A 45,750-nucleotide genomic window follows, 5' to 3' on the forward strand; every position below is an offset into this window, starting at 1 on the left:
GCAGCTGTTCGTCAACGAGCCGGGCAGCGAGATCGGCAACCGCGACCTCAAGCCCGAGCGCAGCCGCAACGCCGAGCTGGGCCTGGACTACAGCGGCGCGCTGTTCGGCCAACCCTGGAGCGGCAGCGTCACCCTGTTCCGCCGCGAGATAAAGGACCTCATCACCCTGGCCGGCGACCAGTGGGTGAACGGCGACGGCGAGATCGAGGTGCGCGGCATCGAGGCCAACGGCCAGTGGCGGCTGGGCGAGCACTGGCAGCTGGACGCCGACGCCACCCGCAACCTGGTGGACACCCGCGAGGGCGTGACCGTGAACAACATCCCGCACTTCTTCGCCCGCACCCGCCTGGGCTACGAGCAGGACCCGTGGGGCTTCGGCATGGCGCTGCGCTACGTCGGCTCCATCGTCAGCCCCCAGGGCGACGACTACGGCCACTACGGGGTGCTCGACGGCGACGCCTACCGCTACCTCGACGGCGCCCGCCGCCACCGCCTGAGCCTGCTGCTGGAGAACCTGCTGGACCGCGACTACGCCACCAGCCGCACCACCAACGGCATCCGCCAGGTGGACAACCTGGGCCGCCCGCGCACCGCCGAGCTGCGCTACACCTTCAGCTTCTGAGGTGGCCATGGACCAGGCGCTGCTGATCGTCGGTCCCCTCGCGGGCGCCCAGGGCGAGGCCTTGCGCGCCGAGCTGGCGGCGTCCCACCGCGCCGTGACGCTGGTGGATACCAGCGACGGCTTCGATGCCCTGTGGCCGGCCATCCGCACGCACCTGCAAGCGGGCAGGGCGCTGCTGCTGGTGGATATGGAACCGGCCAGCGACGGCGCCTACCTCGACTGGCTGCGCGGCGAGGTGGCGCAGCTGGCCGGCGACTTTCCCCAGGCGCCGTGCCCGCGGGTGACCGCCTCGGCCCTCGGCCGTCGTGGCCTGGACGCCCGGCTGGTCAGCGCGGCCATCGACGACGGTCGCCAGCAGTTGGAATGCCGCACCGTCGGCCCGGTGCCGGAACAACCGGACTGGTCGGCGCCGCCGCCGCACAAGCGCCAGGTGTTCCTCTGCACCGGCCCGCGCTGTGTGCGCCGCGGCGCTTTGCCCTTGTGGAAGGCGCTGCGCCGCGAACTGGCCAGGCGCGAGCTGATCGAAACCGCCGAAGGCGTGCTGCTGACCCGCACCGGCTGCCAGTTCCCCTGCAACCGCGGGCCGCTGCTGACCGTCTACCCGGACCGCTGCTGGTACGGCGTGCATGACGAGGCCCAGGTGCTGCGGGTGGTGGAGCAGCACCTGGCGGGCGGCGAGCCGGTGGCCGAACTGCTGATCGAGGGCGCGCCATGAAAGGCTTCGCCCTGCTGCTGGGGCTGTTGGTGGCGGCGTCGGCCCTGGCCGCCGAGGACTACCGCAACTGCGGCGAGACCTGGCACCTGGCCAAGGCGCCCGAGCGCATCCTCGCGCTCAACCAGCACGCCGCCGACCTGCTGCTGGAACTGGGCGCCGGGGCGCGGCTGGCGGGCGTGGCCTATCTGGACGACCCGGGGCCGCAGTTGCAGGGCGACCGCTACCGCGGCGTGCCCGTGGTGTCGGCGCGCTATCCGTCCACCGAACTGCTCTATGCGTTGCGCCCGGACCTGGTGGTGGGCGGCTTCGCCACGGCCTTCGACCCCGGGCGCGGGCGCGCCGAACTGGCCGCCGCCGGGATCGCCAGCTACCTGCTGGAGGCGGCCTGTGCTCAGCGCACGGGAAATGGCTTCGGCAACGTGCGCGACGACCTGCGCACCCTGGGCCGGCTGCTTGGCGTCGAGGCGCGCGCCCAGGCGCTGATCGACGCCCAGCAGGCCGACCTGCGCGCGGCGGCCGCCAGGGCTGACGGCCGCGCGCCGCTGCGGGTGTTCTACCTCGACAGCAGCGACGGCGGCCTGGCCAGCCAGGGCGGGCGCGGCTTCGTCAGCGAGCTGCTGCGCGCCGCCGGGGCGCGCAACCTGTTCGAGGCGGTAGCGCTGCGCGGCTACCTGGCCAGCCCCGAAACGCTGCTCGCGGGCGACCCGGACGTGATCCTGCTGGCCGATGCGCGCTGGTCGCCGGCGGCGGAGAAGGTCCGCTACCTGCGCGCGCACCTGCTGCTCTCGCGGCTGCGCGCGGTGCGCGAAGGGCGCTTCGTGACGCTGCCGTTCAGCCAGTTGGTGCCGGGCGTGGAAAGCGGCCGCGCGGCGCGGTCGCTGGCCGAGGCCCTGTATCCCTGAGCACGCTCAGAAGCGCACATCCACCACCACGCTGTCGCTGTAGGCGCCGGCTGGCGGCGTGGGCTGGTCGGGGAGGATTTCCGCGCTGTAGTCGAAGCCCTGGTAGGTGAGGCCGTCGAGGCTGCCGGGGTTCAGTTCGGCGCTGCTGCTGGGGCGCCTTTCAGTGCCCGCAGAGCCCCAGCGCTCGCTGCCGCTGCTCGACTTGTACAGCTCGTAGGCCAGGCGGTTGCCGCCGCTGGCCATGTGCCGCTGGCCGCCGCTGGCGTTGACGCCGTCGCTCAGGCCGACGTCGTAGCTCGTGCCCTTGGAGCAGCGCACCTGGATGCGCTGCTGCACCGGGCGGAAGCCGGCGATCAGCGGCGCGCTGCCGAAGTTCACGGCGGGCGCGTTGAGCTGGCAGTCGCGGCGGACCTGCACCGTCAGTTGCAGGCTGGTGAGCACGCCCGTGCCCCAGTCGGTCGGCGCCGAGGTGCAGACTTCCAGCAGGCAGCCGCCGCTCACGCCGGGCGTGATGTCCCAGCCGGGGAAATAGCAGGCGCCCAGCACCCGGCCGGCCACGCAGATGCGCCAGTGCCAGCGCAGCTGGATGGTGGCGGTGTAGGTGCCGGGCGCCACGTTGGCCGGGCGCAGGCGGGCGTGCAGGGGGAATTGCGAGACGTCCGGCGTGCCGCCGGGAAACGGGAAGCGGGAATAGTCGTAGAACAGGCCCTGCTGCAGGCGCTGGGTCAGGCCGGCGTCGCCGTACAGCTCGAAGGGGATGGTGTCGCCCGTGGCGGCGTTGCGCAGCACGCCGCCGTTGAGGTTCTCCGGGAGCAGGCGTATCCAGTTCTCGCGGATCGGATAGCCCTTGAGGCTGCACCGGGCGCCGCCGGAGAGCTGCCTGGCCGGGGCGCCGTTGGCGATGGTCATCGAGCCGTGGGTGCCGAAGCTCGCGTTGCCGGGGTTGGGCTTGCATTGCTCGGTCTCGGTATGGGCCAGGCCGGTGAGTGGCGCCAGGGCCAGGAGGGGGAGCAGGTAGCGCGGTATGGTCATGGTCGACTCCGGGGTTCAGCGGCAGGGCAACGGGCCCAGCTGCGCCAGTTCTTCGGCCTGCGGGTCGAGGTCGAAGACCAGGCTGCAGGCCTGGCCGTCGGGCAGGCTTACGCGCAGGCGGTTGTGCGCCTGCAGGTGTTCCAGGTAGACCAGCCCGTCCCAGCCCACGGGCACCGGCGGGCCACCGTTGACGCGGGCCTGGGCGCCGATCGGCAGCGGCCGGCCGTGGCTGTCGTGCAGCAGCAGGCTGGCGGCCAGCACCCGCTGCAACGGGAAGCGCAGCAGGTAGCCGCTGCCGGAGCGCACCGCCACGCGCTGCTCCACCAGCGGCGCCACGACGTTGGAGGCCAGGCCCAGCGGGTCGATCTCGTACTTGCCGGCGTAGTAGGCGCTGCTCCAGGGCACCAGCAGGTGGCCGTCGGCGTTGGTGTGGCCAACCAACTGGTTCTCGTAGCGCACCGGAACGCCGGCCTGGCCGTCGGTGCTGACCAGCACGAAGGCGTCGTGCACGCGGTTGGCGGGGAACAGCGCGCCGTCCATCCAGGCCAGCGAACCGCTGGCGTCGGCCCAGTGGGTCTGCTCCCGCGCGCTGCCATAGACGCCGCCCTGGAGTTGCAGGCGGTCGCCGCGCCAGTTCAGCGCGGCATGGCGCCAGTCGTCGGCCCGGCCGTTGTCGACGTAGCCGAGGTTCCAGCCGAAACCGCCCTCGCTGGGCGCCGACTCGCTGTAGTCGACGCGGCGGCTGCCGTCCCCGCTGGCGCTGCGTTCGACGCCGACGCTGAGGGTGCCGCGCAGGTCGAACGGCACCACCAGTTGCACGGCGCTGCTCCATTTGCCGTTGCCCAGCTCGCGGTTGGCGGACAGGTAGAGGCTGGCATCGCCCCACAGCGGCCGGCTCCAGGACAGGTTGAGCAGGCGGGTGCGGCTGCCGTCGCCGGCCTCGACGTCGAAATAGCCGGCGCCCAGGCTGCCCCAGTCGTCCAGCGTCACGCTGGCGGTGGCCTGGGTGCTGCTGCGGCTGGGGCGTAGGCGCCAGTAGCGGTCATCGTCGTCGTCCTGGCGGCGCCGGGGGCGCTGCCGGGTGTCGTCGTAGCGGGCCAGGTCGCTGTAGTCGGCATCGCGCTGCAGGCGTTGCACGGTGAAGCTGAAGCGCCGCGCGTTGTACTGGTAGCCGAAGCTCAGCTGTCGTCCGCCGTCGCCGCCGTGCTGGCCGTGGCTGATGGCGCCGTTGAGCACGCCCAGGGTGCCCAGGCGCAGCATGCCGCCCAGGCCGGCCTGGGCGAGGCCGGCGGCGGCTTCGGCCTGGGCCTCCAGGGTGAAGGTGTCGCTCAGGCCGTGGCGCAGGGCGCCGGTGAAGGCGCCTGGCCCGTAGGCGAAGTTGTCTTGGCCATAGCCGCGCCGGAGGTTGCCCAGGCCCAGGGAGAAGTCGCTCAGGCCCGGGCGCAGCAGGTCGCTGCTGACGTAGAAGGGCACGCTGGTGGAGATCTGGCGGCCCAGGGCGTCGGTGGTCTGCAGCACCGCCTGGCCGGCGCCGTTGATGTAGGGCAGGTTGCCGATGCTGAAGGGGCCGGGCTGCAGTTGGTAGCTGCTGTTGCGGTAGCCGTCGATGAACAGGTCCAGGGTGCTGGGCAACGCCGCTTCGCCGGCGAAGCGCGGCAGCGGGTAGGTCAGCACGTCGGGGCGGATGGCGAAGTTGCGCGACAACTGCAGCCCGCCCAGGCGCACCGGCGTGCTCCAGGCCAGGGAGCGGCTGACCAGGTCGCCGGCCTCGTAGGTCAGCAGGCGTTCCTCGTCGTCGTAGCGCCAGTTGCTGTCGTAGCGCAGGTAGCGGCTGGGCTGTGCCGAACCGCCATGGACCTGCTGGTAGACGCCGCTGTGGCTGAAGACGCCGAAGCCGCCGAACAGGCGCAGGTCGGCCCAGGCGGTGCTCGTATCCTGGCCGCGTCGCGGGCTGCTGGCGTAGAACTGGTAGTTGAGCAGAGCGCCGAAGCTGCTGCGTGCCGGCACGTAGCCGGTGGCGCGCGCCTGGCCGAGCTGCTGCTCGGGCAACCACTGCGGCGGCACCTGCAGCAGCAGGCGCTGGCTGGCGGCCTCGTAGCGCACCTCGACGCCGGGCAGGCCGCCGACGTCGACCTGGCCGTCGCGCGGCACCGGCAGGCCGGCCGCGCGCAGCTCGGCGGCCTCGACCCAGAAGCGGCCCTGGCGCAACGTCACCGCCACCACCTGGCCGCTCGTGCGCAGGTTCACCAGCAGCTCCAGGTAGAGTTGCTGGTCGTCGGACAGGGCGCCCGCATCCCGGGGCGGCGGTGGCAGCGGCGCACTCGACAGGCGCTCCGCCTCGAACAGCAGGGTGGCGCCGGTGAGCAGCGGCAGCCAGGGGCGCGTCTGCCTGCCCATGCTTCAGGGCGCCGCGGCGGGAATCTCGCCGCGCACGCCATTGATCTCGGCCCACAGGCGCCCGCCGCTGGCGGGCTTGCGCGGCATTGGCCAGCGCATGGCGCTGCCGGCCAGCACGTAGCCGAGCAGGTCGTCGCCCACCGGCAGGGTATCGTCGCCCTGTTCGATGGCCGCCCGCGTCAGGCGGACATGCACTGCGCCGCGGTTGCGCACCTCCAGGTAGGTGCGGCCGCCTTCGTCGACCAGGCGCCAGTCCAGCCGCGCGGCCGTCGCGGCCGTCGCGTCCTTCGCGCCGAGCCCGTCGCCGTAGAGGAACAGCGGTACCGAATAGCGCAGCTGGAAGCGGATGTCGCTGCCCTCGGCCGCTGGCTGCTGGGCCTGCGGCGCGGGAATCTCGTCGATGACGATGCGGTAGGCGCGCTCGCTGCCGGGGGCGGTCGGCGCCAGGCGGGTGAGGCGCACCAGTTGCCTGGCCCCCGCCGGGATGCGCAGCATCGGCGGGCTGCCGACCACCTCGCGCTGCGCCTGGAAGTGCTCCTCGCCGCCGGCCTGGCTCCAGGCGAAGATGCGCAGTTGCAACTGGGCCGGCTGGGCGCCGCGGTTTTCCAGCCAGAGCGCGCTGGCCCGCTGGTCGTGTTCCAGCACCGGGTCGATCGGCCAGATCAGGATCGAGCTGGCGGCGCGGGCTGTGGCGGCCGGCAGGGCGAGGGCGGCGAGCAGGGCCGCGACGAAGCGCAGGCGGGTATCGGGCAAGGGCATCACGGGGCTCCTGGCGCGCTCACCATGACAGGGTCACGGTGAGCCGGTCCTGGTAACGCCCGGCGGACTGGTTGCCGGGCAACTGGAGGGCGGCATGGATCGGCAGGCGGATGTCGTCGGGGTTGCCGTAGTCGATGCTCAGGTTGCCGCCGATGGGGATTTCCCGGCTGAGGCCGGCATCGGCGTACAGGCGATAGGCCAGCCGCGCGTTGCCCGCGCCAAGGTGGCGCAGGCCACCGGTGGCGTGCTGGCCGCCATCGACCGTCATACGCAGGGCGATGCCGGGGGTGCAGGCGAGGGTGATGGCGCCATTGGGCGTCAGCTGGGCGCCGATCCTGGCCGTGGAAGTGGCCGGATGGCGGCCGAAGTCCAAGCGGCCGAGGTTGCCCAGGTTGCCGCCGTTGCCGGGCGGCGCATGGTTGACCAGGCAGCCCTGGGTAACGCTGGCGGAGACGCGGAAGCCGGCCCGGGTGGCGGCATCGCTGCCCGGCGCCTGCAGCAGGCTGGCTAGCAGCAGGGCCAGCCCGGTCGCCGCGGCGCGAGGCAGCAGGTGAGGAAGCGTCATGGCGGGGAAGGACCGGCCGGTTTCGCCCTGGGCGATTGCGGCAGCGGCCTCAGAATTCCAGGGTGAGGGTCAGCGTGTCCCTGTAGACGCCGCTGCCCTTGGCGTTGGCGTTCGGTGCGATGGTGCCGTAGATCGGCACATCCACGGCCTTGCCGTCGGCGGGAACCCTGAAGGTTGCCCCTCTGTTGATGACATAGGGGCTCTTGCCGGCGGAGTCCCGGTACAGCAAGTAGCTGACCGTGTCGGTGCCGCTGCCGTTGAGCAGTGAGCGGTCACCGCGCAGGCCGCCGTCGATGATGACATTGAAGAAAGTGGTGACCGGGTCGCAGGTGACCTGAAGGCTGTTGCCGTCCGGGCCGGCCAGGCGTGCCTTGAGCGCGCGGGTCCAGGTCGGGCTGGTCCGGGGGAAGTTGAGCGTACCGAAGTTGAGGATGCCTTCGCTGGAGGCGCTGCCCTGGGTCACCTGGCAGCCTTTGGAAACCTCCAGGACGACACCCACCTGGCCCTTGATGTCCGCCGCGGCCTGGCTCAGGGGCAGGGCGAAGGCGGTGGCTAGGACGTACTTGAGCTTGTGATGCGGCATGGTCTTGGCCTCGCTAAGGGAATTGCGGAAATTTTCCCCAGGAATGACCAAGTTGAACTATCTGAAACTGCTGCTGGGTTCGTAGGCTTATTCGCCAGATCGAGAAGGTGTTTTTTGTAGGTCGATGTAGGCCTTGCAGGCCTCAAGAATCGACGGCTTTGTCTACAGTGCCGATGGGGGAGGGTGTCTGGAAAAAGCGGGGAGATGGCGGGGTAGGAAAGCGGGTCCCGATGACGGGACCCGCGGCGGAAAATGGCTGGCCGGAGGCGGTCAGGCCTTTCCTATGAGCGATTGACTCAGCGGCCGGGATTCGATCCACCAGCCGAACACCAGCCCGACGGTGCTCCAGAGGATCGCCTGGATGCCCAGGGACACCAGGCGGAACTGCCACAGCAGGTCGGCCGGGAAGTCCGCCGGCACTTCGCGCACGGCCGGGAACAGCAGGCCGGCGACGGCGCAGATACCCAGGTACACGGCGATGCCGGCGACGGCGCCGGTCCAGGCGCCGTGCTCGGCGAGCAGGCGGCGGCCCAGGTTCAGCGAGATGACGGCCGCGGCGATGGACAGCGCGATCATCAGGAAGAACAGCGCGGTGCGCTGGCGGATGCTCTCCGGGTCGCCCACCGACGGCGGGTTGGCCGGGTATTTCAGGCTTGGCACCAGGTACAGGGTGACGAAGGCCGCCAGGGCCAGCAGGGCGCTCAGCGCGCGCGGGCTCAGGCGCCCGGTGCGGCCCAGGCCGTAGGCGAACACCAGGGCGAACAGCCCGCCCATGGCGGCGCCGTAGACCACCACGCCGGTGAGCAGGCCGAAGCTGGCCTGGACCTCGCGGCTGACCAGCTCTTCCTCGTGGTCGTGGGCGGCGCCGCCGCTGGTGGCTTCCTCGGCCTCGTGCAGGGCCGACATCTGTTCTTCGAAGGCGATGGCGCGGTCCACCTGGGGCTCGCCGAAGACGAAGGCGAACGCGAAGACGATCAGGCCCGCCAGGACGCCGACGAGCATCCCGCGCAGCAGGAGTTTTCCAGTCATGTCAGGGAGTCCCCGGGTCAGTGGCAGGGGAAGCCCAGCAGGTGGCGGCCGTCGTGGACGAATTCGTGCACGTACATGCCCTTGAACATCGAGGTGGCGCCCTGTTCGGCGCCGACGAAGTACAGCGCCAGGAGCAGCAGCAGGCCGCCGAAGATGGCCCAGGGCAGCAGCTCGGAAAGCGGGATGACGGGGAGCGATGTGCCGGTATCGGCGTGGGTGGCTGAATGAGCCATGGAAACCTCCTAGGATTGCGCGTCCTGAAACGGTTGGCGGTTCGTTTTGTGGGGAAGGGTCTGACTCTCGGTGCCGGGACCGAATACAGTGGCGCGACCGTGCCGGGTTTTCACCGGCTTCCTTCCAAGTAACAAAGTGCTACGAGAGCGTCGGGCAGTGTAAACCCCGGCGCCTGCGAATGGGAGAGAATTCGATGCCGAGCCGCCTGAGCTTCGTCTGCCACGGGCGCACCGCCGCCCAGCGCCAGGGCTGCTTCGCCCAGGCCGACGAGCCATTGGAGCCGGGCCAGGACGAACGCCTGGCCGAGCGTCGCGCCGGGCTCAAGGCGCCGCGCCGGGTGCTCTGCGCCCCCGAGCTGCGCGCCCGGCAGACCGCCGCCGCCTGGGGCGCCGAGCCGCAGTTGGTGGAAGCCCTGCGCGACTGCGACTACGGCGCCTGGCGCGGGCAAAGCCTGGAGGCCCTTCAGGCCACGGCAGCGCAGGACCTGGCCGCCTGGCTGACGGACCCCGCCGCCGCGCCCCACGGCGGCGAATCCCAGGTGCAGTTGTGCGAGCGCGTGGGCGCCTGGCTCGATGCCTTCGACGAGGACGGCCACTTCATCGTCGTCAGCCATCCCGCGGTGCTGCGCGCCGCCGCGCTGCACGTGCTGCGGGCCGATGCGGCGGCGTTCAACGCCATCGACGTCGAACCGCTGGGCGTGCTGCGCCTGGTCCGCAACGGCCGCTGGCGCCTGCGCCTGTGACGGGGCGCGGTCTATGCTGTGTGGGCCCCAGCGCCACGAGGAGACCGCCATGGCCAGCCATCCCCGCCTGATCCCCTGCCTGCGCTACCGCGACGCGCCGGCGGCCATCCAATGGTTGTGCGACACCTTCGGCTTCGTCCGCCAACTGGTGGTGGACGACGGCGAAGGCGGCGTGGCCCATGCCCAGCTGTGCCTGCCCGACGGCAGCGGCATGCTGATGCTGGGCTCGGCGGTGGACAACGAGTACGGCCGGCTGATGCGCCGGCCCGAGGACGTCGGCGGCTGCACCCAGAGCCTGTACCTGCTGGTGCCCGACGCCGAGGCCCTGTACCGCCGCGCGCTGGACGCCGGCGCGCGGATGGTCATCGACATCCGCGACGAGGACTACGGCGGCCAGGGCTTCACCTGCCGCGACCCCGAGGGCCACGTGTGGAGCTTCGGCACCTACGACCCCTGGCATTGAACGAAGAAGGAGCAAGGCATGAAAGAGGTGGTATTCGCCGATGGCGCGCGGGTTGCGGCCATCGGCCAGGGCACCTGGCGGCTGGGCGAGGACAGGGCGGCGCGCAAGCGCGAGGTGGCGGCCCTGCGCGAAGGCATCGAGCTGGGCCTGACGCTGATCGACACCGCCGAGATGTACGGCGAGGGCGGCTCGGAAGAGGTGGTCGGCGAAGCCATCCGTGGCCTGCGCGAGCAGGTCTTCCTGGTCAGCAAGGTCTACCCGCACAACGCCAGCGCCCGCGGCGTGCCGGCGGCCTGCGAGCGCAGCCTGAAGCGCCTGGGCACCGACTGCCTGGACCTCTACCTGCTGCACTGGCGCGGCCAGTACCCACTGGAGGAAACCGTCGAGGCCTTCGAGCGCCTGCGCCAGGACGGCAAGATCCGCCGCTGGGGCGTCTCCAACTTCGACCTCGACGACATGCGGGAACTGGGCGCCCTGCACTGCGCCACCAACCAGGTGCAATACAGCCTGGAAGAACGCGGCATCGAATGGGACCTGCTGCCCTGGTGCCAGGAACAGCGCATGCCGCTGATGGCCTACTGCCCGGTGGGCCAGGGCGGCCGCCTGCTGCGCAACGCCACCCTGCGCGAAGTGGCCGAACGCCACGGCGCGACACCGGCGCGGGTGGCTCTGGCGTGGTTGATCCGCCAGGAAGGGGTGATCGCCATTCCCAAGGCGGTGGAGGCTGTGCATGTCCGCGACAATGCGGCGGCGCTGCAGTTGCGGCTGGATGGGGAGGACCTGGCGAAGCTGGATGCGGCTTTCCCGCCGCCAAGGCGCAAGATGCACCTGGCGGTGGTTTGAGGCTGGGCTGGCTTTCGGCTTTTCCGGCTGTCCGTGCTTTTGGCTTTCTGGCTTTCTGGCTTTCAGCTTTCAGCTTTCAGCTTTTCGTAAGCGAGTTTGCTCGCGAATGGTGTTTGCCGGCGGCGTAGGTGCTGTGTTCAAGAGCGCCCTCTCCCCAGCCCTCGGCTGCGCGCCCCGCCCTGAAGGGAGAGGGGGCTTGTCCGTGCCGAGAGGAGGAATGGTTCCAGCCGGAAACCTTCGGTGCTGCCGGCTGACTCAGGAATACCCACGCACTCCAAACGGTCCCCTCTCCCTTCAGGGAGAGGGTTAGGGAGAGGGGGCGGAGCCAAGCCCGAGCACCCAGGTACCCGGTAGGCACCCTCCGCAAGCTCTCTCACCCGACCACCGCTCCTGTAAAAATCCCCCCCACCATGATAAGAAGCGCCCATCAGCAAGCTGGAGGCAGTCATGGGCAAGTTGCGTGTCGGGGTGATTTTCGGTGGGCGTTCGGCGGAGCACGAGGTGTCGTTGCAGTCGGCGAAGAACATAGTCGATGCCCTGGACCGCTCGCGGTTCGAGCCGGTGTTGATCGGCATCGACAAGGACGGCCGCTGGCACCTGAACGACGCCTCCGACTACCTGCTCAACCAGGAGAACCCGGCGCTGATCGCGCTCAACCGCTCCAACCGCGAGCTGGCCGTGGTGCCTGGCAAGGCCGAGCGGCAGTTGGTGGAAACCGGCAGTCGCCAACTGCTCGACCACGTCGACGTGATCTTCCCCATCGTCCATGGCACCCAGGGCGAGGACGGCTGCCTGCAGGGCCTGCTGCGCATGGCCGACATCCCCTTCGTCGGCGCCGACGTGCTCGGCTCGGCCATCTGCATGGACAAGGACGTGAGCAAGCGCCTGCTGCGCGACGCCGGCATCGCCATCACCCCCTTCATCACCCTGACCCGCGCCAACGCCGCGCGCACGTCCTTCGCCGAGGCGCAGCGCCAACTGGGCCTGCCGCTGTTCGTCAAGCCGGCCAACCTGGGTTCCTCGGTGGGTGTCAGCAAGGTCGAGGACGAGGCCGGCTACGTCGCCGCCGTGCAACAGGCCCTGGCCTTCGACGACAAGGTGCTGGTGGAGGCCGCGGTGAACGGCCGCGAGATCGAATGCGCAGTGCTCGGCAACGACGAGCCCATCGCCAGCGGCTGTGGCGAGATCGTGGTGCGCGGCGGCTTCTACTCCTACGACAGCAAGTACATCGACGAAGACGCCGCCCGTGTGGTGGTGCCGGCGGACATCGATGCCGCGGCCTGCGAACGCATCCGCCAGCTCGCCGTGGAAGCCTTCCAGGTGCTGGGCTGCTCGGGCCTGGCGCGGGTCGACGTGTTCCTCACCGGTGATGGCGAGGTGTTGATCAACGAACTCAACTCGCTGCCCGGCTTCACCCGCATCAGCATGTACCCCAAGCTCTGGCAGGCCGCTGGCATGAGCTACAGCGAACTGGTCAGCCGGCTGATCGACCTGGCCCTGGAACGCCACGCCGCGCGCCGCCGCCTGCAGACCAGCCGCTGAGGCGGGCGCGGCGGGGGCCGGTTACTCCGGGCGCTCCTCGTGGGTGCGCTGGTGCGCAGCCTCGAGCAGTGCCTGGGTGTCGGCGTGGAGCATGCGCAACGTCGCGCTCCAGCGCGCCAGGTCCCACTGCGAGGCACTGGCGGCGGGGTGCTCCTCCAGCAGATCGAGCACGCCGCCGAGCGCCCGCAGGCGCTGCAGGGCGGTGTCGAGCAACTGCGTCGAGGGAGCCAGCGTGTCGATGTAAAGCACTTCGGAGAAGGCCTGCGAGCTTTCCGGAAGGGGTTTGAATTCACGAATCCTGAAAGGCTCTTGAATGCCCGGGCGGGCGTTCTTCGCGCGGAGGGGCGCGGGCTTGGAAGGGAACTGGTGCATTTCCTTACGCTCCTTGGACCGGATGGAACCCGCCGCTTCCGTTGCGACACGGAGGGCGGCGAGCCGTGCAGGGGTCGCAAACCGGAGGTCCAAGGAGAATCCGGCCAGGCGGAAGCCTGCCCTGCACGGCCAGCCATGACCAAGGCAAACGCTAGGCGCAGGTAGCGCCTTTGCTTTGAATGCTGCTGCTGTGCTGAAGGACCTTTGGGTTGCGACACCCTGTCATGGCAAACGCCATGACGGCGGGAAGACTATCGATCCGGCTCGTGGGAGCTGAGCGTTATGTGCTGTAGGGAAATTCCTTGATGAGGGTTTTCTCGATGGCGTTCCCGGTTTACCGAGGCCATGCCCGGTGGCTGCAAATTTGACCGTCCAGCCTCTACACTCCTCGAAGCTACATTGGCCAGCCTAAGGAGCCAGACGATGAGTTCTTCCTCGCGGACGGTATTGGCGGCAGCGCTGGCGGCGCTGCTGGTTGCTGTTGTTCCGGTCGCACACAACCCGGCCTGGGCCGAGGACGCCGCACCGCCCAGCGGCATGGAGGCCGACGACCAGCAGGGCCCGCTGGGCGACCTCAGCGAATACGGCCGCCTGGCCGAGGAGTCGCTCGACGCGGTGGGCGCCGACGACTTCGCCACCGCCCGAGCCAAGGTCGACGCCCTGCAGACCAAGTGGCGCGCCGCCGCCGCCGAGCTCAAGCGCAAGAGCCCGGAGGACTGGAAGGCCGCCAACGCGGCGGTCGAAGGCGCGGTGCGGGAACTGCACGCCAAGTCCCCGGACAAGGACCGCAGCCTGGACTCGCTGAACACCCTGCTGTCCACCTTCAACGACATCCAGGGCATCAGCGACTGACCCCCGCCCGGCCAGGGCCCGCCGACGGCCCTGGCCCTGCGGGTCGTCGGCCTCCCGAGCGGCGGCCGGCGCTCAACGAAATCCTCACATTCGCCTCGCGGAGTTTTCACCTTCGCCCGTGCAGGATGGCGGCCAGCATCCGGCAGCGTGCCGGGTGCGTTCCGAACCATCGAGCGCGAGGCCTGTGGCGAAGTGAGGCAGATTCCGGAAACCTGGCGGCGTCCATCCGGACGGGTAATGGCCCTGGCCTGCGGGCTGCTCGGCCTGCTGGCCGTGGCCCTGTGCGGCGCGGCCAGCGTCGCGGCGCAGCGCCCGCCGCTGCCGGGCGAGGACGACCTGGCCCGCCACTGGCGCCTGGGCGAGGTGGTGGTGCTGGTGCGCCACGCCGAGCGCTGCGACCGTTCCGACGCCCCCTGCCTGGGCGCCGAGGACGGCATCACGGTGCGCGGCGGGGAACTGGCCACGGCCCTGGGCGACGACTACCGCAGCCGCTTCGGCCTGGGCAATGCCGACGTCTACGCCAGCCCGCTGGCGCGCACCCTGCAGACCGCCAGCCTGATGTTCGGCGACGGCACCCTGGGCCAGGCCTGGGTCGCCGACTGCACCGGCAACCTGCTCAACCACGTGCTGGAACACAAGGCCAGCCACCGCAACCTGATCCTGGTCACCCACAGCGAATGCATGGAGCAACTGGCCCAGGCGCTCAGCCACCGGGACCTGGAAACCCCCGGCTACGGCACCTCGCTGGTGCTGTTCAGCGACGCCCGCGGCGGCCTGCAACTGGCCGGCGAGATCGCCCCGCGGGACTGGGCTCGCCTGCAATTGCGCTGAGCCGGCGCCGCCGCTGCGCTTGCGGCATCGGCGGAAGCGGTCCTAGGCTTGCGGGGGAGGGCGGTGCCGTCGTCCGCCCCGGGAGCCGCCCATGCCACGCATCCAGCTCGGCGGGGTCAAGGAAACCCTGCTGATCACCTTCTACGCCAAGGCCATGGAAAGCCGCCTGCCCGATTCGCTGCTGCAGGACCGCTTCGCGGCCGCCGCGCTGGCGCGCCTGGACTACGATTTCGCGCGCTTCCGCCTGGGCCGCAGCAGCTACGTCGGCATCGCCCTGCGCGCCTGGAAGCTCGACCGCTGGGCCGCCGAATTCCTCGCCGCCCACCCCGACGCCTGCGTGGCGCACCTGGGTTGCGGCCTGGACAGCCGGGTGTTCCGCCTGGACCCGCCGCCCAGCGTGGCCTGGTTCGAAGTGGACTACCCGGACGTGCTGGCGCTGCGCAGCGAGGTATACCCGGCACGCGAAGGCTGCACCCTGCTGCCCGGCGCCATGGGCGACCCGTCCTGGCTCGACGCGCTGCCCACCGGCCGCCCGCTGCTGATCGTCGCCGAAGGCCTGATGCCCTACCTGCGCGAAGCGGAGGTGAGCGCGCTGCTGCGCGGCCTGCTGGCGCGTTTCCCCCACGGCGAGCTGATCTTCGACGGCTACAACCGCTTCGGCATCCGCATGCTGGGGCTGTTCCTGCCCTTCTGGGCACGCGGCGCCCAGGTGCACTGGGCATTGGACGAGCCCAAGGAGCTGGAAGCGTTGGTGCCGGGGCTGCAGCTGGTCGAGGAGCGCCTCACCTACACCCCCGAGGAATGCCGGCGGATGGCCTGGTCGTCCCGCGCCTTCGTGCAACTGATGCAGCGCTGGCCCACCCTGGGCCGTATCGGACGGCTGCTGCGCTATCGCTGGTAGGTGGCTGCATGGGTGACATCGGCGCTCGGGCTTTCCCCTCACCCCAGCCCTCTCCCGGAGGGAGAGGGGGCTAGTCCGTGCCGAGAAGGGAGATGGAGTCAGTTGGGAATCCCGTAGTTGCCGGCTAACGCCGAAACACCCGCGCACGCCGAACGGTCCCCTCTCCCTCCGGGAGAGGGTTAGGGTGAGGGGGCCACAGGCCTGCTCGCTCGATTCCATTCCCCCTACGCTCTCCGCGAGGCACAGCACTCCCCCACACCTGTAGGAGCGGGCCCTGCCCGCGATTCGCGCGCAGGGCGCGCTCCTACAATGGGAATGACATTGGAGCTCGGGCTTTCCCCTCACCCCAGCCCTCTCCCTGAAGGGAAAGGGCTCTTCAGGCCACAAACCGCAGGCCGCGCTCAACCCCCGCCCACGTCGAGAGTGTCGGCAGGTCAGCACCTTTCGCGCAGCGTGCCTACTGGAGCCGGGGACTACTCCAGGATCGCCCCGACCAGCGAAAGCACGTAGTTGGTTACGGAATCGGGGGCCTTTTCCTTGAATGCGGCTCGGCGCGCCCTCCAGTCCAGCGTCCGCACCTGGTGGCTGTGGACATTGCCCTGGGTATCGGTGCCTTCGCCCATCAGGGTGACAAGGAAGCCCTGGTTGCGCGCCACATTGGATGCGCCTTGCGAGATGGGGCAGACCAGGGCCAGGCCCATTTCATTGAATTCGCGTTTCGACAGGACCAGGCAAAAGTGGTCGCCGATCATTTCACGGCCCGTCGAGGGATCGAACTGCAAGTGCCAGATCTCACCGCGGTCGGGAACGCTCGGCGGACGCCTCACCATTGTTCCGCGCCTACGGCCGGCATGCTGTCCCAGTCCGGGGCGAGCGAGTCTTTGGGCGTTTCGGCGATCAGTTGGGCCAGGCTCGGGCGCGTCATCGGCTTGATCACCAGGGCTCCCTCAACGATGTTGCACTCAACCTGACTGCCAGCGTGCAGTTTGTTCTGGGCGACGAAGGCCGAGGGAACCGAAATGATCAGGGACCCCCCGGATTTGCGCAGGGCAAGCGTGGTCATGGACATGCCTCCTGTTGGGGTTTTACAGAAGTATAACTTGGTGGGTTTTATTTTTATAAAACCACTCGTCTCGAAGCCTGTCTGTTCAGGGGCGGCATCTTTCCGGGATGGATCGAACGCTCCGCTCCACCCCTTCTACAAAACCCCCGCCCACGCCGACAGCACCAGAAGCACCGCCAACCCCCGATTCAACCGCTGCAGCGCCCGCGGCGAGCGCAACAACCGCGCACTACCGGCGCCGAGCCCCGCCCAGGCGCTCAGGCACGGCACGCCGACCATGAAGAACAACAGCGACATCAACTGGATGCGCAACAGGCGGTCGTCGCCCTGGCCGGCATAGACGCCGATCACCGCCAGGGCCACCGTCCAGTTCTTCGGGTTCACCAACTGCAGCAGCGCCGCATCCAGCAGGCCAACGCGCCGCGCCGGAGCGGCATCTTCCAGCCCAGGCGGCGGGCTGCTCCAGATCTGCCAGGCCAGCCAGGTCAGCCACAGCACCCCGGCGGCGGCCATGATGCCCTGCACCTGCGGCCGCCCGGCGAGCAACTCGCCCAGGCCGCTGCCCACCGCCAGCACCACCAGCGCCGCGCCGCCGCAGCCGCCGAAGACGATGGGCAGCGCCGCGCTCCAGCCGTGGCGGGCGCTGTTGCTGAAGATCAGCAGGTTGGTCGGCCCGGGGGTGATGGCGGCGACGAAAGCGAACAGCAGGAAGGGCAGCCATTGCTGCAGGGCCTGGATCATGGCGGGGGCTCCGTGGGACGTGGAGCCGCTATCCTCGCCGCGGCCCGGGCGTCAGTCTGGAAGCTTTGAGCAGCGCTGCCGGTAGTACGCCGGGGTAACGCCATAGGCGCGGCGGAACCAGCGCCCCAGATGGCTCTGGTCGGCGAAACCGAGGTCGGCCGCGACCTGCGCCGGGGCCAGGCCGCGGCCCAGCAACTGGCGCGCGCGGGCCAGGCGCAGCTGGATCAGATAGGCGTGCGGCGGCAGGCCGAAGGCCTCCTTGAACGCGCGGCTGAGGCGGAAGCGGTCGCAGCCGGCGGCGCGGGCCAGGTCGTCGAGGTCGATGTCCTGCATCAGGTTGGCGTGCAGGTAGTCCCGGGCGCGCAGGGCCACCAGCGGCAGGCGCGGGTGGTCGTCGATGCGCTTGCGCCAGTGCAGGCGCTGGGTGAGGCCGCCGAGCAATTCGTCGAGGGCTGCCTGGCGCACGATGCGCAGGTCCTGGCCGTGCACGGCCTGGAAGGCGGCGTCGATGGAGGCGGCCATGCGCGCGTCGTCGAACAGCACCTGGGGCACGCTCAGCTGGCAATCGGCCGGGGCCTCCTCGAACAGCGCGCCCACCTCGCGCTCCAGCCACTGCGGGTCGAGGTAGAGCATGCGGTAGGTGAAGCCGCCGGCGGTGGGCGCGTCGCCATCGTGGATCTCCCCGGGTTCGAGGAAGAACACCTTGCCCGGCGTGCTGACGTTGCGCGCCTGGCGGCAGCGGAACTGCTGCACGCCGGTTTCGGTGAAGCCGATCAGGTAGGCGTCGTGCCAGTGCGGATCGTAGGCATGGCCCTTGAAATGGGCGCGCAGCGTCTCGATGCCGGTGTCGGCATCCTGCGCCAGGTCGATCCAGTTGTCGCTGTGCATGCCGCGCCTCCGCCGCGCCCGCGAGTCGTTCAGCATACCGCGCGGGTGGGCGGCGTCTGGAAGATTTGTGCAGCCGGCCAGCTCAGTGGTCGTCGTCCGGCAGCGTGGCCAGCAGTTTCTCCAGCAGTCCGGCGAGTTGCACTTGCTCGGCCGCATCGAGCCCAGCCAGCACGCGACGCTGGTTGGCCACGTGGGCGTTCACGGCCTCGTCGATCAGCGTCAAACCCGCCTCGCTCAGGCCCACCAGGGTGCCGCGGCCGTCCTCGGGGTTGGGCAGGCGCTGCACCAGGCCGGCCTTCTCCAGGCGGTCCAGGCGGTTGGTCATGCTGCCGGAGGAGATCATCGCCGCCTCGTACAGGGTGGTGGGTGTTAGGCGGTAGGGTGGGCCGCTGCGGCGCAGGGTGGCGAGCACGTCGAATTCGCCGGGCTGCAGGCCGAAACGGGCGAACAACGGGTTGAGGTGGTCGCGGGCGATCAGCTGCGCGGCTTCGGCCAGGCGGCCGAGAACCACCATGCCGGAGGTGTCGAGCCCGGGCAACTGCTGGCGCCATTGTTCGGCGGCGAAGGCGGCTCTGTCCATGGGGGCTTCCTTTTTATCTTGATGTAGAGATAGATTGAATGTGTCTTGATGTAGAGATATTTGCCCGTGCCGCTTCCCGACGCAAGGGGAAAGGCGCCCCACAGGAGGATTCTCCCCATGTCGCGTTCACTCGTTTCCCTCTGGCACCTGTCGGCCATCGTGCTGGTGGGCCTCAACCTGCGCCCGGCGCTGGCCTCCATCGGCCCATTGCTCGATGCCTTGCAAACCGGTGCCGGCCTGGGGGACGGTCTGGCCAGCCTGCTGACCAGCCTGCCGGTGCTGCTGATGGGCCTGGGCGCCTTGTTCGCTGGGCAGTTGCTGCGCTTGTTCGGCGTGCGCCTGGGTGTCGCACTGGGCCTGCTGCTGGTGGCCCTGGCCTGTGCCTTGCGCTTGTATCCGGGGGCGTCGGGGCTGCTCGGCGGGGCGCTGCTGGCCGGGCTTGGCATCGCCGTCTGCCAGGCACTGCTGCCGGTCTTCGTGCGGCAGTGCTTCGGCGCTCGCAGCGGGAGCGCCATGGGGGCCTATTCCACGGCGATCATGGGGGGCGCGGTACTGGCCAGTGTCGGCTCGCCCTGGCTGGCGAAAGCCTGGGGCGCATTACCGGCGTTGGCCTTCTGGGCGTTGCCGGCGTTGCTGGCGCTGCCGCTATGGGCCCGTGTTACCGGACACACCACGCCGGCCAGCAGCGCCCCGGTCTTTACCGGCATCGCTCGGCGCGGCGCCTGGCTGGCGCTGTTCTTCGGCCTGGGCACCGGTGCCTACGTCTTGGTGCTTGCCTGGTTGCCGCCGTACTACACGGCACTGGGCTGGTCACCGGCGGCGGCCGGGGCGCTGCTGGGTGGGCTGACCCTCACTCAAGTGATCGCCGGCCTACTGGTCTCGGCCTTCATCGAGCGCCTGCCGGACCGTCGCCCGGCGCTGTACCTGGCCATTGCCACCTTGCTGCTCGGCCTGCTGATGCTGGTGGGCGCACCGCAGCAGTTGGCCCTGCTGGCCGCACTCTGCCTGGGGTTGGGCATAGGCGCGCTGTTCCCGCTGTCGCTGATCGTGACCATGGACCGTGCCGCCAGCCCGGCCGAGGCCGGTGCTCTGGTGGGCTTCGTGCAGGGCGTGGGCTACCTGATCGCCGCGCTGTTCCCACTGCTGGCGGGGCTGGCGCGGCAGTCCATGGCCAGCCTGGCGCCGGCCTGGGTGGGCATGTCCCTGGTTTGCCTGGTGCTGCTGGCGCTGGCCAGCCGTTTCGCGCCACCGCTGGCGCGGCCCTGTGCGGCCGCCTGAGGTCCCCACTCCAGGCGCCACTTGGAGGTCGCCTCAGGGCCAGGTGCCCTCCGGATTCCAGGTCGAGACCATCAACCGCACCTGGCCCTTGATGGCGGCGGCGTCGGGGTTGCCGTGGACGTCGCTGTCGATCGGCAGCAGCACCTGGATGCCGCTGCCGTCCAGCTCCTTGGCCTGCAGCGGGATGGTCGCGGTGTTCATCCCGGTGTTCTGCCAGGCGTAGCGGATGGTCCACTGGTCGCTGCCGTCGGTGGGGCGCTCCAGCTGGATGATCACGGTGTCGCGGTACAGGTAGCTGCCTTCGTAGTGGCTGTTGGGCCAGAAGCGCTTGTCGATCTCGTAGTCCGGCACCCGCACGCCGAGGGTGAGGCTGTAGGCCAGGCCGGGCAGTTCGGGGTCGACCTTGCCGAACTCGGCGAGGAACACGCTGGACAGGTACAACTGCGTGCCCGGCTTCCACTGCGCCTGGGTTAGGCAGGCCGCGGAGTCCTCCTCCGCCGTACGCCGCGACAGGTACCAGGGCTTGCTGCGCGGCGAGGCCAGCAGCTCGATCTGGTAGAGCGCGTTGACCGGGTCGCCCTTGGCGGCGTCGAGCACTTCCTTGGGCAGGCGCAGCTCATCGATGTCCAGCCAGATGTCGACGCGCACGTTGCCGAACAGGAAGCGCACCAGGTTCTGGAAGCTCTCCTCGCTGTTGACGATGCCGAAGAAGCCGGAGTGCGCGCGGTAGGCGAACGCCTTGGCGCATTCCTCGCCGAGCGTGCCGTCGGCGTTCAGGCCGTGCAGCGTGGCGTTCTCGATGCGCACCAGGCCGTCGCTGCCGTGGCCGACGAAGGTGCGCGACAGGCCCGCGGCTACCTCGTAGTCGCTGCGGTTGGTGCCCACCATGCAGAACACGCGGCTGGAGGGCAGGGCGCTTTCGGGCAGCAGGTCGACCTTGTCGTAGCCCTTCGGCAGCTTGGGCAGGCGCAGGTATTCGCGCATGCGTTTGTCACGGTTGAAGTTGTCGATGTCGAACGGCAGCGAAAAGGCCGGGACATTGAGGCCTGCGACGTCGATGCCGTTGTGCGGCGTGGCGTAGGTGAAGAACTTGTCCACCGCCGCGCGTGCCTCCGGCGAGCCGCAGGCCGGGTTCTGCAGGAAGGTGCGGCAGACCAGGCCGCCCATGGAGTGCGCCACCAGGTGGCAGCGGAAGTCTTCCTTCTTCGCCAACTCGTTGGCCGGGTTGGCGAAGGCCAGGTCGCGCAGGTGCAGGATCAGCTCGTTCAGGCCCTGGGCGAACTGCTCCATGCTCGGCGTCTTGCCGACGCCCAGCAGCGTGGAGGCCGGGTCGTAGTAGCGGTAGATGACGATGGAGCGGGCGGCCAGCTTGTTGTTCTTCTGCGCCAGCCAGTTGGGGTCGAGGACGTCATAGCCGTCCTCGTACACGTCGCCGTAGCCGAACTGGCTGGCCAGGCGGATCACCGGCGATTCGAACACGAACTTGCGCGGCGGCGCGCCCGCGGTGGCCACCGCGCGCATCACCGTGGAGCCCAGGTTGAAGCCGCAGAAGGGGTCGGCGGTGGTCTCGTCGATCTCGCCGCGGCTCATGGCGTAGCCGCGCACGTAGATGATCGGGTAGAAGGGCGCCTTCATCGGTTGCTGTTGCATGGTCGATCTCCCTGTCGGGCCGTAGCGGGGCGGGCGATGGCTCAGGCGGATTCCACCGTCTGCGGCGAAGCGCCTTCTCCGTTCGGGACAGCAAGGGGGATGATCCATGACGCCTGATCATCGGCAGCGACAGGGCGATGCATGCCAGGGGCAGCCGGGCCATACCGTTTCGTATATACGCTGGGCGGAAACTTGCAAGGACCCGCCCGCCGGGCGGTGACGCGGTCGGCCGTCGGATTCGCGGCGCGGGCCGCGGGGCTGTGCTACCACTTGCCCTCTGTCCCCTCGGTAAACAGGCGGTCCGCCATGGCGCTCGTGCTCTACGGTCACCCGTTTTCCTCGTACACCCAGAAGGTGCTGATGGCGCTGTACGAGAACCAGACGCCCTTCGAATTCCGCTGCATCGGCCCCGACACGCCGCAATATGCGGAGGAGTGGTTGCGGCGATGGCCGCTGGGCAAGTTCCCGCTCTTGCTGGACGGCGAGCGCAGTCTTGCCGAGAGCAGCATCATCATCGAATACCTGCAACTCACCCACGGCGGCCCCGTGCGCTGGCTGCCGGACGACCCGCTGGCGGCGCTGGACGTGCGCTTTCTCGACCGCTTCTTCGACCTGCACGTGATGACGCCGGTGCAACACGCCGTGGGTGGCGCGCTGACGGGCGATGCGACCAAGCGCCAGGAAGCCCTGGCCGACGCGGTGGAAAAGCTCGAACGCGCCTATGCCTGGCTGGAAGGCCAACTGCCGGGCCGCACCTGGGCCGCGGGCGAAGCCTTCACCTTGGCCGACTGCGCGGCCGCGCCCGCGCTGTTCTACGCCGACTGGACGCATCCCATCGGCGAGACCTACCCGACCCTGCGCGCCTACCGCGCCCGCCTGCTGGCGCGCCCCTCGTTCGCCAGGGCGGTGGACGAGGCCCGGCCCTACCGCCCGCTGTTCCCGCTGGGCGCGCCCGACCGCGACTGAGCCCGCACGAAAAAGGCCGGCCCCGTTCGCACGGGCGCCGGCCTGGTCAGGCAGTGGAACGGGGTTACGCGTTGGCGGGGGCCAGTGCGCGCTTGCGCGCCAGCTCATACAACTGCCGGGCCTCGCCCACCAGCGGCACCAGGGCGGAGGCGACCCGCGCCGTTTCATGGACCAGCACATCGTGGCCTTCATGCACCTCCAGCACCCGCAGCAGGTCCTCCAGCGCGTTCAGCCGGCGCTCGGCCACGTCGTAGAGATGCTCCGCAGGGGCGGAAAGGTCGACATACAGCACGCCATCGAAGGCCTGGGATTGCAGCGGTACCAGCTTGCGATCAGGCATGACGCACCTCCGGGATGGAGGCGAAGGGGAGGGAGGACAGCAAGGCACGCACAACGAACAGAGGGTGTTTAGGCATTTCCGTTGCTCCTGTTTCGGAGGAAGGAGCCGCCCGCCCGGGAAGGGCGGCGGACCGTGCGGGGTCGCAGTACCGGTTAACCAACGTAAAGACCGGCCAGGCCGAAGCCTGCCCCGCACGGCTCGCCATGGCTGCACATAACAGCAGGCAAGAAAAAGCGCCTGTGCAAGGTGCGTCGGCGCTTCGTGCACGTTGGTTATCGCCGGACTGCGATCCGGGCCACGGGATTGACCGTGGCAGGAACGGAATCTATCGACGGGGTTTGTAGGCTCACAAGGGCGAATGTGGGTGGGAGATTTCGGATGGGGCAGGGGCCGATTTCGCTGAGATCAGCCCTGGCCCTGCTGCTTGTTGAGCATCGACTGGATGTGCAGCACCGAGTCCTGGGTGCGCTTGGCCAGGTTGCGCACCTCGTCGGCCACCACGGCGAAGCCGCGCCCCTGCTCACCCGCCCGCGCCGCCTCGATGGCCGCGTTCAGGGCCAGCAGGTTGGTCTGCTCGGCAATGCCCTTGATCACGCCCGCCATCTGCGAAATCTCGGCGTAGGTGTTCTGGATGCTCACCTGCTCCCGCTCGCGCAGCGCCTCCGCAGCCTTCTCATCGGTGATTTCCCGGGTAGCGCCGGTCACCCGCAACAGCACGCCATTGGCATCGCGTAGGCAACGCCCGCGCTCGCGGAACCACAGGTCGCCGCGGGTCTTGTGACGCATGCGGTACTCGACGACATAAATGCGCTGCCCGGTGGGGTCGGCCATCATCTCGCCGAAGGCCTGCATCACCCGCTGCTGGTCCTCGGGCTGGGTGATGGCGAAATAGCTGTCCCAGCCATCGGGAAACTCCTGGCGGTTGTAGCCGATCAACGAACGGAACTGATCCGACCAGCGAATCACGTTGGCCGGATGGTCGGGGTTGCCATCGACCACGCTGAGGTCCCAGCAACCCTCGGTCAGCGTCTGCTTGGTCAACTCCCACACCTGCTGCTCCTCCAGCAACCGCGCCCGCTCCGCCTCGACCGCAGCGGCCCATTCCTCGACACGCTTCAGCGCCTGCTCGGCCTCGGCCTGCTGCTGCTCTTGCAAGCTGAGCGCGGCCTGTAGTTCCTGCAGCTGGGTTTCATCGACGCGGTCGTGACGTTCCGCCAGGCGTGCGAGGGTGGCGCGGTCTTCCTGCCAGTGGCTCTGAACGTCCTGCAGGGCCAGCGCAAGCTCGCGATGCCGGCTCAGCGCGGCATACTCGGCCGGGCTACGCCAATTCCCCGCCAGCCACTGCCGGCACAGCTCGCTCACCTCACCCGCCAGTTCCCTCGCCCCCTTTGCGAACCACATGCCTCGCCACTCCTCGCCGCTTGCGGTGATGTCAAATTAGTATGAAATCATATCTTATATGTAAAAGAGGGTGGCGAGGGAATAGGGGGTTGTTTTTTGGTTGTGGGCGAGGGCGCTTCGTCTGGTATCGCCTGGCCCTGCTGAGCGAGGTGCTGGTTCTGAAGTTGGCAAGCTTCCCGGCCGGCTTGCGCGCTGAACCGGCCATCGACAGGGTCCAAGATGTGGGTGGAAGATGGGTTAGTGGCTATCTGCCGTTCGCCATTGGCTGCAACCGGCCAGGAGCGGGCATATACCGACGCTGCCATGGACGAGGCCTGACCAGGATCAGACTTGCTGCGCGCGCAGCTTTCGCCATTCGCTCCAACAGTCCTCCGCGACAATATCCGCATAACCGCGTTTGCCTTCCATCTCAAGCGCAGTGCTGAAGGGGACTGCGACGCAGACCGCCTGGTCGCGAATAGTGCAGACCTCGTCTTCTGTGAGCGGGGAGCCTTTTCTGCTCTCGGCGGCGGTGAGTAGGGCCACCAACGGGGGAACAAAAACGAGGCATAGTGGATCGGTTGGCATCATAGAGCTCCGCAGTTATCGACTGACCATATCGGCCGTGCCTAAGCAGAGCAAATGCATTTACCCAGTCATGGCAGGTCTGAGCCGTCTGCGAGCGTCCGCTATGGGGCAGAACAATCTGCCCCACCCATGGCAGCAAGCAACTGAGGCCGACTTTTCAGCAATTTCATCCTTGTATCTAACGTCTGAAAACGTCAGCATAAATCCACAAACATCTCTAATGGCGAACTAATGCGTACTCTGATTTCAGTGCTTCTTTTGGCTATCAGCACCTTTGCAGTCGCCGGTTACGATCTACATATCAGTCGCAAGCCCTTTTGGGCTGACGACTTCGGCCCTAAAATCACTTTTGAAGAATGGCAAGAGTATTTGAAAATCGACCCACAGGTTATTCGAGATGTTGCCAACAGCCCACAGGACTTCATCGTTTTCATACCTGGAGAGTCATTTCCGCTCTGGTATCGCGAAGACATAGGTGAGTTGTTTACAAAAAATCCGACTGACGGGGCCATTACTAAGCTCGAAGAAATTGCTCACAGACTGAATGCCAGAGTTCAAGGTGATGATGGCGAGTTCTACCCTGCGGCACCTTGACTATGCATGCCTGCCCGGATGTTGAACGTGGTAAATGGAAGTCGTTGCGTAATGGCCGCTATGGGTCGGTAGCTGTCGCTGACAGATAACGGCCATCGGAGGTGAACTCAAGGGATGAAAGCGAAAGCTGGTGTCATTTCGACGCGATGGACGAGCATCATCTGTACATATGGCAATCTTGGTTTGGGCAGCAAGGCCTGAGCCATCTAATCTCCTGAGAAACATCATCGTTAAGGGTTTGCGCGGAGGCGTAGCTATGGATGGCCAACTTGGATGGTCCTTCAAGGAATTCTTGGCGGGTACCCAACCTCTATGGAAGTCGTTCTGGCTCTTCTACTTGCCATGCATGGCATTAGGAGTGGGGACTACAGCCCTGGTACTCGCTTTCTGGGGAGCCACTGAGCAGGGAATACAGGCCCTGGTGTGGCTCTTCACTATGCCTGTATCCATTGGGCCGCCTGTTGTAGCGATTTCCTCGCTTTTGCCTCTCACACTAGCGTTGGCTGCGGGATCGATTGGGGTGTGGAGATGCGCGCCAAATGCTAGTGCCAAAACTACTTCGACCATTGCTCGCTACGTCATAGTGCTTATAGCGGCCTGGACACTCCTAAAGATCACACGGGCAGCATACGGATTGATGCACATTTGGTGAGACGATCATCAAGACCTCCTTCATCATCGTCAGCCTCCACCCAATAGCGGACGTTTGCTGGGCGCTACGTCCAGCGTCCTTCAGATATCCTGTCTCTCACCTGCAAAGCATCCATTTGAGAGCGAGTCGTGCCCACGATTGACCAAAGACGCCTGAAAGTATGGCAAGCCCTTTCCGAACTGTTCCTGGACACCGAGATCGATGACCGGACTTTCGCCTACGTGGCGCAGACCATCATGGACAGCGGATATTCACTGGAAGACATTCAAACCATCCTCTGGGGAGAGGTTTTTCCAGTCCTTGAGGCGAACTTGCGAAGCATCGCGGGCGAATGGGCGGGGTGGACGGATGATTGGCTACTGGAACATCTCAATGTGTACGAAGGGCCCGTACCTCCAGCAAGAGTTGGCAGCGTTGCCGCAGAAATCAGCCGTTGCTGGGAAGAGGTAGCGTCCCGGCTCCCATCCACGTTTCATTCATCCCCCTGAGCCAAAATCTGTCTGCTTTGGGTCGGAAGCTGCCGTTCGTTCAGCGCTGTTATCGTCCCATTGCAGCCATTCGTGAGTGACGGCAAGAAAAGGGATTTATTTAAATCACTCTAATCCTAATAACCAAGACAGCTTTAGAGTAGGAAAATCTGGTCCCTTTCTTTTAGGGCAAGGTATCGAGGCGCAATCGCGTCGAATGGGTACACGCGGAGGGGGCCAGGTAGACCCTGCACGATTTGCAGCTCTCCATGGACGGTTCGCTTTAACGAAGGCGTTCGCTTGTCCACGTGCGGTGTGCCTGCGCTGGCGGGCACGGCGCCGTCCCTCTGCAACTGACGGCAAGGGGCCAATCGCGCCCGGAGCCTACCGTCGTGAGCTGTAGCCTTGCCTTTGCTTATCGATCGCTTTGATTGCTGCTTGCCGCAGCGGGCCGGTACGCAGCGCGTTCCTGCTGTCGCGGCTGGAGGGGTTGGGCTACCAGGAGATCGCCGAGCGCCTGGGCATGAGCCTGAGCTCGGTGGAGCAATCCCTGATCCTCGCCGCCAGCAGCCGAAAGGTCGAACACAGCGCCATGAATGCCGGCGCCTGGACACGCGGCCAGCCGCAGCGCATCAGCCATGCGCCGCAGCCCTAAGCGGTTTCCTCGATATCCACGTGTACTGATTTGCCGGTGACGTAGAACTGGCCACCTGTCGTGTAGTGCAGGCTGCGCCATGCCGCGTCCGCCTGATCGAATTTCCATCGGCCATTTTCGAAGGCTCGCGTGTCGGACCAGGCGGCGAAAACCTCGCCAATGAAAAGGTCGTAGTTGTGCTGAATGTGCGGCTCGCGAATGAGCCGGCAGGCAAGCCAGGCAGAGCATCCCGCCACAAGTGGCACTGCACATCCGTCCTGCTCGAACAATTCGACACCAGCATGCTTGAGCTTGTGCTCGTCACCGTGCCGGCTGGTCGTGCCAACGCGATAGACCAGCTCAACCTGTGCAGCCGTCGGGATCTGGATGGAGAAGACGCCGCTTTGCTCGATCAGGGAGCGGGTAAAAGCCCCCTTCGCCAAGACCACCGTGAGTTTGCCGGGGTCATAGTCCAACGCTGTTGCCCAGGATGCAGACATCACGTTGCTGACGCCGGCATGACGTCCGCCAACCAGGACGGTAGGGCCATGGTTGAGCGTGCGGTACGCCTTGGCCAATTCAATGGGGGCAATGTAGCGATTCATGCGCGGGTCCTCTGTTGTTCTATCTCTCAGGCAGCGTCAGCTCAGCGTCAGTGGCGGCGCAGGCACGCATCGTGTCAGGGTGGCAATTATCATGTATGACTCATGCATATGAGTCAATCAGTAAAAAACGAACGAAAATTGGCTGAGGGAGATCACCGACGGCAGTCGATAGTGTCGGGAAACGCCGGCAAGGCTGTTCGGCAGGGTGGCGATGCCCGTCGAGATGGATTCGGGGGGCTGACGATTTGCGAGTTAGCGTTGGCGCAGACTTTCAGGAAGGCACGAGGCTGCTTCGATCCTGGGGCACAGGCTGCCGCAACTTGACTCGTCGCACAGTGCGCAGACCTGATAAGAGTCCAGTTCGTTTCTGACATTGCCCGCAATGACCTCCCGCGAGAGCCCGGCCAGCGTGGAAAGCTGATCGGAGGACAGCACGGAAAGGAAACTGTCGGCCGTGTCCTGACGCACCTGCAGAATGGCTGCGGCCACATCCCGGCCTTTGGCCGTGATCCTCAGCCCCACTTGCTTCTTCTGGTCCTTGGGAAGCCTTTCGACCAATGCGTCGGCTTCCAGGCGATCCACCAAGCGAACGGCGGCCGAATGCGTCAGTTCCAGGACGTTGGCCAGCCAGCCGATGTTGAAGGTCTGGCAGTTCTGGATGGAGACCAGTGCAGCCAACTCGGAGAGCGGCCTATTGAAGCGCCCCCGCAGCGCCGAAGAGATCAACTGATCGAGGCGCCAGGCGAAAGCGGATATTTGATTCAGCGAGTCGAGAGGACTGCTCATGGCCGATACTGGGGTGTGGGAGTCATGGGGCGGATCATAGCAGGTAGCGATGCCCACCATTGGCCGCAGGCTTTTGCCATGGCGCAACGTCCGCTGGCTGAAGGAGCGGCAGCCCGGACAATCGGGCCCCTTGAACCGGTTTCGAATTCGTCAGGCCCAGTCAGGTTCCGGCGTGGACGAGCCCATTGAACGGCTTTGCGCCGTCCTGGAACCGTCCTCGCCGCATGGCAATGTCAGGTGCAGGCGAGCACAAGCCGCCCCCCTCAGAAAGAGCGTACCGCCGGGCTGGCCAGTTCCTGCAGGTAGGTGAGGTCGCACAGCCGCCATTGCCGGAGGCGGCCCTGGATGCGCCCCGCCTGCTGCCAGTCGGAGAGCAGACGGCTGAGGGATTCCGGGCGAATGCCCAGGTGGGTGGCGAGTTGGCGCTGGCTGATCGGCAGCATCAGGCTTTCGCCCTGGCGACGGTGCAGGCCCAGCAGGTAGGCGGCCAGGCGCTGGGAGGCGGAGCTGGCGGTCAGCCAGTCGACCTCGTTGACCTGGCGGTAGAGACGCAGGCTGAGGCTCTCCAGCATGCGCATGGCCAATGGCGGATGGCCCTCGCAGGCCTTGTGCAGCGCGTTGCGGCTCAGTCGGAAGAATTCGCCGCTACCCTGGCAGCGGGCGTTCATCGGGTAACGGCCGTGGGGCATGAACATGGCCGCCTCGGCGATCAGCTGACCTTCGCGGAACAGCTGGAAGACACGCTCTTCGCCGTCGCAGGTGAAGCGCAGCATTTCCACGCAGCCACGCCGCACCAGCAGGAAGTGCTCGGCGGGGTCGCCTTCGCGGAACAGCAGTTTGCCGCCCTCGGCGCGCAGCGGGCTGGCCGATTCGCACAGGCTGGCCATGAGGTCCTGCGGCAGGTCGGCGAAGAGGGGGATGGCGCCCAGCAATCGCAGGCATTCGCCGCGATCTGGCGCGAACTTAACATTTGTCATTCGTGGCGGGCGTGCGGGCTGCAATGATCTGCGAATGAAGATAAGTCTTATTCGCAAGTCAATCAATCGAAGGCTCCCCCGCCTGCTCCTTTCTTTCGTTCTGGCGGCCGGCGCCTGCCTGCAGGCGCCCGTCGGCACAGCCAGGGAAGCGGTGCTGCGGCTGGGCGGCCCCGGCGCCGTGGTGAGCTTCCCGTTGCTGCACATGGTGGAGAGCGGCGCTCTGCAGCAGTACGCCGAGCGCGTCGAGTTCCGCCTCTGGCAGAACCCCGATCAGTTGCGCGTGCTGCTGGCCAAGAACGAACTCGACTACAGCGCCGCCCCGGTGAACCTGCCGGCGCTGATGGCCGGGCGCGGGCAGCCCGTGCGGCTGCTCAACGTCTCGGTGTGGGGAATCATCTGGCTGGTGAGCCGCGACCCCCAGGTGAAGGGTTTCGCCGACCTGGCCGGCAAGGAGGTGGTGCTGCCGTTCCAGCGCGACCTGCCGGCGATCCTGGTCGATGAATTGCTGCTCAGCCACGGCCTGAAGCCGGGCAGGGACCTGACGCTGCGCCCGGTCCGCGATGGCCAGGACGCCCAGGCGCTGCTGCTGGCAGGCCGCGCCGATCATGCCCTGCTGGTGGAGCCGGCGGTGTCCCTGCTGCTTTGGCGCAACCGCAGCCAGGGCGGGGCGCCGCTGTACCGCGTGCAAAGCCTGGCGAGCGCTTGGCGGCAGGCCTTCCCGCAGCAGGCCGAACTGCCTCAGGCAGGGCTGATGAGCAGCCCGCAGCGCGCCGAGGACGGCGAACTGGCGCGGGCGGTGGATGCCGCCTACGCCGAGTCCGCCCGTTGGTGCAGCGCGCACCCGCGGGCCTGCGCGGAGCTGGTCCATCGGCACCTGCCGCACCTGCCGGTGGAGGCGCTGGAAGAGTCCATCCACGTCACGCGCCTGGAGAGTGTTTCCGCCAGCGCGGCGCGCGGACCGCTGGAGGCGCTGTTCGGGCTGATCGCCAAGCGCCATCCACAGGCAATCGGGGGTGCCCTGCCGCCCGCCAGCTTCTATGGGCCCTGAGATGAGACCCATGACTTCCCGACGCTGGGCCTTGCTGGGCGGCGCGCTTCTGCTGGTAGGCTGGCAGCTGCTGGCGCTGCGCCTGGGCCCGCTGCTCATGGCGACGCCATGGCAGACGCTGCAAGCCATGGTCCGCCTGCCTTTCGAGGCCGACTTCCGCCTCAATGCCGGCGCCAGTCTGCTGCGTATCGTCCTGGGCGTCGGCCTGGGCTGCCTGCTGGGCTTCTGCCTGGGGCTGCTGGCCGGGCTCGACGCCCGTGTGCGCGGTCTGCTGGAGCCGCTGCGCTGGCTGCTGATGTCGGTGCCGCCGGTGGTGGTCGTGGTGCTGGCGATGCTCTGGGTCGGGCTCGGTTCGGCCATGGTGGTGCTGATCAGTGTGCTGATGCTGGCGCCGGGCATGTACGTGAACACCGTCAAGGGCATGCAGATGGTCGACCGCGGCCTGCTGGAGATGGCGCGGGTCTACCGCTTCAGCCCCTGGCAGAAGCTGCGGCGGCTCTATATCCCGTCACTCACCGCGCCGCTGGGCGCGGCGCTGCTGATCGCCACCTGCGGCGGCGTGCGCCTGGTGGTGATGGCCGAAGTGCTGGGCGCGGAAAGTGGCGCCGGTTTCGCGCTGGCCAATGCGCGCAGCACCTTCGATAGCGCCGGGCTGTATGCCTGGACGCTGCTGATCCTGCTGCTGGTCGCCGCGCTGGAGTTTCTTCTGCTGCAGCCGCTGCAGCGGCGCATGGGCCGTTGGCAGGAGGCCGCCCATGCTTGAGTGGCACGGCGTCGATCTGGTGCTGGGCGAGCGTCGGGTGTTTGCCGATGCCTCCCTGCGCCTGCTGCCCGGCGAGCGGGTCGGCATTCTCGGGCCCAGCGGCGCCGGCAAGAGCAGCCTGCTGCGCTTGGCTGCCGGCCTTCTGAAGCCCCGTCGGGGGTGGGTGGAGAATGGCTTCCGCCATCCCGTGCTGGCCTTCCAGGAGCCGCGCCTGCTGCCCTGGTGCCGGGTCGCGGAGAACCTGGAAATCCCCCTGCGGGCGAGCGGCCTCGAGCGTGCGGCTGCGCGGCGGATGGCCAGCCACTGGCTGGAACGTGTCGGCCTCGCCGGGCACGAGCGCACCTGGCCGCATCAACTGTCCGGCGGCATGGCCCAGCGCGTTGCCCTGGCGCGCGCGTTCTCGATCGAGCCGGACCTGCTGCTGCTCGACGAGCCATTCAGCGCGCTGGACCCGGCCCTGCGTGAATCCCTGCTCGATCTCTGCCGCGACTGGCTCGCCAGCTCGGGCGCGGCGCTGCTCTGCGTCAGCCACCATCCGGCCGAGCTGATCGGCCTGGTGGAGCGCTTCGTGCTGGTCAACGACGGCGCGTTGCAGCCCTTCGACCTCACCGGATACGCCGCCGACCAGGCGGCGACGGTGCTGCATCAGACCCTGCTGGCCCTGGAGGCACCCGCGTCATGATCTATCCCATCCTGCTGACCCTGCACCTGTTCGCCGCGCTGATGTTCGTCGGCACGGTGTTCTTCGAGGTGCTGATCTTCGAAAGCGTGCGCAAGCACGTGCCGGCCGCGGTGATGCGCCAGGTGGAGCAGGGCATCGGCAAGCGTGCGCGGCGGCTGATGCCCTGGGTGCTGCTGGTGCTGTTCGGCGCCGGCCTGGGCATGGTCTGGACGCGCTACCTGCCGCTGCTGGCGGACCCGCTGGCATCGTCCTTCGGCACCTTGCTGAGCCTGAAGATCCTGCTCGCCCTGAGCGTGCTCGGGCACTTCTTCAGCGCCATGTTCCTGCTCCACAGCGGGCGCATGAATTCGACGTATTTCCGCCGAATCCACCTGAGCGTCTTCAGCCACATGGTCGGCATCGTGCTGCTGGCCAAGGGCATGTTCTACCTGAGCTGGTAAGCCAGATTTCGTGCAGACGGAGCTTGTCATGAGTCGTTGTCCTTCCCCCAAACGCCATTTTTCCTCGAAACTTTCACTTCCCCTGCTGGCCCTCGGCCTGCTGCCACTGGCGGTGGCGGCGGAGGACCGCCTCGAGCTGGAGCCGATGCAGATCAGCGAAAAAAGCCTCGCGCCGGTCAGCCAGTCCGCGCAGGCCGAGCGCCAGCGCCTGGCCCGCGTACCGGGCGGCACCAACCTCGCCGAGCCGCAACAGGAGACACGCCTGGCGACCCTGCGCGATGCGCTGGACTACCAGCCCGGCCTGGTGATCCAGGACTTCTTCGGCGGCACCGACCAGCCGCGCCTGAACATCCGGGGTTCGGGCATCCAGAGCAATCCGGTCAACCGCGGCGTGCTGCTGCTGCAGGACGGGCTGCCGCTCAATGAGGCCGACGGTTCCTTCATCATCGGCCTGCTGGAGCCGCGTAATGCGTCGTGGATCAGTGCCCGTCGCGGCGCCAACGCCGGCAGCCCCGGCGCCACCGCGCTGGGTGGCGAGCTGGAGTTCAACTCGCTGACCGGCGCCGACGAAGCCGGACGCGTCCGCCTGGAGGCCGGCAGCTTCGGCCGCCAGGGCCTGCAGGCTGCCGCCGGGCTGGATGAGGGGCGGTACGATGGACGGGTGAGCGTCAGCCACGACGAGTACGACGGCTATCGCCACCACTCCGCTTCCCATCGCACCCTGATGCAGAGCAACTTCGGCCTGGACCTGGGCAACGGCGTACAGAATCGCAGCTACCTGTCCTACAGCGACCTGACTTTCGAGATTCCCAACGTCATCACCAAGGCGCGCCTGAAGGACGATCCGCGCAGCGTGCTGGGCGACGGCAACACGCCGCAGGACCGCCTGCTCAACGTCTACCAGCGTGACCCGCACCGCGATACCCAGCAACTGCGGCTGGCCAACCGTACGCAGTGGAGCGGGGCGGGCTGGCAGCAGAGCTTCGGCATCTACGGGCAGAACACCCAGGACGATTTCACCGATCCGCTCAGCCACACCCTGACCGACAGCGACACGCTCGGTGCGCAATGGCTGCTCGAAGGCGAGCAGCGCCTGTTCGGCTACCGCCTGGGCGCCAGTTGGTCCTACAGCGACATGACCCGCGAGCTGTATGCCAACAACCCCCAGAACGGAAGCCGCATGCAGCGTTTCGGCAACTTCGACCTCACGGCCTCCAACCTCGATCTGCTGCTTGGCCTGGACTGGAACCTGGCGGCGGACTGGACCCTGGTGACCGAGGTGAAGTGGAGCGACGTCAGCCGCGATGCGGATTCGCGCGATGGCGCCGGCCATCTCGACCAGGGCTGGAACTTCGCCACGCCGAAGATCGGCCTGAACTGGACGCCCAGCCCGGACCTGCGCTGGTACGCCAACATCAGCCGCAGCCACGAAGCGCCGACGTTCTGGGAAATCGTTTCCGCCGAAGTCTCGCCCGCAGCCCCGGCGACGGCGCAGGCGCAGCTGGTCGACCTCGACGTGCAGCGCGCTACCACCTACGAGATCGGCGGCGCCGGTCGCATCGCCCGCACCGACTGGAGCCTGACGCTGTACCAGAGCGACGTGGAAGACGAGCTGATCTCCACCAGCGACGCCTACGGGGTGAAGGTGGGAACCTACAACTACGGCTCGCGCACCCGCCACCGCGGCGTCGAAGCAGGGCTCAACGGCTTGCTGCCGACGGCATCCAGCATCGGCGGCGACCTGGCCTACCGGGTGGCGTGGACCTTCAGCGACTTCCGCTTCCGCGGCGGCGAGTTCCAGGGCAACCGGATCGCCGGCGTGCCGCGCCAGCTCTGGTCGGCCGAGCTGCTCTACCGGCGCGGGCCGTGGAGCGTCGGGCCCAACCTGCGCTGGCTGCCCCAGGACACCCCGACCGACCACGCCAACACCCGCAACAACTATCAGGACGCTTACGCGCTCTGGGGCCTCAAGGCCGCCTACAAGGCGCGCGAGGGCCTGAGTGTGTACGTGCAGGGCGACAACCTGGCGGACAAGACCTATGCCAGCAGCTATGTGATCCGCAACCGCGCCGATGCCAGCCAGCCGACCTTTCTCAGCGGCAACGGGCGCAGCCTGACCGTGGGGGCGGAATACGCTTTCTAGAGACGGTTGCTCCCAGCCTGCTCGCCACGCCGCACCGCCAGCGCCTGCGGGTTCGCAACGTTCTTCGGCTTGCCTTCGAAGAAGGCCAGCACATTGTCGAAGGCATCGCCGAAGTACAGCTCATAGCCGTTCTTCTCCACGTACCCCAGGTGCGGGGTGCAGAGCGCGCGCGGGTGGTTCAGCAGGGGATTGTCGGGGGCGAGCAGGGGTTCCTGTTCGTAGACGTCCACGGCCGCGTAGCCGGGGCGTCCGGCGTCCAGGGCCTGGAGCAATGCGCCGGGGGCGATCAGCTCGGCGCGGCTGATGTTCACCAGCAGGGCGGTGCTTTTCATCCGCGTGAGGTCGGCGAGGGTGACGCCATGGCGCGTGCGTTCGGACAGGCGCAGGTTGAGGCTGAGGATGTCCGCTTCGGCGAAGAAGGCTTCGCGAGAGGTCGCTGCCTGATGGCCGTCGGCCGTGGCGGCCGCCCGGCTGCCTTCGCTGCCCCAGACCAGCACCGGCATGTCGAACGCCTGGGCGTAGCGCGCCAGGCGCCGGCCGATCTTGCCGTAGCCCCAGATACCCAGCGTTTGCCCGGCCAGTGCCTGGCCCACATTGACCTGCCAGTGGCCCGCCTTGAACGCTTCGATGGCCGGTACCAGTTGTCGACGCGCATCGAGGATGAGCGCCCAGGCCAGTTCGGCGGGCGCCACGGGCGAGCCGCGGCCTTCGGTCACGACGATGCCGCGTTCGGTGCAGGCGTCGAGGTCGAGATGGCCCGAGACCTTGCCCGTCTGGCTGATCAGCTTGAGTTTCGGCAGCCTGTCGAGCAGCGCGGCATCGATGCGTGTGCGTTCGCGGGTGAGCACCAGGGCGTCGGCGTCGGCGAACCGCGTCGCCAGTTCGTCCGGCGACGCCGGGCCCAGGTCGTGGATCAGGCTGACCTCGTGCCCGGCCAGGCGGGCGAAGCAGTCGAGCGTCTGGATGGCGTGTTGGTAGTCGTCGGGGATGACGATGTGCATGTGGGTTCGGTCCCTGCGGTCATGTGAGCGACCTCGGGACGATAGCCGATTTCCGGGGGGATTTCGTGGGTGGCCACTTCCGGCCCGGAGCGTGGACCTTGCCATCAGCGCGCCTGTGCTAATGTGCGCGCACCCCACCTCCAGGTCCCGAATGCCCATGTCCACCGCCGACAGCCTGCTTGCCTTTACCTTCGCTGCCACATTGCTGGCGCTGACTCCCGGCCTGGATACCGCCCTGGTGCTCCGGACGGCCGCGGTGGAAGGCAAGCGGGAAGGGCTGCGCGCCGCGCTGGGGATCAACACCGGCTGCCTGCTGTGGGGCGCCGCCGTCGCTTTCGGGCTGGGGGCGTTGATCGCCGTGTCCGAGCTGGCCTTCAACGCGCTGAAGTACTGCGGCGCCGCCTACCTGGCATGGCTCGGGTTGAACCTGCTGCTGCGGCCGCGGCATAGCCTGGCACCAGTCGAAACCCGGGGCAGGTCGGAAACCAACTGGTTCCTCAAGGGCATGCTGGGCAACCTGCTGAACCCCAAGGTCGGTGTCTTCTACGTCTCGTTCCTGCCCCAGTTCATCCCGCAGGGCCAGCCCCTGGTGGCCTGGACCTTCGGCCTGGTCGGCATCCACGTGGCGATAGGTCTGCTCTGGTCGCTGGCCCTCATCGGCGCGACGCGGCCACTGGCGGGTGTGCTGCGTCGCGAAAAGGTCATCAAGTGGATGGACAGGACGACGGGCACGGTCTTTCTCCTGTTCGCCGCGCGGCTGGCGCTGAGCCGGCGTTGAGGCTCGCCGCACCAAAGATGGCGTTATCCGCCGAATCGCGGACGGAGTCCGCTCCTACAAGGTAGCCGGGAAGCACGGCATTCCTCCCCCGTAGGAGCGGACCTTGTCCGCGATAGCCGGAGGTATCGGCGCGGTTCGCGGATGAGATCCGCTACGTAGTCCCACCCGCGCCATTCCCCCGTAGGATGGGTTGAGCGAAGCGATACCCATCACCAATGGCAGCATGGGTTTCGCAGGCTCAACCCATCCTACGAAGAGCGCCTCGGCGAGTGGCTCTTACGTTCCCCGTCCGCGATGGGGCTCACCGGCCACGCCGAACGTCCCGGTAGCATGGCCTGCTTTCGAACCACGGTTGCGGCGGGCCTTGCGGTCGGATGCTCTGCGCAACCGGTGATAGACTGGGCCGTTTCAGCGCCCCTGCCTGGCCAAGGAGATTCATCCATGTTCGGAGTGACCGATTACGGCGCGTTCCTCGTTGCGTTCATCGTTCTGCTGGCCATTCCCGGGCCGGGTAACTTCGCGCTGATCACTGCTACCGGCAAGGGCGGCATCAAGGCCGGGCTGGCGGCGACCTGCGGCGTGATCCTGGGCGATCAGGTGTTGTTGTGGATGGCGGTGGCGGGCGTAGCGACCTTGCTGGCCACTTACCCCGCGGCCTTCCACGCGGTGCAATGGCTGGGCGCCGCCTACCTGGCGTGGCTGGGGCTGCGGATGCTGTTGAGCAAGCCGGGCAGCACGCCCCGCAAGAGCAGCATGCAAAGTGGCCATTACCTGCGCCAGACCATGCTGATCACGCTGCTGAACCCCAAGGCGATCGTGTTCTACATGGCCTTCCTGCCGCTGTTCATCGACCCGGTGAGTCACCAGGGGCTGGTGACCTTCGCCTTCATGGCGGTGACCGTGGCGGTGGTGACCTTCCTCTACGGCCTGGCGGCCGTCCTGCTGACCCACAAACTGGCCGAGCGCATGCGGGCCAATCCGCGCGTCGCCAATCTGCTGGAGCGCCTGGCTGGGGCCTGCCTGCTGGGGTTCGGCATCAAGCTGGCGGCAATACGCTAGGCACCGGCCAGCGCAGGTGTCCGGCATTCGCCAGGTGCTCGGGAGAATTGCGCCGGGCAGGGCAAATCCAGTATTGTTGAGAACGATTATCATGTTTAACAAGACTGGACGTCCATGGACCGCGAGCAGGCATTCGAACGGGATGTTGAACGGCTCTACATTGCCCACCACGGCTGGCTGAAGGGCTGGCTGCAGCGCCGCCTGGGCGGGCATGCCGATGCCGAGGACCTGGCCCAGGACACCTTCGTGCGCGTGATGCGTTCGCGCAGCCCCCTTGCCGACCTGCGCCAGCCGCTGGCCTACCTCGCCACCATCGCCAATAGCCTGCTGGTCAACCGTTGGCGGCGCCAGGCGGTGGAGCGTGCCTACCTGGAGGCGCTGGCCGCGCGTCCGGAGCGGGTGGCGCCTTCCGAAGAAGAGCGCCTGCTGCTGATCGAAGCGCTGGTGGAGGTGGATGAACTGCTGCACGGCCTCGCTGCGCAGGTGCGGGAGATCTTCCTGATGTCGCAGCTCGACGGCCTGACCTACCCGCAGATCGCCGCGCACCTGGGCCTGAGCGTCAACCAGGTGCAAAAGGCCATGGGCAAGGCCTTCGCTGCCTGCTACGCCAGCCGCTTCGAGTGAGTGCCATGTCCTGCGATACCGACTCCCGTCCCATTCCCGCGCTCATCCGCGACCAAGCCATCGCCTGGTTCACCCTGGCCCAGTCGGGCTGCATGAGCGATGCCGAGCAGCGCCAGTTGCTGAACTGGCGCGAGGCGAGCAGCGAGCACGAGCGCGCCTGGCAGCGCCTGAGCAGCATTCCGCTCAGCCTGCAGCGCCACGCCGGCCCGCTGGCCGACCCACTGGCGCGGCAACTGGCCGGGCGCCGCCACTACAGCGAGCTGGACCGGCGCAAGGCGCTCAAGGTGCTGGTCGGCTTCGGCCTGCTCGGCGGGCTTGCCTGGCAGGGGCGCGACAGCCACTGGGTGCAAGGCGCCATGGCCGACTACCACACCGGCACCGGTGAACGCCGCCAGCGGACGCTGCCCGATGGCACGCGCCTCTGGCTCAATACCGCCACGGCAGTCGATGTGCGTTACACCGACAGCGCGCGCGAGTTGCACCTGCGCTATGGCGAAATCGAGATTCTCACCGCCAGCGATGCCGCGGGGCGGCCGTTCCGTGTGGTCAGCCAGGAGGCGGTGCTGCAGCCCCTGGGGACGCGCTTCCGCGTCCGGCGGGAGAACGACGGGCAGGGCACCTTCCTGGCGGTCACCCAGGGGCGCGTCGCCGCCAGTTCCCTGGCGGGCGATGCGCCGACTGTGATCGAGGCGGGCTGGCAGGCGCGCATCGGCGCGGCTGGCGTGGGCGCGCCGCAGACGCTGGAGGTGAACGAGGGCGCCTGGGTCGATGGCTACCTGATCGCCGAGCGCATGCGCCTGGCGGACTTCCTCGCCGAGCTGGATCGCTATCGTCCCGGCCTGCTGCGTTGCGACCCGGCGGTGGCGGACATCCGCCTGAGCGGTTCCTACCCGCTGGGCGACACCGACCAGGTGCTGGCCATGCTGGCGGACAGCCTGCCGGTCAGGGTCCAGCGGCGTACCCGCTACTGGGTGACGGTAGGCCCTCGCTGAGGCGGATAGCCCCTCCAGCGTGGCGATGAAAATAATTCTCAGAAAAGTGGCAGGTTTTCGTTTCTCGCTTGGCCTGGGGAGAAATCCCTGCTCGCACACGCGGGCCCACAACGAGAAACGGACCCTCTGCCCATGACGCTTCACCCCATCGCTCGCGCTCTGCGCCAATCGCTCGGTTTGGCCATGCTCTCCTGTTCCGCGCTCGCCCTGCTGCCGGCCTTGCCGGCGCAGGCCGAATCCACGGCCACGCGGACCCAGCAATACGCCATTCCCGCCGGCCCGCTGGACCAGGTGCTGGGCGAGTTCGGCCGGCGCGCGGGCATTCCGATCTCGGTGAACGCCGGGCTGACCGAAGGCAAGCGCAGCGCCGGGCTCAACGGCGAGTACAGCATCGAGGACGGCTTCGCCCGCATCCTTTCCGGCACGCAGCTGAGCGTGCGGCGCCTGGGCAACGGCGGTTACGGCCTGGTGCCGGCGCCGCAGTCCGGCGCGGTGCTGGAGATGGGCGCCACGACCGTCTCCAGCCAGCAGCTTGACCCGACCACCGAGGGCACCCAGTCCTATTCGGCCCGCGCGGTGACCATCGGCAAGGGCGCGCATACGCTGCGCGAAACGCCGCAGGCGGTGACCGTCCTGACCCGCCAGTACATGGATGACCGCAACATCACCACCATCGACCAGGCCATGGAGAAGACCCCGGGCATCACCGTGTACGAGTCGCCCATGGGCGGCAAGTACTTCTACTCCCGCGGCTTCATGATGCAGGGGCAGTACCAGTACGACGGCGTGCCGCTGGATGTCGGCGGCGAATACGTCCAGGCCAACAGTTTCTCCGGCGACATGGCCTTCTACGACCGCGTCGAGGTGCTCAAGGGGGCGGCGGGCATGATGAAAGGCTCGGGCAGCTCCACCGGCGGGGTCAACTTCGTGCGCAAGCGTGGCCAGAGCACACCGACCACCCACCTGACGCTCTCGGCGGGCTCCTGGGACAACTACCGCGGCCAGGTCGACAGCGGCGGCCCGCTCAACGAGTCCGGCACGCTGCGCGGGCGCACCGTGGTGGCGCTGCAGGACCGGCAGTATTTCTATGACCTGGGCAAGCGCAAGGACCAGGTCCTCTACGGCGCCCTGGACTACGACGTTACGCCGGACACCACCGTCGGGCTGGGCGTCGCCTACGAGCGGCTCGATGCCAGGCCCTGCTGGCACGGCCTGCCGCGCTACAGCGACGGCTCGGACCTGAAGCTCAGCCGCTCGACCTGCCTGGGGGCGTCCTGGAACAGTTGGGACAGCGAGCGCACCACCGTCTTCGCCGACCTGTCCCACCAGCTGAACGAGGACTGGGCCTTCAAGTCCGCCGGTGTCTGGACGCACAACGACCAGGACATCAAGTACGCCCTGTCCGAGACGCCGGGCGGCGTTACCCCGGGCGCGACCACGGCGCCTTCCTCGGTCTACTCCGGGTTGTTCGACTACGATCAGACCGACTACGGCTTCGATGCCTACCTGGACGGAAAATTCGATGCCTTCGGCCTGCAGCACGAGCTGATCGTCGGTGCCAACGCCAGCCGCGCACAAACCCATGACCATTGGGCGCTGATCAACATGACCGGGCTGCTCGGCGTCTCCCAGGACCCCTTCAACCCCAACCCGCACATGCCCGAGCCGGCGGATAGCTTCTACGCCCCCAACTCCTACCGGGGCGGCCCGGTTCCCACCGAGTCCGACACCCGGCAGTTCGGCACCTACGCCACGCTTCGGCTGAAGCTGGCCGAGCCTCTGACCTTCGTCCTCGGCTCCCGCGTCAGCTGGTACCGCAACAACCGCGACTCCTACACCCAGGCCTGGGACTACTGGCAGCATGACAAGAGCCAGGAGAACGGCCAGGTCACGCCCTTCGCGGCGCTCATCTATGACCTGAACGAGGAATGGTCCGTGTACACCAGCTACGCGGATATCTTCCAGCCCCAGAGCACCTACACCGACGAATCCGGCAGCCCTCTGCAGCCCAAGACCGGCGGCAGCTACGAAGTCGGGATCAAGGGTGAGCTGATGGACGGCCGCGTCAACACCGCCTTCAACCTCTTCCGCACGATCGAAGAGCACCGGGCCGAGGCGAACTACGACAGCACCTGCCCCGGCTCTTCGGACGGCTACTGCTATAGCGACGCGGGCAAGGTACGGGCGCAGGGCTTCGAAGCGGAAATCAGCGGCGAGGTGATCGACAGGCTGCAGGTGCTGGCCGGTTATACCTACACCCAGACCAAATACCTCGAGAGCGCGGACGACAACCCGCAGGAAACGGCCTTCGCGGTCACCTATTTCCCGCGCCACCTGTTCCGCGCCTGGGCCGACTACCAACTGGCCGGCGAACTGGATCGGTGGAGCGTGGGCGCCGGCGTTACGACGCAGAGCGACACCTCTGCCACGTCGTCCGGCGTGAAGTCGGTGCAGTCCGGCTACGCCATCTGGAGCGGCCGCCTGGGCTACCGCATCGACGATCACTGGTCGGTCGCCCTCAACGGCAACAACCTGTTCGACAAGAAGTACTACCAGAGCGTGGGGGCCATTTCCTGGGGCAACTTCTACGGCGAACCGCGTAACTTCATGGTCACGCTGCAGGGGGCGTTCTGACATCGGCTTCTCTGCAAGGCGCCTCGCATTGGGGGGCGCCTTTCACAGGCAGGACGAGTTGTGGCCGTGTACCTGCTGCCAATGCCCGCGAGCCTGGCGCGCAAGACGTCAGGTTCGGCCCTCCGGCAACTGGGCAAGCTGTCCCGATTCCGCCGTAGCCAGGCTCTGTGGTCGCAGGAACGGAAGTTCGCTTCTGATCGATAAAGGAAGGTTGTTCATGGAGATGAGCCATGGTCACTGGCAGCCTACAACCCGAAGTGGCTGACCACCCCTGACCGCTAACGGCCAGGAGAGGGCATTGAGTACACAATATGGGAACCGGCGCTACCGCTCTATCTTGTTACTTGCAATGTTTCGAGCACGAGAGTGAAGGCAAGCTCGGCACCGGTAAGGCGTCGATCATGCTCAATGGCACCACGAAAGGCGAGATGCCGAGCACCTGGTTGACAGCCTCGTACCAAGTTGGCCTTCTGATCGATCTGCTCCACGAGAAGCCCCCCTATTCAGGCTGTGTGAAAACCTCCGGATCGGTCCAGCTGGTTAAAAAACAACCTGGATTTCGCGTTTCTACGCGGATTCTGGGTTGGCTGAATAGCCAAGCCTTTTCAGATTTCACGTAGGAACGCACTCTTCGAAGAGCCGCTCGGGTTTTCACACAGCCTGTATTGAGGGGGCTTTTTTGTTTTTGGGCGTCCAAACTTGCCTCATACCGCTGCTCGTAGCGACCATAGGTGGGCTGGTGGTACGCGTGATCGTGCTGAGAATGGGTAGCTCTCGGGCGCATAGGACGGTACCGCCGGCACCAAGCGTCGGTCGAGCGATGGAGAACCTTACCCAGTTTGAAATATATGTGATCGAGTTCTGGCAGCAACTGAGCGACCAGAGGCTCGAGGACGCGTGGCGGATCCTGGAGATATTCGCGCAGTCAGCAAAATAAAGAGGAGGGGAATGAAGCACCCTTTGAATTGGGCGCTTCGTTTGATGCAGCTAATTTCCCAGGCTTGCTAAGGGAGGCAGGTCTTCGAAACCTCCGATACCTGCTTCCTTGATTGCTGATTTCGCTACGGCGCGGGCAATAGCTAGCTTCTTAATCGCAATTTCTGCTTTCGTGCGCGCCTGGGCTTTTGCGTTTTCAGAGGCAGCTTGATAAGCAGCAACTGCATCACTTGCTGCTGTATATGAAGTTACATATGCGTCATATTTTGTAGACGCGGTAGACAGTGCCGTTTCCTTTGCTGCCAGCCTTGCAGACTGATCTGTTGCCTTCATGATTTCATCTCCGACGAATCGTGAGATCTCATCTTTTTGGCTACTAGCGGCTTCGCCAAGGTACTTAAGTAAAGTGTGAGGTTTCTTTGTTTCAGTGATGAGGGCACGTGCATTAACTGGGTAAACATACTCATCTGTTTTTATTTTCTCAGGTGAGGCGGGCTTGTCAATGACGTCTGGGAGTGGAACCCAAGGTTGTATTTTGTCAATGACTGAATTGCTTGTAAGGCCCCCTGGCACCATGTCTTCCTGTTTTATCTCTAGGGTTGCAAAAGGCTTCGGTTGTCCAGGAATGGTCAAATCAACTTTCAGAAGAAAGTCACGTGCTTTATTGAATCTCCAGCTATCATCACTAATGAATTTAGGGTAGTACCATGCGCGAGGGGTGAAATGAAAAAATGACGGGCTGTTTTTTGAGTCACGAAACTCTATCAAAGCTTCGAGGTAAAGAAGGGGTTCGCCTATGAGTCCTGTGGTTTTGTAAACGACAGCGTTGTCGTAGTTTGGGAAAGGATTTTTGAAGTCCTTTGTGAGCTCGTTGAAAGCTTTCTTGGAAAGGTTTGCCGGCGCAAACGACTTTCCAATAACGACAATCATGCACTGCTGCTCAGGGTTAGGCTTGATGTCTCCCTCCTTTGTCCATATAGCAAAGGCCTCCATTCGTCCATCACCGTCTAAAGTGTATTCCTCATTGCGGGAAAGATAACTCGATATTTTATCAAGGGTTGCCTCTGTTACCTTTTGTCCTATGCTCGCAGCAATTGTAGCACCGACAGTTGCAAGAACGGCGCTCTCTTTCTTGGACTCTTTGGAGGGGCAGGTGGGGTTGAATCCGACTCGTAGCTGAGTTGGTGCCTCTATCGAAGGGCCTGAAGATGTAGGTGAAGAGCTGTTAGTTGGACCCGATGCGCATCCAAACAGTAGCGAGGTTACAGTTAGGGTAAATATTGAACTGTGGCTGGCTGGCATTTTGAACAACTCCTTTTTGTCGTGTTACGGAGATTCTTGAATTAAACTCCTGACCTTGTCGTTAATATATGTCCCACCATTCATCTGCAGCTCATGTGGAAGACTGCAGTCGCTATAGTCGTCGGCTGAGTCTCCAATGTGTGTGCCGGCTAAGGCGAGAATGTTGGGTTGGATAAAGAAAATGGGGGCGCCGCTTCCGCCCGGAGTGGCGCTGCAAGTATGAGAGAAGCAGCCTGACTCCTTGCTAAGAATGATGCATGACGGATTGATGCTTTGCACAAACCCTGATTTGAATATTTTAGGTAAAACTAAAGAAGAAAATGGGAACTGTGAGATTTGTACTAAGGGGGTCGGATTGATTTCGGGCGAGCTTTTGCTTGGCGTTTTTAGTTCGCTGGGCGGCGGAATGGTTATCGCGGTCGGTGAGAAATTTCCGGGTGCTATTCTTGCGATCACTTGATCGTCCTTGGCAAGTTTTGGCTCTTTTGAGAGTGCATTTTTTTCAAGAATTGAGCAAATCTGGTAGGTGTTATTTTCGTAGGCGGGCTGGAACCAGAGGTTGGCCTGGCTTTCTTTTTGGACTTGCTGATTTAAGGAGTCAAAACAGTGGCGCGCAGTCAGAATTTTGCCTTGCCTGCCAATCAATAAAGCAGTGCAGATTGGATTGACTCCATCATAAATCGTTCCGATTGATTTAAGTATGGCGTGAGATTGTGCAAATCTAGATTCTTCAGCCGGAATATAGCAACTGGTGAGAATTTCTCGTGTCACATCAATAAAATCTAGGATTTTTTGCTTCTGAGATGAGGTGAACTCGGAGGGAAAATTATTGGTTTTTAGGTAGTTGATCGTGCCGATGAAAAGCTCCTTGCTTGAGTAAATTATGCTGCGCGCAGTTTTGTAATTTTCAGTTGTGTAGTTGTCGCAGCTTTCGTTTGGCGAGACTATGGTGTCAATGGTTTTTTTAGATATGTCTGGATAGAGCTCTAGTACAGTAGATTTTATTTTGTTGTCAGGCATTGTTTTGTAAGGGTACAAAGGGTTATTAGGGTTAAATTCCGCAAGCCAGCTCTCGGAGCTTGAGATGATCTCAGTGGGCTGTCGGAAATGGCGAGCATAACGCACGCCACCCCCTGTTGCTGAAGGCTGAGCAAGCCTTTGATCAGAAAAAGATGAAAGACGGAGCTCATTGGCACTGATCAGTGATGAGACGCTAACGTTACGTATCGTTGGACTTGGGTTTGAACCAGCTGAACGGGTCAGGTTTACTGGTGACTGTTCCTCGAAGGTAACCCAAGGTAGGAGCGTCTCTGTTGCAAGGGATGCAATAGTTGCCTTAGGGCAACTGAACTGAGCTGCGAGGGAAGCTGCCGGAATATAAGCAGCAATAAAGACCAGTCTCAAAAGATACGTCTGTTTGCGCATCATCTTGCCTCCCTGCATAGAGCGGGTGGAGCTATTGGTCTAGGACCGCTCGGAGTGGATCGCTACCTCCCTAACGGCCCTTTACCAAAGCAAAGATCACGGCATGGCAAAATGCAACTGCCCGTAGATGTAGCGCTGGCCGTACTCTGATACAGGTGCCTGAGGCGCCGCGGCATTGTCTGGTCACCTTCGGTGAGTTTGTGCTGCTTTCCGGTTTCGGGGCCCGCTACCTGGTGACAAGCCCGTTTAGTTGCACTACTGTCCGGCACGCCTCATGCTATTAACAGCTGCCCCTGACGCAGGTTGATCTCGCGTATTCGCTCCTGCCGTCGTCGGTAACGTTCGGCCTC

General features: G+C 66.1%; 47 protein-coding genes and 2 pseudogenes (1 of these 49 running past the window's edge). 26 read left to right on the forward strand and 23 right to left on the reverse strand.

Features of this window, described 5'->3' with window-relative positions:
* The 3 genes in view from RN02_RS14585 to RN02_RS14595 are tightly spaced (at most 7 nt apart) and all read left to right on the forward strand, a layout consistent with a single transcriptional unit that may run on beyond the window.
* Positions 1-622 carry the final stretch of a TonB-dependent receptor plug domain-containing protein gene (locus tag RN02_RS14585; RefSeq protein WP_043315077.1) on the forward strand. Its footprint begins 1,328 nt before the window's first position, so only the last 622 of its 1,950 coding nucleotides appear in the window; the start codon falls outside the window, past its left edge; it ends in the stop codon at positions 620-622.
* A 7-nt stretch (positions 623-629) separates the two neighbouring features.
* Positions 630-1,337, forward strand: a complete 708-nt coding sequence (locus RN02_RS14590) for a (2Fe-2S) ferredoxin domain-containing protein (RefSeq protein WP_043315078.1) — start codon at positions 630-632, stop codon at positions 1,335-1,337.
* Positions 1,334-2,239 (forward strand): ABC transporter substrate-binding protein, encoded by a 906-nt coding sequence (locus RN02_RS14595; protein ID WP_043315079.1) that lies wholly within the window; start codon positions 1,334-1,336, stop codon positions 2,237-2,239. Before RN02_RS14590 ends, RN02_RS14595 begins: the two co-directional genes overlap by 4 nt.
* A 6-nt stretch (positions 2,240-2,245) precedes the next feature.
* On the opposite strand, the gene RN02_RS14600 is transcribed toward RN02_RS14595, so the two are convergent.
* The 7 genes from RN02_RS14600 to RN02_RS14630 form a co-directional block, all read right to left on the reverse strand.
* Positions 2,246-3,271, reverse strand: coding sequence for a Csu type fimbrial protein (locus RN02_RS14600; protein ID WP_052267740.1), 1,026 nt, complete (start codon positions 3,269-3,271; stop codon positions 2,246-2,248).
* Positions 3,272-3,286: 15 nt separating this feature from the next.
* Positions 3,287-5,668 carry a fimbria/pilus outer membrane usher protein gene (locus tag RN02_RS14605; protein WP_043315080.1) on the reverse strand — a complete coding sequence of 794 codons (2,382 nt, stop codon included), beginning with the start codon at positions 5,666-5,668 and terminating at the stop codon, positions 3,287-3,289.
* A gap of 3 nt (positions 5,669-5,671) precedes the next feature.
* Positions 5,672-6,427 carry a fimbrial biogenesis chaperone gene (locus RN02_RS14610; protein WP_043315081.1) on the reverse strand — a complete coding sequence of 252 codons (756 nt, stop codon included), beginning with the start codon at positions 6,425-6,427 and terminating at the stop codon, positions 5,672-5,674.
* A gap of 19 nt (positions 6,428-6,446) precedes the next feature.
* Positions 6,447-6,992 (reverse strand): Csu type fimbrial protein, encoded by a 546-nt coding sequence (locus RN02_RS14615; protein ID WP_009618968.1) that lies wholly within the window; start codon positions 6,990-6,992, stop codon positions 6,447-6,449.
* A gap of 49 nt (positions 6,993-7,041) precedes the next feature.
* Positions 7,042-7,575 carry a Csu type fimbrial protein gene (locus RN02_RS14620; protein WP_009618970.1) on the reverse strand — a complete coding sequence of 178 codons (534 nt, stop codon included), beginning with the start codon at positions 7,573-7,575 and terminating at the stop codon, positions 7,042-7,044.
* Positions 7,576-7,845: 270 nt separating this feature from the next.
* Positions 7,846-8,604: a CbtA family protein gene (locus RN02_RS14625; protein WP_009618972.1), complete on the reverse strand. Its 759-nt coding sequence runs from the start codon at positions 8,602-8,604 to the stop codon at positions 7,846-7,848.
* Positions 8,605-8,621: 17 nt separating this feature from the next.
* Positions 8,622-8,837, reverse strand: coding sequence for a CbtB domain-containing protein (locus tag RN02_RS14630; protein WP_043267075.1), 216 nt, complete (start codon positions 8,835-8,837; stop codon positions 8,622-8,624).
* Between the two features lie 194 nt (positions 8,838-9,031).
* Here RN02_RS14630 and RN02_RS14635 point away from each other — a divergent pair, with 194 nt between their 5' ends.
* From RN02_RS14635 to ddlA, 4 genes are all read left to right on the forward strand, one after another.
* Complete coding sequence (locus RN02_RS14635; protein WP_043315082.1) at positions 9,032-9,580, forward strand: histidine phosphatase family protein; 549 nt, start codon at positions 9,032-9,034, stop codon at positions 9,578-9,580.
* A 49-nt stretch (positions 9,581-9,629) separates the two neighbouring features.
* The gene (locus RN02_RS14640) at positions 9,630-10,043 is read left to right on the forward strand and encodes a VOC family protein (protein ID WP_009618981.1); all 414 of its coding nucleotides are present in this window, start codon (positions 9,630-9,632) and stop codon (positions 10,041-10,043) included.
* Between the two features lie 18 nt (positions 10,044-10,061).
* Positions 10,062-10,886 (forward strand): aldo/keto reductase, encoded by an 825-nt coding sequence (locus tag RN02_RS14645; protein WP_009618982.1) that lies wholly within the window; start codon positions 10,062-10,064, stop codon positions 10,884-10,886.
* A 447-nt stretch (positions 10,887-11,333) separates the two neighbouring features.
* Positions 11,334-12,428 carry a D-alanine--D-alanine ligase gene (gene ddlA, locus RN02_RS14650; RefSeq protein ID WP_043315083.1) on the forward strand — a complete coding sequence of 365 codons (1,095 nt, stop codon included), beginning with the start codon at positions 11,334-11,336 and terminating at the stop codon, positions 12,426-12,428.
* A gap of 21 nt (positions 12,429-12,449) precedes the next feature.
* Here the strand turns inward: ddlA and RN02_RS14655 are convergent, their stop codons facing one another.
* Complete coding sequence (locus RN02_RS14655) at positions 12,450-12,800, reverse strand: hypothetical protein (RefSeq protein WP_009618984.1); 351 nt, start codon at positions 12,798-12,800, stop codon at positions 12,450-12,452.
* Positions 12,801-13,223: 423 nt separating this feature from the next.
* Here RN02_RS14655 and RN02_RS14660 point away from each other — a divergent pair, with 423 nt between their 5' ends.
* The 3 genes from RN02_RS14660 (at position 13,224) to RN02_RS14670 (ending at position 15,384) form a co-directional block, all read left to right on the forward strand.
* Complete coding sequence (locus tag RN02_RS14660; RefSeq protein ID WP_141766024.1) at positions 13,224-13,652, forward strand: hypothetical protein; 429 nt, start codon at positions 13,224-13,226, stop codon at positions 13,650-13,652.
* Between the two features lie 237 nt (positions 13,653-13,889).
* Positions 13,890-14,483 carry a histidine phosphatase family protein gene (locus RN02_RS14665; protein WP_052267741.1) on the forward strand — a complete coding sequence of 198 codons (594 nt, stop codon included), beginning with the start codon at positions 13,890-13,892 and terminating at the stop codon, positions 14,481-14,483.
* A gap of 91 nt (positions 14,484-14,574) precedes the next feature.
* On the forward strand, positions 14,575-15,384 hold the full coding sequence (locus RN02_RS14670; protein WP_043315084.1) for a class I SAM-dependent methyltransferase: 810 nt from the start codon (positions 14,575-14,577) through the stop codon (positions 15,382-15,384).
* A 473-nt stretch (positions 15,385-15,857) separates the two neighbouring features.
* On the opposite strand, the gene RN02_RS14675 is transcribed toward RN02_RS14670, so the two are convergent.
* From RN02_RS14675 to RN02_RS14695, 5 genes are all read right to left on the reverse strand, one after another.
* Positions 15,858-16,214: a type II toxin-antitoxin system PemK/MazF family toxin gene (locus RN02_RS14675; protein WP_009618988.1), complete on the reverse strand. Its 357-nt coding sequence runs from the start codon at positions 16,212-16,214 to the stop codon at positions 15,858-15,860.
* Positions 16,208-16,447, reverse strand: a complete 240-nt coding sequence (locus RN02_RS14680; RefSeq protein WP_043315085.1) for an AbrB/MazE/SpoVT family DNA-binding domain-containing protein — start codon at positions 16,445-16,447, stop codon at positions 16,208-16,210. The genes RN02_RS14675 and RN02_RS14680 overlap by 7 nt, the downstream gene beginning before the upstream one ends.
* Before the next feature lie 135 nt (positions 16,448-16,582).
* On the reverse strand, positions 16,583-17,188 hold the full coding sequence (locus tag RN02_RS14685; RefSeq protein WP_043315086.1) for a LysE family translocator: 606 nt from the start codon (positions 17,186-17,188) through the stop codon (positions 16,583-16,585).
* A 51-nt stretch (positions 17,189-17,239) separates the two neighbouring features.
* Entirely contained in the window at positions 17,240-18,076 is an 837-nt protein-coding gene (locus tag RN02_RS14690) for an AraC family transcriptional regulator (protein ID WP_043315087.1), read from the reverse strand.
* Between the two features lie 82 nt (positions 18,077-18,158).
* Positions 18,159-18,656, reverse strand: coding sequence for a MarR family winged helix-turn-helix transcriptional regulator (locus RN02_RS14695; RefSeq protein WP_043315088.1), 498 nt, complete (start codon positions 18,654-18,656; stop codon positions 18,159-18,161).
* A gap of 117 nt (positions 18,657-18,773) precedes the next feature.
* On the opposite strand from RN02_RS14695, the gene RN02_RS14700 reads away from it, so the two are divergent.
* Positions 18,774-19,934 carry an MFS transporter gene (locus tag RN02_RS14700; protein ID WP_043315089.1) on the forward strand — a complete coding sequence of 387 codons (1,161 nt, stop codon included), beginning with the start codon at positions 18,774-18,776 and terminating at the stop codon, positions 19,932-19,934.
* Between the two features lie 33 nt (positions 19,935-19,967).
* On the opposite strand, the gene RN02_RS14705 is transcribed toward RN02_RS14700, so the two are convergent.
* Positions 19,968-21,584 carry a hypothetical protein gene (locus RN02_RS14705; RefSeq protein ID WP_177331059.1) on the reverse strand — a complete coding sequence of 539 codons (1,617 nt, stop codon included), beginning with the start codon at positions 21,582-21,584 and terminating at the stop codon, positions 19,968-19,970.
* Positions 21,585-21,890: 306 nt separating this feature from the next.
* Here RN02_RS14705 and RN02_RS14710 point away from each other — a divergent pair, with 306 nt between their 5' ends.
* Entirely contained in the window at positions 21,891-22,550 is a 660-nt protein-coding gene (locus RN02_RS14710; RefSeq protein WP_043315090.1) for a glutathione S-transferase family protein, read from the forward strand.
* A gap of 64 nt (positions 22,551-22,614) precedes the next feature.
* On the opposite strand, the gene RN02_RS14715 is transcribed toward RN02_RS14710, so the two are convergent.
* From RN02_RS14715 to RN02_RS34290, 3 genes and pseudogenes are all read right to left on the reverse strand, one after another.
* On the reverse strand, positions 22,615-22,890 hold the full coding sequence (locus tag RN02_RS14715; protein ID WP_043267059.1) for a hypothetical protein: 276 nt from the start codon (positions 22,888-22,890) through the stop codon (positions 22,615-22,617).
* Between the two features lie 417 nt (positions 22,891-23,307).
* A pseudogene (locus tag RN02_RS14720) lies at positions 23,308-24,291 on the reverse strand (methyl-accepting chemotaxis protein); the annotation flags it as partial.
* A 324-nt stretch (positions 24,292-24,615) separates the two neighbouring features.
* On the reverse strand, positions 24,616-24,858 hold the full coding sequence (locus tag RN02_RS34290; RefSeq protein ID WP_043315092.1) for a hypothetical protein: 243 nt from the start codon (positions 24,856-24,858) through the stop codon (positions 24,616-24,618).
* Positions 24,859-25,089: 231 nt separating this feature from the next.
* Here RN02_RS34290 and RN02_RS32340 point away from each other — a divergent pair, with 231 nt between their 5' ends.
* From RN02_RS32340 to RN02_RS34705, 3 genes and pseudogenes are all read left to right on the forward strand, one after another.
* Entirely contained in the window at positions 25,090-25,452 is a 363-nt protein-coding gene (locus RN02_RS32340) for a hypothetical protein (RefSeq protein ID WP_177331060.1), read from the forward strand.
* A 780-nt stretch (positions 25,453-26,232) separates the two neighbouring features.
* A complete protein-coding gene (locus RN02_RS32345; RefSeq protein ID WP_082033805.1) occupies positions 26,233-26,592 on the forward strand; it encodes a DUF7079 family protein in 360 nt (119 codons plus the stop codon).
* Between the two features lie 433 nt (positions 26,593-27,025).
* A pseudogene (locus tag RN02_RS34705) lies at positions 27,026-27,133 on the forward strand (sigma factor-like helix-turn-helix DNA-binding protein); the annotation flags it as partial.
* A gap of 89 nt (positions 27,134-27,222) precedes the next feature.
* Here RN02_RS34705 and RN02_RS14730 read toward each other — a convergent pair.
* From RN02_RS14730 to RN02_RS14740, 3 genes are all read right to left on the reverse strand, one after another.
* Complete coding sequence (locus RN02_RS14730) at positions 27,223-27,810, reverse strand: flavin reductase family protein (protein ID WP_043315094.1); 588 nt, start codon at positions 27,808-27,810, stop codon at positions 27,223-27,225.
* Between the two features lie 252 nt (positions 27,811-28,062).
* Positions 28,063-28,596, reverse strand: a complete 534-nt coding sequence (locus tag RN02_RS31685; RefSeq protein WP_152623766.1) for a MarR family winged helix-turn-helix transcriptional regulator — start codon at positions 28,594-28,596, stop codon at positions 28,063-28,065.
* 263 nt (positions 28,597-28,859) lie between these two features.
* Positions 28,860-29,573 (reverse strand): Crp/Fnr family transcriptional regulator, encoded by a 714-nt coding sequence (locus tag RN02_RS14740; RefSeq protein ID WP_043315095.1) that lies wholly within the window; start codon positions 29,571-29,573, stop codon positions 28,860-28,862.
* Positions 29,574-29,607: 34 nt separating this feature from the next.
* Here RN02_RS14740 and RN02_RS14745 point away from each other — a divergent pair, with 34 nt between their 5' ends.
* The 5 genes from RN02_RS14745 to RN02_RS14765 are packed head-to-tail and all read left to right on the forward strand — an operon-like array spanning position 29,608 to position 34,649.
* Entirely contained in the window at positions 29,608-30,621 is a 1,014-nt protein-coding gene (locus tag RN02_RS14745; RefSeq protein WP_236695188.1) for an ABC transporter substrate-binding protein, read from the forward strand.
* Between the two features lie 10 nt (positions 30,622-30,631).
* Positions 30,632-31,384, forward strand: coding sequence for an ABC transporter permease (locus tag RN02_RS14750; RefSeq protein WP_043315096.1), 753 nt, complete (start codon positions 30,632-30,634; stop codon positions 31,382-31,384).
* Positions 31,377-32,066 (forward strand): ABC transporter ATP-binding protein, encoded by a 690-nt coding sequence (locus tag RN02_RS14755; RefSeq protein WP_043315097.1) that lies wholly within the window; start codon positions 31,377-31,379, stop codon positions 32,064-32,066. The genes RN02_RS14750 and RN02_RS14755 overlap by 8 nt, the downstream gene beginning before the upstream one ends.
* Positions 32,063-32,506 (forward strand): CopD family copper resistance protein, encoded by a 444-nt coding sequence (locus tag RN02_RS14760; RefSeq protein ID WP_043315098.1) that lies wholly within the window; start codon positions 32,063-32,065, stop codon positions 32,504-32,506. The genes RN02_RS14755 and RN02_RS14760 overlap by 4 nt, the downstream gene beginning before the upstream one ends.
* A gap of 28 nt (positions 32,507-32,534) precedes the next feature.
* Positions 32,535-34,649, forward strand: coding sequence for a TonB-dependent receptor family protein (locus RN02_RS14765; protein ID WP_043315099.1), 2,115 nt, complete (start codon positions 32,535-32,537; stop codon positions 34,647-34,649).
* Here the strand turns inward: RN02_RS14765 and RN02_RS14770 are convergent.
* On the reverse strand, positions 34,646-35,650 hold the full coding sequence (locus RN02_RS14770; protein WP_043267040.1) for a D-2-hydroxyacid dehydrogenase family protein: 1,005 nt from the start codon (positions 35,648-35,650) through the stop codon (positions 34,646-34,648). The genes RN02_RS14765 and RN02_RS14770 overlap by 4 nt on opposite strands.
* Before the next feature lie 157 nt (positions 35,651-35,807).
* Between RN02_RS14770 and RN02_RS14775 the strand changes: the two genes are divergently transcribed.
* The 6 genes from RN02_RS14775 (at position 35,808) to RN02_RS33265 (ending at position 42,357) form a co-directional block, all read left to right on the forward strand.
* Positions 35,808-36,428, forward strand: coding sequence for a LysE family translocator (locus RN02_RS14775; protein WP_043315100.1), 621 nt, complete (start codon positions 35,808-35,810; stop codon positions 36,426-36,428).
* 441 nt (positions 36,429-36,869) lie between these two features.
* Positions 36,870-37,487 (forward strand): LysE family transporter, encoded by a 618-nt coding sequence (locus RN02_RS14780; RefSeq protein WP_043315101.1) that lies wholly within the window; start codon positions 36,870-36,872, stop codon positions 37,485-37,487.
* Positions 37,488-37,601: 114 nt separating this feature from the next.
* Positions 37,602-38,111: a sigma-70 family RNA polymerase sigma factor gene (locus RN02_RS14785; RefSeq protein ID WP_043267035.1), complete on the forward strand. Its 510-nt coding sequence runs from the start codon at positions 37,602-37,604 to the stop codon at positions 38,109-38,111.
* A 5-nt stretch (positions 38,112-38,116) separates the two neighbouring features.
* Positions 38,117-39,103, forward strand: a complete 987-nt coding sequence (locus RN02_RS14790; protein WP_052267743.1) for a FecR domain-containing protein — start codon at positions 38,117-38,119, stop codon at positions 39,101-39,103.
* Between the two features lie 132 nt (positions 39,104-39,235).
* A complete protein-coding gene (locus RN02_RS14795; protein WP_043315102.1) occupies positions 39,236-41,737 on the forward strand; it encodes a TonB-dependent siderophore receptor in 2,502 nt (833 codons plus the stop codon).
* Positions 41,738-42,138: 401 nt separating this feature from the next.
* Positions 42,139-42,357: a hypothetical protein gene (locus tag RN02_RS33265; RefSeq protein WP_152623767.1), complete on the forward strand. Its 219-nt coding sequence runs from the start codon at positions 42,139-42,141 to the stop codon at positions 42,355-42,357.
* 367 nt (positions 42,358-42,724) lie between these two features.
* On the opposite strand, the gene RN02_RS33270 is transcribed toward RN02_RS33265, so the two are convergent.
* Positions 42,725-43,975, reverse strand: a complete 1,251-nt coding sequence (locus RN02_RS33270; RefSeq protein WP_152623768.1) for a hypothetical protein — start codon at positions 43,973-43,975, stop codon at positions 42,725-42,727.
* 24 nt (positions 43,976-43,999) lie between these two features.
* Entirely contained in the window at positions 44,000-45,403 is a 1,404-nt protein-coding gene (locus RN02_RS33275) for a trypsin-like serine peptidase (protein WP_152623769.1), read from the reverse strand.
* Between the last annotated feature and the right edge of the window lie 347 nt (positions 45,404-45,750).

Origin of the sequence: Pseudomonas sp. PI1 (genome assembly GCF_000812405.1) — a bacterium.
Classification (GTDB): domain Bacteria; phylum Pseudomonadota; class Gammaproteobacteria; order Pseudomonadales; family Pseudomonadaceae; genus Pseudomonas; species Pseudomonas citronellolis.

Coding starts and splice junctions, on each gene's coding strand:
- RN02_RS14730 (WP_043315094.1), bottom strand. CDS start 27,810: ATGAATCGCTACATTGCCCCCATTGAATTGGCCAAGGCGTACCGCACG.
- RN02_RS14790 (WP_052267743.1), top strand. CDS start 38,117: ATGTCCTGCGATACCGACTCCCGTCCCATTCCCGCGCTCATCCGCGAC.
- RN02_RS14680 (WP_043315085.1), bottom strand. CDS start 16,447: ATGACCACGCTTGCCCTGCGCAAATCCGGGGGGTCCCTGATCATTTCG.
- RN02_RS14590 (WP_043315078.1), top strand. CDS start 630: ATGGACCAGGCGCTGCTGATCGTCGGTCCCCTCGCGGGCGCCCAGGGC.
- RN02_RS33270 (WP_152623768.1), bottom strand. CDS start 43,975: ATGCCAGCCAGCCACAGTTCAATATTTACCCTAACTGTAACCTCGCTA.
- RN02_RS14765 (WP_043315099.1), top strand. CDS start 32,535: ATGAGTCGTTGTCCTTCCCCCAAACGCCATTTTTCCTCGAAACTTTCA.
- RN02_RS14760 (WP_043315098.1), top strand. CDS start 32,063: ATGATCTATCCCATCCTGCTGACCCTGCACCTGTTCGCCGCGCTGATG.
- RN02_RS14665 (WP_052267741.1), top strand. CDS start 13,890: ATGGCCCTGGCCTGCGGGCTGCTCGGCCTGCTGGCCGTGGCCCTGTGC.
- RN02_RS14600 (WP_052267740.1), bottom strand. CDS start 3,271: ATGACCATACCGCGCTACCTGCTCCCCCTCCTGGCCCTGGCGCCACTC.
- RN02_RS14705 (WP_177331059.1), bottom strand. CDS start 21,584: ATGCAACAGCAACCGATGAAGGCGCCCTTCTACCCGATCATCTACGTG.
- RN02_RS14615 (WP_009618968.1), bottom strand. CDS start 6,992: ATGACGCTTCCTCACCTGCTGCCTCGCGCCGCGGCGACCGGGCTGGCC.
- RN02_RS14645 (WP_009618982.1), top strand. CDS start 10,062: ATGAAAGAGGTGGTATTCGCCGATGGCGCGCGGGTTGCGGCCATCGGC.
- RN02_RS14745 (WP_236695188.1), top strand. CDS start 29,608: ATGAAGATAAGTCTTATTCGCAAGTCAATCAATCGAAGGCTCCCCCGC.
- RN02_RS33275 (WP_152623769.1), bottom strand. CDS start 45,403: ATGATGCGCAAACAGACGTATCTTTTGAGACTGGTCTTTATTGCTGCT.
- RN02_RS14785 (WP_043267035.1), top strand. CDS start 37,602: ATGGACCGCGAGCAGGCATTCGAACGGGATGTTGAACGGCTCTACATT.
- RN02_RS14740 (WP_043315095.1), bottom strand. CDS start 29,573: ATGACAAATGTTAAGTTCGCGCCAGATCGCGGCGAATGCCTGCGATTG.
- RN02_RS14715 (WP_043267059.1), bottom strand. CDS start 22,890: ATGCCTGATCGCAAGCTGGTACCGCTGCAATCCCAGGCCTTCGATGGC.
- RN02_RS14595 (WP_043315079.1), top strand. CDS start 1,334: ATGAAAGGCTTCGCCCTGCTGCTGGGGCTGTTGGTGGCGGCGTCGGCC.
- RN02_RS14710 (WP_043315090.1), top strand. CDS start 21,891: ATGGCGCTCGTGCTCTACGGTCACCCGTTTTCCTCGTACACCCAGAAG.
- RN02_RS14655 (WP_009618984.1), bottom strand. CDS start 12,800: ATGCACCAGTTCCCTTCCAAGCCCGCGCCCCTCCGCGCGAAGAACGCC.
- RN02_RS14610 (WP_043315081.1), bottom strand. CDS start 6,427: ATGCCCTTGCCCGATACCCGCCTGCGCTTCGTCGCGGCCCTGCTCGCC.
- RN02_RS33265 (WP_152623767.1), top strand. CDS start 42,139: ATGCTCAATGGCACCACGAAAGGCGAGATGCCGAGCACCTGGTTGACA.
- RN02_RS14685 (WP_043315086.1), bottom strand. CDS start 17,188: ATGATCCAGGCCCTGCAGCAATGGCTGCCCTTCCTGCTGTTCGCTTTC.
- RN02_RS14770 (WP_043267040.1), bottom strand. CDS start 35,650: ATGCACATCGTCATCCCCGACGACTACCAACACGCCATCCAGACGCTC.
- RN02_RS14755 (WP_043315097.1), top strand. CDS start 31,377: ATGCTTGAGTGGCACGGCGTCGATCTGGTGCTGGGCGAGCGTCGGGTG.
- RN02_RS14750 (WP_043315096.1), top strand. CDS start 30,632: ATGACTTCCCGACGCTGGGCCTTGCTGGGCGGCGCGCTTCTGCTGGTA.
- RN02_RS14640 (WP_009618981.1), top strand. CDS start 9,630: ATGGCCAGCCATCCCCGCCTGATCCCCTGCCTGCGCTACCGCGACGCG.
- RN02_RS14690 (WP_043315087.1), bottom strand. CDS start 18,076: ATGCACAGCGACAACTGGATCGACCTGGCGCAGGATGCCGACACCGGC.
- RN02_RS31685 (WP_152623766.1), bottom strand. CDS start 28,596: ATGAGCAGTCCTCTCGACTCGCTGAATCAAATATCCGCTTTCGCCTGG.
- RN02_RS14700 (WP_043315089.1), top strand. CDS start 18,774: ATGTCGCGTTCACTCGTTTCCCTCTGGCACCTGTCGGCCATCGTGCTG.
- RN02_RS14780 (WP_043315101.1), top strand. CDS start 36,870: ATGTTCGGAGTGACCGATTACGGCGCGTTCCTCGTTGCGTTCATCGTT.
- RN02_RS14695 (WP_043315088.1), bottom strand. CDS start 18,656: ATGGACAGAGCCGCCTTCGCCGCCGAACAATGGCGCCAGCAGTTGCCC.
- RN02_RS14625 (WP_009618972.1), bottom strand. CDS start 8,604: ATGACTGGAAAACTCCTGCTGCGCGGGATGCTCGTCGGCGTCCTGGCG.
- RN02_RS14630 (WP_043267075.1), bottom strand. CDS start 8,837: ATGGCTCATTCAGCCACCCACGCCGATACCGGCACATCGCTCCCCGTC.
- RN02_RS32340 (WP_177331060.1), top strand. CDS start 25,090: ATGCGTACTCTGATTTCAGTGCTTCTTTTGGCTATCAGCACCTTTGCA.
- ddlA (WP_043315083.1), top strand. CDS start 11,334: ATGGGCAAGTTGCGTGTCGGGGTGATTTTCGGTGGGCGTTCGGCGGAG.
- RN02_RS14795 (WP_043315102.1), top strand. CDS start 39,236: ATGACGCTTCACCCCATCGCTCGCGCTCTGCGCCAATCGCTCGGTTTG.
- RN02_RS14620 (WP_009618970.1), bottom strand. CDS start 7,575: ATGCCGCATCACAAGCTCAAGTACGTCCTAGCCACCGCCTTCGCCCTG.
- RN02_RS14660 (WP_141766024.1), top strand. CDS start 13,224: ATGAGTTCTTCCTCGCGGACGGTATTGGCGGCAGCGCTGGCGGCGCTG.
- RN02_RS14670 (WP_043315084.1), top strand. CDS start 14,575: ATGCCACGCATCCAGCTCGGCGGGGTCAAGGAAACCCTGCTGATCACC.
- RN02_RS14775 (WP_043315100.1), top strand. CDS start 35,808: ATGTCCACCGCCGACAGCCTGCTTGCCTTTACCTTCGCTGCCACATTG.
- RN02_RS14675 (WP_009618988.1), bottom strand. CDS start 16,214: ATGGTGAGGCGTCCGCCGAGCGTTCCCGACCGCGGTGAGATCTGGCAC.
- RN02_RS14605 (WP_043315080.1), bottom strand. CDS start 5,668: ATGGGCAGGCAGACGCGCCCCTGGCTGCCGCTGCTCACCGGCGCCACC.
- RN02_RS34290 (WP_043315092.1), bottom strand. CDS start 24,858: ATGCCAACCGATCCACTATGCCTCGTTTTTGTTCCCCCGTTGGTGGCC.
- RN02_RS14635 (WP_043315082.1), top strand. CDS start 9,032: ATGCCGAGCCGCCTGAGCTTCGTCTGCCACGGGCGCACCGCCGCCCAG.